Source organism: Francisella orientalis FNO12, assembly GCF_001042525.2.
GTDB lineage: Bacteria > Pseudomonadota > Gammaproteobacteria > Francisellales > Francisellaceae > Francisella > Francisella orientalis.
Genome location: NZ_CP011921.2, coordinates 461,374 through 519,044, shown reverse-complemented (window position 1 = coordinate 519,044; position 57,671 = coordinate 461,374). Strand labels below are relative to the sequence as shown.

Sequence of the window (57,671 nt, the reverse complement as noted above, 5' to 3'; positions counted from 1 at the left end):
ATTCAATATGTATAATAAACAAACTTATATTCGCTCAACTTATAATATGTCCAAACCTGATTTTAAATCTAAGGTTATATACTACAGCGGTGCAAAGAAGCTCAATAAAATGCTAGTAGCTGAGAATATCAAATATAACACGAGTTTTGCTGGGGTATACTCATTAGAGAGTAATGCTGAAGATTTCCAAAAAGTTATAAACTAGGCCTATAAAAAAATACAAGATGGTGGAATAATAATGTGTCACCCAGCCAAAGCTATCGATAAGAGTGATACTATTGGTAAATCACGTCTCAGAGAATATGAATACTTCAAATCCGACCAAGCACTCGATGATCAAAAAAATAACAATATTATCTTATAGTTAGAGCTATTTTTTTACTTTTTTACTTTTTTATAGATATATTTAGGATTAATGGTATCTGCCAAAAGTTTATTTTCAAAGTCAATCTTCACTAGAATACCAAGAGTAAAACACATAATAAGCAAACTACTACCTCCATAGCTTATAAGTGGTAAAGTAAGACCTTTTGTTGGCAACAAACCAGTATTTACGCCAATATTAACAAAAACCTGAAAGCCAATCCAAAAACTTATCCCATAAGATAGAAATGCTTGATAATATCTTTTTTGTTCCAAAGCTGCTTTTGCAATATTCATAGCTCTAAATACTATAAACAAATATACAATCAGCAATACCATCAAACCAACAACACCTATCTCTTCGGCAATTACAGAAGTGATAAAATCAGTATGAGCCTCAGGCAAAAAGAACTGCTTCTGAACACCATTACCTAAACCATCACCAAACCAGCTTCCTCGACCAAAACCTATAAGCGCTTGTACAAGCTGATAGCCAGAACCATTGGCATTTTCCCATGGATGAAGGAATCCCGTAATCCTGTGCATACGATATGGTGAAATAATCACAAGCATAGTCGCCATAATGACCATAGCACCAATAAGTAGGCCATACCACCGCACCTTATTACCAGATACAAATAACATCCCCATTACACATATAGAGATCACAACTGTTGAACCAAAATCAGGTTGCATCAGCAATAAAACTGCAACACTCCCTAATAATGTAATAGGCGTAAGAATACCCTCTTTAAAATTAGCCATTTTGGGTAGATTTTCAGCAATATATCCAGAAAAAAAGATAATTGCTAAAAGTTTAACTAATTCTGCAACCTGAATATTGATGATAATTAAAGGTATCCAACGTCTAGCTCCATTTACACTTTTTCCGACACCTGGAACTAACACTGCTACAAGCACTATGAGCATTACAAAGAAAAAAACATTATAGTTTTTCTCATAATTTTTAGTCGGCACTAACAACGCCAATAAAAAAAGAAACACAGCAATAACTGCAAAAAAGCCCTGTCTAATAGAATAAAAATATGGATTATTATAATCATCTAATGCAACAATCATCGATGCAGATGTAACCATGACCCAGCCAAAAGTAAGTAGCCCTAGCATTACAAAAACTATTGAGATATCTATTTCCAACTTCGCTCTTACACGTTCTTTTTTTGTATTTTGACCACTTAATAAAAGCTTTAATCTATATAGCACTCTACTTTCCCAATTTTTATTTTAAATCAGCAACAAGTTTCACAAATACCTCACCTCGCTCAGCATAACCACTAAACTCATCAAAGCTTGCACATGCTGGTGATAATAATACAATCTCACTATCTTGAGCCTTTTGACTAGCTAATCTAAATGCGTCTTTCATATCATTACAAATCTGATACTGGCACAGATCTTTGATATAATTCTCTATATATTCTTTATCTTGACCATATAAATAAACGTACTTAACATACTTAGCCAATGATTTACTCATTAAACTAAAATCGCCACCTTTAGCAACTCCACCGAGTAATAATATAATATTCTTTGAACTAGTTATACTATTTAGTGCAGCTATAGTAGCTCCAACATTCGTACCTTTTGAATCATTTATATAAGTAACACCAGCTACGTTTTTTACAATTTCACAACGATGTTTCAAGCCTTTAAATTTTTTAATTGAAGCTACAGCTTTAGAGATATCAATACCGAATCTATCAAAGATATTCAAAACAACAATAATGTTTTCCAGATTGTGTTCGCCAAAAAGATTTGTTTCAGTAATATCTAATAGTTTAGTTGTATCTTTATAGATTGAACCTCTTACTATCTGATATTCCCCAGCATATTTAATGCTGGTATTATGGACATCATAAATAAAAAAATCTTTACTAAATTTTGCTAAATTTAGCTTCGATTGCTTATATTCTTCATAATTTTTATATCTATCTAAATGATCGGGTGATACATTAACTACACATCCTAAATCAAACTCAACACTATTAAATAAGTCTATTTGAAAGCTTGATACTTCAACAACACAATAATCAAATTTCTCGCCAATTTTATTTAACGGTGGTGTACCAATATTACCTACAAGAATACTCTTATAACCCAGATCTCTTAAAGCAAAATCAAGCATCGTTACTATGGTGCTTTTTCCATTTGATCCTGTAACAGCTATCATTTTTGCCTTAGTGTTTCTAATTGATTGATAAAACAAATCAATATCACTAATTATTTTTTGCTTAAATTTAGATAAAACTCGATACGGCGACTTATTAAGAGGAATACCAGGACTTACCGTTATTAAATCATATTGCTCTAAGTCACAATTTATAAAATCATCGTCATTCTGCGAAATATCTACTGAAAGATCAATAAAATTAGCTAAAAAATCACAAACAGACTTACCCGTAGAACCATAACCAACCATAAGCAGTTTAGAAATTTTTCTATTATCAAAATAAAAACTAAACATTATCTAACCTTAATAGCTACTAAACCGATTAAGAGAAGTATTAAAGAGACTATCCAAAAACGTATCACAATTTTTGTCTCAGGCCACCCCATTAATTCAAAATGATGGTGAATAGGAGCCATTTTAAAAATTCTCTTACCATTTCTAAGCTTATATGATCCTACTTGTAATATCACAGATAAAGCTTCTACAACAAATAATAAGCCCATAATAAAAAAGATTAGCTCTTGGCGAATCATCACCGCGATCACACCTAGCACAGCACCTAACGTCAAAGAGCCTACATCTCCCATGAAAACTTCTGCAGGATGAGAGTTAAACCATAAAAATGCCAAACCTGATCCACATAGAGCCGCACAAAAAATTGCCACCTCAGCAAGACCCTGATTATTTATATATGGAAATAATAGATAATTAGCTAACATACTATTTGTTTCAATATAAGCATAAATACCTAATCCTGCGGCAACAAGAACTACAGGAACTATAGCCAAACCATCTAATCCATCAGTTAAATTAACAGCATTACTACTTCCATTAATAATGAAAAATGTCAAAACTACAAATAGAAAAATTCCCATAGAAATATATAGATTCTTAGAAAATGGTATCGAAAGGCTCATCTGACCGTTTTTAGACAAAAGGTAAAACAGAACTATAGCTAATATAATTGAAAAAATAGATTGTAAAGCAAATTTGTATTTAGCTCTTAGACCTTTAGGATTCTTAAGAATCAACTTCAAATAATCATCAAAAAAGCCAATAGCTCCAAAGAAGATAACTACCAAAATCAAAATCCATAAATATATACTAGATAAATTTCCCCAAAGCAAAGCAGAAATAATGACAGAAGAAAGAATCAACACTCCTCCCATAGTTGGAGTATTTCTCTTAGAAAAATGGCTTTGAGGTCCATCATCTCTTACAACTTGACCAATCTGCATTTTCTGCAACCATCTAATCAATGGTCTACCAAGAAAAAGAGTTATTAATAATGAAGTTATAGAAATCATTATAATTCTTACAGATACATAACTACTAAAAACCTCTAGACCTTTATAGTAGTGACTTAACCAATTTAAAAGATAGATTAACATATAATAAAAAATTTCAGTGTATTTGTGCTATTATAATGGATATATTATATTTTTTATAGAGAGAAAATTAGTATCTATATACTTGGTTCAAATTTCTTATATTTAACAGCAAAATCATCTTCTTCAAACTGTTCGTAATTTTTAATAAAACTTTTAATTAAAGACTTATACTGTTTTTTGTATGCAGATTCATCTTCCCATAAATTTTTCAGATGTATAACCTCATCATTATCATAAATAGAAGTCAAAGCTTTAAAATTAAAATTTTTTTGACGTTCAAATTTGAAATTAACATTTTCTGGTTCTGTCAACAAGTAGTTAACAATCATCTTTGTTTCTTCAACAGGTACTTGTCTACCAGTTTTATAATCACCATCAATCCAACCAACATTAACCATATATATTTTAGCATCACTGTGCTTCAAACGTTGACGCAGAATACTAGCATAACGAGTTGGTTTAAGTAATAAAAATGGTTGAGCATAACAACATGAAAACTCTGGCTTAGGCTCAGTAACACCTGCTTCAATTCCTGTAGATGTACATGTATAACCTGATAAGAAATAATAAATTGCTTGACCTTTACTCAGTTTAGCTACTCGAGGTAAAACCCCTTTAGCATCTTTTACAAGAAAGATTATTTTACTTGGATCATTCGTATTTACAACATTGTCAAAATTTTCTCTCGGAAAGGTTACATATGTATTACTTTGTGATTTTGATTTTTCTCCAAAAATAATATTTTTATTTTCATCAAAGTTAGGATTCTCAATTAACAAATTGCCTTGAAGTGCTTTTTTTATACGTCTATCATTTCTCTTAAAACTTGCTGATTTAATAGTTAAGCCAGACTCTAAGCTATATACACCCCGAGTCTCTGTCCAAGCCACAGCTTCATTAGCAACTAAGCTTTTATTATTATCTAATGCCAAAGTTGTCTTACCACTACCTGATAATCCAAAAAACATAGAACTATTAGTTTCATCATCAACACTAACAGCACAATAAAAAACACCAATGTTATTCAATGATAAATAGTAGCTCATGACAGATAATAATACTTTATTAATTTCTGCCAAATATAGTGTTCCTACTAATAAGCTTTCACGCTGCTTTAGATTTGTAGCTATTATTTTTGATGAGTTTAAACCTATTTCAACATAATCATCAATCTCAGTTTCTGGAGAGTGCGTAATCACCCACTGCGGTTCAAACTCTTCTGACTGTTTTTGATTAGGCGTGATTGATATCAATTTAAAAAAGTATGCTGCTGATGCCTGAGTTGTTATTAACCGAACTGCAATTGAGTTTTTTTCATCATGATTATAAAAACCATCGATTACGAAAATATCTTTCGTAGATGCATGTTGATGAAATTTTTGCTTAATTACTTTCCAATGTTTTCTTTTTAATCTTTTATTATCTGATCCATCTTCATGCCACCAGATATTTTTCTTTGCATATTTGGTTTCAACGATATATTTATCATCAGGAAGTCTTCCTTTGATATCACCACTATCAACAACTAAAGTTTTTGCTTCGCAATCAACAAAGCCAGTATTGTTCTTAGCATGTTGAGCTAGTTCTTCTAGAGATAAATTTCGATGTACTTCTTTGATTGTATATAAATATTTGTTATCGTCTATGGTTGAAGGATCCATAATGAAAATTCCTATGTTGTGAGACATTTAGATTTTAACTGCAAATTATATCCAGTATATACTTTTTTTTCAAAAAAATATGTTATTGTTTTTGTAATAAAGTAAACTATTATCTAAATATATTAAGTAAATGATCTCTTCAACAAAATGAGTAATGAAACTAAAGCAAATAAAACTAATTTTATTAAAAATATAATTAAAAAAGATATTGGAACAAAAAGAGTTTCTAGTGTTCTAACACGTTTTCCTCCAGAACCAAATGGTTATCTACATATTGGACATGCAAAATCAATATGGCTAAATTTTGGTATAGCTGAAGAGTTTGGTGGTAAATGCAACTTACGTTTTGATGATACAAACCCTGACAAGGAAGATATCGAATATATCAATGCGATAAGAGAAGATGTCGAATGGTTGGGTTTCAGATGGGAAAATGAGCCTCACTTTGCTTCAGAATACTTTGATAAGATGTATGAATTAGCAATACTGCTCATAAAAAAAGGTAAAGCATATATTTGTAATTTATCAGCAGAAGAAGTACGTGAATATCGTGGCACACTAAAAGAACCCGGTAAAGATAGTCCATATAGAGAACGTAGTATAGACGAAAATCTTAAGCTTTTTGAAGCAATGAAAAATGGTGAGTTTACTGAAGGAAGTAAAACATTACGTGCTAAGATAGATATGGCTTCTGGCAATATCAACCTCAGAGATCCGGCTTTATATAGGATAAAGTTTTCACACCATCCAAAAACTGGAAATAAGTGGTGTATATATCCGATGTATGCATTTGCACACCCATTAGAGGATGCTATAGAAACTATTACTCACTCACTATGTACATTAGAGTTTCAAGATCAAAGACCTTTCTATGACTGGGTTATCGAAGAAACTGAATCTCAACAAAAGCCTCAACAAATTGAATTTTCAAGGCTAAATTTGAATTATACTATAACTAGTAAGAGGAAATTGAAATACCTGGTCGATAATAACCTAGTAAGTGGCTGGGATGATCCACGTATGCCAACAATCAAAGGTTTCAGACGTAGGGGGTATACTCCTGAGTCTATTCGCAACTTCTGTGACATGATAGGAGTATCCAAACAAAATTCAATTATTGATATCTCTGTTTTAGAAGAGACTATTAGAAATGATCTAAACAAAAATGCCCTAAGAAAAAATGCTGTTTTAGATCCTATCAAAGTTACTATAGCTGATATGCCAGTACATGAATTAAATGCACCAAACCATCCCCAAGACCCTGAGTTTGGTCGTCGAGATATAACGATATCTTCTGATATTTACATTGAAAGAGATGACTTCGTCTTTGAATTAGAAAAAGATATGAAAAAACTCAGTCCTAATGGGAGAGTACGGCTTTTAAATGCTTATGTAATTGAGTGTAAAGAAGTTATAACTAATGATGATGGTGAAATTATAGAACTAGTATGTTCTTATTTACCTGAAACATTAGGTGGTAAGAAACCTAATGATGGTATAAAACCTAATGGCATCATACACTGGGTTGATGCTAATAACTGTATTGATGCTAAAGTGAGAATATATGACAGACTATTTAATCACGAGAATCCTGCAAACTTTGATAATGTTGAAGATGTACTAAATCCAGACTCTTTACAGATCATCAAAAATGCTAAAGTAGAGAAATCTCTAGAAAACATAAGCCCTGAGCAACACTTTCAATTCAATAGAATTGGTTACTTCATATCCGATTTAAAAGACTGCTCTAATAAAAATTTAGTATTCAACAGAACTGTTACTCTTAGAAATACTTGGGAAGCTAAATAGCAGATATTTTTTGTATATTAAACATTCCTATTCACAAACTTTCTCAGCAACAAAATTACCATACTTGTTAATATTGCTATAACAATAAATGTATCTAAACCATCGCTCATATTAGCTTTAGATAAACCTAAATCACTATCTGAAATATAGAAGAAGCTAGCTAGAAAACCTCCTAATTTACCCCCTACACCCAATGTAAGCAACCATATTCCCATATACAAAGCAACGAAACCTTTAGGCGCTATTTTTGTAATTATTGATAAGCCAATAGCCGATAAAGATAGCTCAGAAACCCCCAACACTATGTAAGCAAAAATGATACCTTACGCCGAGACCTTAGTATGCTCAGGAGATATAAGTATTGAAACTAGTATTACTAAAAATGTGATCGTTAATAAAACAAAAGCAATATTAAATTTATCAATATCTTCCACCTTCATTCACTTCTTATCTAAATAAATCTAAAATTTGCCTAGAATTCCTGCAAAAAATAATACACTTAATGATTCTACACTTAAAAACCGACTCGGATTTAATAACGAATTATCCTCTGAATACTGAGTAAACAGCAATACACTTATAAATATTTGAAAGTACAGACCCCAATATATTATTGACAACAAGAAAAATATTCCTGCAACAAACACTTTTTTAAAACTAGATTTCTTCATTGACATGCCAAGTATCACTTTAGATGCTATCACAGCAACAAATATAGATAAATTAGCAATTACTGGTTGTTCAAAGATATAGAATAAAACTATTATCATATACTATTAATAAAAAAGTTACTTTCAGAGCTACTGATAAAGTGAGTTTAAACTCTATAATATGTTTATCTAAAAACTTAAAGCCTACTAGTAAAAGACAAAGCATGAATGCACTAACTGCCATACTACTATAAAATGGAGCTCCATAGCTATAATTATCTTTTAACCAACTAGCTATAAATAGCGTCCCGAAGCTTCCCAAATTAATACCCATATAGAAAATATTAAAGCCAAAATCTCTTTTTGAATCATTCAAACTAGACTTGTCATAAAATCTCCCAATAAAGGCAGACATATTTGACTTTATGAGACCTGTACTTACAGAAATAAAACTCAAACCCAAATATAACATGCTTTGACTAGTTGAATATGCCAATATAAAGAATCCACTAAGCATGAAAAGTGAACCTAGTAGATCAGCTCGGTAATATCCCAAATATCTCTCAGCAATAAAGCCTCCTAAAATAGCTGAAATATATACTATCGAAAGAGTTGTGCCAACCAAAGATGCTGATAAGTCTTGTGAAATTTGAAATTTATCTATCAAATAAAATATTAATAGTGATTGGATTATATAATATCCATAACGTTCAGCAAACTCTGCTAATGATGTAATTGCTAAAATTTTTTCTCTTCTCTAAGATCTCTAGAGTTGATATCTTGGCTACTCATATTTAATAATATAAATAATCTTTAAACTTGCATAGGTGTTATAATAATATAAATATATAATTAAATTTTGATTATTCTAATTCTAAAAGCTCTTCCCAAAGTACATATTTTTTCTCGAGATCTTCATTTAGAGAGTTGAGCTTTTGTTGAATTTCATTTTGCTGTGTTTGTAATTTTTGGTAAAAATCCAGCTCTCCCATTTGCTGTTGAATCAAAGTAATATTTGCTTCTAGTTTTTCTATTTGACTTGGTAAATTACGTAGCTGTTTTTTCTGCTCATAAGTTAATTTGTTTTTTACTTGTGGAGCTTTATTTGTTTCTTTGGCTGGTTGCACAGGCTGTTTTCGTTGTGCTATCCAACTATCATAGCCACCAATATACTCTTGTAAGTTGCCATTCTCAAAAACTATAGTACTTGTCACAATATTATTTATAAACTCTCTATCATGACTGACAATAATTATAGTACCTTGATAATTTATCAGCATTTCTTCAAGAATTTCTAGAGTTTCGATGTCCAAATCATTAGTCGGTTCATCAAGTATAATTACATTACTTGGTTTAGATAAAATCTTGGCTAACAATAATCTATTTTTTTCTCCCCCAGACAAATGAGTAATAGGAGAATGCAACCTCTCTGGAGTAAACAAAAATTTTTGTAAATAGGTAATTACGTGAGTTTCCTTACCATCTATATTGATAAAATCTGAACCCTCTTTGACACTATCTATAATGCTAAGTGACTCATCTAATTGATCTCTTAACTGATCAAAATAAGCAATTTTAATATTATCTGCTAACGTTACATTACCTTGTGTAGGTTTATCTAACCCAAGTAGCGAGTTTAGTAGCGTTGTTTTACCACAACCATTTTGACCAATAATTGCAATCTTATCACCCTTTTGAATTTCAGTAGAGAAATCTTTAAATAAAAATTTACCATCATACTCAAAACCAATATTATTAGCTTGAATAACTTTTCTAGATGATTTGCCTACTTCAGCAACCTTGATATCAGATTTGCCAACATTTTCTCTACGTTGCTGTCTGTCACGACGCATTTGCTCTAGTGCTCTAACACGCCCTTCATTTCTAGTGCATCTAGCTTTGATACCTTGACGAATCCAAACTTCTTCTTGAGCTAACTTTTTATCAAACTCACTATTTGCTTTGTCTTGAGCATCTAGGATTTGCTCTTTCTTTTCAAGAAACTTTGTATAGTTACCATCAAATGAATATAAATGTCCCCTATCAAGTTCTATAATACTTTTAGCAACATTGTTTAGAAACTTCCTATCATGAGTGATAAAAAGTATTGCTCCAGCAAAGCCTTCCAAAAATTCTTCAAGCCAACCAATAGAGTCAATATCCAAATGGTTTGTTGGCTCATCCAAAAGAAGTAAGTCAGGTTTTTTTATCAAAGCTCTTGCTAGAATAACTCTTCTTTTCATCCCTCCAGATAGATCTTTAAAAGAAGCTTGAGAGTCAAGATTAAGTTTAGAAGCCAAAACTTCAACATCGTTTAAATATGACCAACCATGATTTTCATCAATGTAGCTATGTAATTTTGCAAGCTCATTAGATTCAGGATCTGACATTAAAGTCTGCTGATATGCTATCAGATGCTCACCAAGTTCCCCTAAACCTTGTAATATAACTTCTGCGATACTTTCTTTGATATCACTAGGAACTTCTTGGATCATACTAGCGACAATAGTATTATTATGTACTATTACCTCACCGCCATCTGGAATAACATTACCTTCAATAATTTTCAATAATGATGATTTACCCGCACCATTACGTCCAATTAGACAAATTCTTTGTCCTTTTGTAACTTCTAAATTAACCTTATCAAGGACTATTTGAGTGCCAAAGTTTAAACTTACATTTTTAAGAGAGATTAGTTGCATTTAAGAAAAATAATCAAATTTAATTAATGCCAATTATTGTACCCTTTCACGCAAGATTTTGATAGAAAAGACAAAGATAATAGCTGCAATAAAATACATAAAGCCAGCAAATGTAATAGGCGAACTTGGCGATATTGATGATAAGTGTCCCATCATAATATCATTTAAAAACCATGCTAAACCAAAACCAGCACCAGCTGCTCCTATTGCTCTACCTTGCTCTTTATCAGACACCGACCCTGAGATCATTGAAAGAAGAGCTGTATAACATATAAGCTGGGATGCAGATAAAACTATTGTTAAAACCCACTGTGCCGCTTCATTAAATATAATTGATACTAAAATAAATCCAATACCACAAATAACTGCAGCTCTCACAAAAGCTACTTGATTTGATACTTTTGCAAAAATCTTCGGTTGTATAAAAATGCTTGCCAATGCTGTGGCCAAGCCCATAACAGAGTAAAAAGCGCCTGTCATAGAGATATTATAACTATATGTTAAATTTAAAAATAACGCCACCCCTTGAGCATAAAATCCCCACGCACACTGTACAAGAAGATAAACTACTCCAATTAACCTGACACGCTTATCTGACAATAAAAAAGATATAGTCCTATAAATCGTACCTAACTGGATAACTAAACCTGGATTTTTGGGTAAATCTTTTTTCATAATGATAACTATCAATGCAATATTTACTAACGCTGAAATAGCTGCAAATACAAATGGTATAGTATGGCTCACTTCCATCACAGATACAAAACTAGTGACTATTGGTCCAACTACAAAACCTAAAGACGCGGCCATAGTTATATAACCTAGATTTCGTGACTTATCTTCTTCGGTAGATATATCAATAACAGCAGCTTGAGCAATCTCAAAAGCTCCACCAGCTAAACCGCAAATAAACCTACTTGCTACAAATAATAAATAATCATGGGAATATATTGCATATGCTGATAAAAGATAAGCAACACAAGTAGTTGATAAAGCCACAACCAATATTATTTTACGCCCATACTTATCAGATAACTCCCCTATTATTGGGCAGCCTATCAATAACCCTAATGGCCAACAAGCCAAAGCTATGGAATAATACCAATTTTGAAAATTACCTCCAGGATAACCAAAAGTAACACAAGATTGACCAAAGAATAATGATGGCATTATTGGAAAAACAAGCCCTGCACCCATAATATCTATAATAATTGTTGTGATAAGTATAGGAATCAAAATATTTTTAGAGTGTAAGTTCATAACTTATATAACCTCGTAACAAATGAAAATAAAAGCTTTTTAATAAGAAAATACAAGCGTATATACTACCGTAACAGGCTTGATTTATCAATGTTTGGAAATCTGCAAAATATAGTTATGCTCTAACGAAAGTCTTTTTAGTGCATTGAGAAACATCTTTATATAAAAAATAAAACTCTCATCTTTATCATTCAAAACTCTAACATCTTTTAATAAAGGTAAAATGTGTCTTTCAAAACGTAACAATTCTTTATAACTTATACGTTTACGTTTTTTGATATCTTCTGATACATCTGTTAGTGATTTCATGATATATTTCTTAAACTCTATAAAAGCAGGTTCCTTATCAAGATCTGCTATCGTCTGAGGACCAAAAGAAAATTCTATATACTCATACATTACAATCATATATCTATATAGTCTACGAATATATAAGCTCATTTTTTCAAACTCTTGCGCTTTTTTTGCAGACTTTTCATATTTTAGTTCTTTAATAAGAGTAAGGTGTTTTGCAAACTCATGAAATATACTAGTTCTAAGTTTTTTATGTGAATGATTACGCTCAATAAACAGAATATCAAAAAAATCATGAATCTCTAAAATTGTTTTAACATAACTTTCTTTAAGGCGTGTTTCTGCTCTAATCGGAAATATAAATCTATTTACAAATAATGAGATTACTATACCCAGAGATATTTCAATAGCTCTATAAATAGCAACCTGCACACCCGGCTGTTTATTTAGAATAATAATTATGATAGTTATTCCTGCTAAAGTACCAGCATAACTGTATTTATAAGCTCCTGCGAAATAAACAGCTAAAAAAATAAATGGTAGAATTAACACTACTTGTAAAATATGATTCTGCACTGCAGCTATAATAACTAAAGCCACCATGGCTCCAGCAATTGTCCCCAAAAATCTCATTAGTGCCTTATCTAGAGCTCCTCCTAAGTTAGGCTGAGTAGACATTACAACAACTACTGTAATTGTCATCCAAAGATACATTTGTTCTATATCAAAAAAACTACCTAACAGAAGACCTAATGTATAAGCTATCACAACAGCTAACGTAGCTTTAAGAGCATTTATTGCTGCATATTTATTACTGTTTAAAAAAAGCAAATTGCATTTAGTTTTACCAATACACTAATCTCAATCTATCATATTCTAACATGAATTTATGGCAAGCACGCTTTAATAGCTTACTATTAAACAAATATTCAAATTAAATTCATAAAGTATTTATATCATTTTTCCAAATAATAGATATAAGTATTTTATGTTTAAAAGTATTATCCTTTTAATATATTTGTAGTGAAAAGTTACACAGTAATCTTAACTAAAATTAAATCAACTCTTTTAAGGGATTTTATGATGATTAAAAAAGATAGTAAGCTTTTTATTCTTACTCTTGGGCTTTTGGCAATACTGCCACCATTTACAGTGAATACTTATGCTTCAGCTATTCCAAATATTGCCGAGCATTTTGGAATTCATGCAAATGATGTAATTTTACCTTTACAACCTATTTTATTGGCTTCTCTATATGTATGATTTTTGGGGGATCTTTTTCAGACAAATTTGGCAGAAAGCTTAGTCTAATTTTAGGTATGTTTTTATATGCTGCAAGTACTTTGCTATGTGCTCATAGCCAAAATTTTTCACAACTTGCAATTTTTAGGCTAATCTAAGGTTTAACAGATTCCTCAGGAACAGTAATTGCTTTAGCAATTGCTAGAGACTGCTATAGTGGCAAAAAACTAACAAATATCATCTCTACTCTAGCGATAATAATGTTGATTTCACCAATTATTTCTCCTAGATTGGGACCGGACTAATTGTATCAACACAAAGTTGGAAAAGCTTTTTTTACTTTTTATTTGGGTTCGGTATAGTACTTTTAATTCTTTGTAGCAAACTTCCAGAAACACATGCAAAAGAGCAAAGAGAAAAATCTATCAAAAAATTATTTATAGCCTACTTCTACCACTTACAAAATTTACCTTTTACTATATATACAATTTGTTCGGGTCTATTGTTTGCTGCATTTTTTAGTTATATTGGCGCTTCTTCTATAATCTACCTAAATGTTTATGACACTGGCTACACTCTTTATATGTTATACTTCGCTTTAACGATTATTGGAGTTATTTTAGCAAACCTTACATTGAAGCAGTTTAGCGAATTAGTTGAACTTAAGATATTTACACGTATTGGTCTTGGCATATCCCTTTTCAGCGTTTTTATTATGGTTATATACAGAGTCACACACAATTCAAGCATAGCTATATTTTTATGTCGTTAATGCTTGTCACTTGTTATGGCTTAAGTCTAAGCTCAACTTCATTATTGAGTCAGTCTTTGCAGCTAATATCTAATCATTTTGGCGCAGCTACAGCTGTAAATAACTTTTTCAAATTTTCACTTGCTGGCTTTGCCAATTTTGTAATGAGCTTTTCAGTTGGCTCTATGCTTGTATCAAACTTACCTTTACAGCAATTAATCTATTATCTTAATTACAATAGTACTTCTATATACTACCAAATTCTATGAAAAAACTAAGTATAAACCATAAAAGAATTTAAGCAAAAGATTTAAAATGACAAAACAAGAACTAAGAAACTACTATCAGCTAGCTTTTATTAATGGAGTCAATGATGCAATTTCAGTGATTTTATTATACAAAGTATTTGTTGTATTAATGACGGGTAACATTATATATAGTATTGCTGATATTATTACAAACTCACAATTTTCTGATTTTTGTGCGAATAAATCTTCTATCTAACTTTGTTATTTCTGGAGTTATTGTGCATGGCTTTATAGCAAAAAGGACTATTAAGTTTCGTATTATTATATCTTTATTATTTGTCCTTATATATTGTTTTAGTAGTACTTTTGTATTACATATAAATGCTTTACATGATAATAGTTTTGGTTTTCTTATCCTTGCTAATATTGCTACTATTATGAGTGTAATAATGAATAATATATTTTATAGATTCCATTCTACAAAAATAAATTTGGTTGCTTATACTATGAATCTTTTAAATCTTTCGCATGTGATTGCAGAGAAGAAATATCATGATATAACAATATTAAGCACTACAATCTTAAGTTTCATTATTGGCTTGATTGTTGGGGCATGCTTAACTTCTATGATTTATTTTTTTGTAATTTTAATGTAATACCGGTTTTAATTAATTTGTATATAACAAACCACAAAATAAATATTCAGAAATAAGGCTTTAATCAGCAAGCAACTAAATAGTATTTGCCCTTTGCCTTACTGTTTCATACAATGCTATACCTGTAGCAACAGAAACATTTAAGCTAGAAACTTCACCTAACATTGGTAATTTAGCAAGAAAATCACAACTAGCTTTTGTGCGCTGACGCATACCACTACCTTCTGCACCAGCAACTATTGCTACAGAATCTGCTAAATTCATCGAATATAAGCTGTCATTAGCCTCACCTGCTAAACCAATAATCCATACTCCTAATTGTTTTAGTTTTTCGATTGCTCTAGCAAGGTTAGTAACGATTACAATCTTTGTATGCTCTGCAGCACCGCAAGCAACTTTTTTGACCGTTGCATTGACTGGTGCGCTATTATCTTTAGGGATAATTATAAAATCAATACCTGCCGAATGTGCACTACGTATACACCCACCAAAATTATGAGGATCTTGGACATTATCTAATATTAAAATAAAAGCATTTTTATCCTGAGGAATTAAATTTTCAATATCATTCTCGGAGTATGTTTTAAAATCATTTATCTCTATCGCAAAGATATTTTGATGATTTGCATCTTTTCTGATTCGCCATGGAAGTTGCTTAAAACTATCAATAAAAGTAACTTTTAATCCTTTTGACTCAGCTTTAGCAATAATACTTTCAATCTTATGATTAGCATTTTGCTTTTTAAGTACTAGTATTTCTTTTGCTTGATTGGCTTCCACCAAACTATCAACAGTGTGAATACCATAAATTAAACTACTCATTTAGTCTCCAAAAGCTTAACTAGCTTTTCTCTTAACCCATCAAATGAGCCATTACTCATCATTACAAGCTGGATATTTCTATCTTGGTACTTAGTTAATAACTCATCTACACAATCAACAAAATTATCAACACTAACTATAAAATCAACATTATTACTATTTTTGAGAACTTCTTTAGCATTCCATTTTAGTAAACTATGATTATACAACAATACTCTATCAGCTTCGATAATTGACATCGGCAAATTATCTTTATTGTCTCCTTGACGCATTGTATTTGAACGTGGATCTATAAGAGCTATTACATAAGCCTCTTTAGCTTTATTACGCACAGCTTCTAAAGTTAACTTAATAGAAGTTGGATGATGAGCAAAATCATCATACAAAGTAACATTATCCTGATGAGATAATACTTCTAAACGCCTCTTAACTCCTTTAAAACTTTCCAAAGCATCTTTGACTACTTCATCAGATATATTTAGTTGTTTTGCTACCGCATAGGCACTCATCGCATTAAGTGCATTATGCTCACCTATTAAGTCCCATGATATTTCAATATTATTCCCACTAATATCACATAGTTCAAACCTTGAATAATCTGCTGTATGTTTAGCTATTTTGGTTCCATTATCAGAATTTACTCTAACTAGTTCTGACCAACATCCCATTGATATTATCTTTTGAACATTTTCATCTTTGTCATTATAGATAATCTTCGCTGTCGATGGCATTTTTCTAAGTAGTTGATGGAATTGCCAAAATATTGCTTCAATATCTTTGAAAATGTCAGCATGATCAAACTCAATATTATTAATCACAAAAATACTTGGATTATAATGGATCAATTTTGAACGCTTATCAAAAAAAGCCGTATCATATTCATCAGCTTCAATGACAAAATACTCTGAATCTGTGTAACGTGATGAAACACAAAAATCACTACTAACACCACCAACTAAAAAGCTAGGATTTAAACCAGCCTGCTCAAGTATCTTTATAGTCATTGTTGTGGTTGTAGTTTTACCATGTGTACCAGCTATTGCAATTACTTTTTTATACTTAAGAATATTCTGATATAGCCATTGTGGTCCTGAGAAATAATTTAGCTTTTCTGCGAGGATTTTTTCTATTATTGGCATACCTCTTTTCATGATATTACCGATAATAATTTCATCAGGACTTGTATTTAGTTGATCACAATCAAATCCTTGTAATATCTCTATGCCTTGAGACTCAAGATAAGTACTCATTGGTGGATAGACATTAAGATCCGAACCTGTTACTTTATATCCCTTTTGTTTAGCTAACACAGCTAAAGAGCCCATAAAAGTACCACAGATACCTAAAATATGAATATGTTTTGACATTAAAAATTTTTTGAAACTTAATTAATAAAGTAGTTAAATTATATCAGCTTATTAAGTTTAAATATATTAATAGATCTTCTTCCGCACAACAAGAGGTTAAAGTTCCTCCATCATCGTGTATATTTACAAAATCATAAAGAAATGTTATCAGATTTAAAGCTTCTAATCATAGCTGTCTCGCATCTTGAATTGAGCCAAGTATATCTCTCCTAAATATAATTCTTACTGTAAAAGTTCACAAGGTTAATTCACACAAAGATATTGGATAAGAGACTTTTATAAACACTCTAATACAAAAGATATCTGAAATAAAATAAATCTTGTCTTTATACTATCGGGTTCATTTGCTCGGAAGAAAAAACTTATTGATCCTACAGATACTTAATTCCTGAGTCATTAGATCTGTTTCTGTTGATATGGTCACTATAATAGTGTAATAATGTTTTGATCAGAAAGAATTTTGCTTCAATAGATTAGCAGATTTATTAGTTTTAAGACCATATTTTAGTCCAAGGACAACCGTAATCACAGTTGTTCTCACGTGGATCTTGATCTTTATTCCAGTATTTAGCTTTATAATCTATGCTGTCTACTCTTACTACATCATTCTCAACATATATCTTACTAGGGTCCCTGTCACCCTCTGGAATAGGAGGTGTTGGTTGAGGGTTCAAACTCTGCCACGCTGAATCTGAATTAGGGCCTAGTGGAGAATATGCAGTAGCGTTACACCAGCTTGGATATATGCGCTTATATGTACTATCTCCCGCGCTTACAACTGTGCCAGCAACATAATCTCCAATTCCATTAGGATAAGTATATTGTGGCTCTGGTGTAGGACCTGGTTGTGGTTCTGGCTCTGAAGAATCATAAGTTGCAGCAAAATCTATACTATCATTCTTCGCTAAATTAGCTATAGCTTTTTCGATGATTCTATATAGTAATATTATCTGCTGATTAGCTGTTTTAGGCGCATTTGAGAAACTTAGTTCAGTATCTGTAACTTTTAATTGCTTAATAGCTTGATCAAAAGCAGTATTTGCATCTGTAACACTTATATACTGAAGTTCTTCATTATAGTCTCTATATGATTAATTTATGCATCTCCATACCAAAAACTTCTTTTAATCTTGTGATTTTGAATACTACACTATTGTTCACTTCTATGCCGGTATTCTGAAGTTTTGTATTGTTGTTATTGAATATTTGGTTAATATAGGAAGATACTTGTCTAGGGTAACGATAATACGTAGCATCACCATCACTGGGAACTGTATTACCAAGAATTGTTTGATATTCAATAGTATCTAACAACCAATTATTCATATTTTTATACTCTTTAGAATCAGCAGATTCATTAGCACAAATGTTTAAGTATGTTTTAAGTACTAGACTATAGTCACCTGCATTGTAAACTACATTCATTACAAACGGAAATGATAACCCATTAGCAGTACTCTTCTGAGAGTTTTCTAAGCACTTTGTCCATGAATCATGATATACATACCAGTCATTTGATGAATTAACATTCATTCTATTAATATCATTGAAATGATAGAACGCAATAATCATTGGACCTGCATAAATATTCACTAAAGCTTCAGGTCCGGTCAGTGTTGTTTGATACTCTAGATTAGGTAACTTTTACCATCAATGTATATGAATTCATTGTCTTGATTGAATATTGAATAACCAAGAACTTTAGCGACTGAATCATAATTTACTAAGCCAAGAGCACCTTTTTGACAACTCCTGGTAATCTTTTTGAATAATCATTGATTTGATAAGGACCTCCTTGACCTACTGATAGAAGAATATCAGAATAAGTTTTATTTTGAATTGATTGATTAGGATTATTTGGTTCAAAGTTAGTGTTGATTTGAGTTGTCATATCCGATTCTTGCATTAGTTGTCCAATTAATGAACCATATAGATAATCCTTATTGAATTTCATATCAGGATATTTTTGCTTGATCAAATATCCATACATAACTCCAGCAATTGTGTTGGACATAATTACATTATTTGCATATTCAGTATTAGTAGTGAATAAGTCATAAGTTGCTGATTTGCTGATAGGGAATGTATTGTGATATGCAACTTGTCCTTCTTTTAGTGCTGTATTAGCCACTGATACTATTGGTAGTGCTATTGATGCTAGTATTGAGCTTACAATAATTTTTTCATAGATATTCCTCATTAAAAAATGACTTTATTTAATAAAATAAATTTTATGAAATTATTATATATCAAGTTAAAAAGATTTATCTGTTAGATATTAATAGTCCTTGTCAAAAATTGATGAATATTATTTAGATAACTCTGTTATAGTATCAAAATCAAACTCTTCATCTTTGAAAAACCCTTGTAATCTTCTGAAGTTCGAAGATATTGTTGTTATTAAATATCCTGATATCCTTGACAAGTTAACTGTTTATGATGATATTAGACCTATTAATAGATTACATAAATAATCTACTCTCGACTTGCCCAAGTAAATATTTTAGATAAACTTCCTATTAGTTGATTACAATGCTTTTTTATGTCTCATAAATAATAAACAAATAAGGCTTTTGTCAGCCTTTTCAAATTTATCATCATTTATAGATATAGAGTAGATCTTCTATCTTAAACTATATTTACTTGGTATTACCAAAGTTATTATCTATAATTTATAGCAAGTTTGGATATATTAGGAATAATATATGTTTATAGAGTTTGCTCTTAAGAATCAGGTACTTAAATTTGGTGAATTCACTCTTAAATCAGGACGCATCAGTCCATATTTCTTTAATGCGGGGTTATTTAACACAGGTGCTCAACTTGCAACACTTGCTGATTATTATGCTCAACTGATTACCAAAAGCAATGTCAAGTACGATATCCTTTTTGGACCTGCATATAAAGGAATCCCTCTAGTTGCAGCTATTTCTACTGTACTAGCGCTGAAGTACAATATAGATATGCCTTACGCTTTTGACCGTAAAGAAGCAAAAAATCATGGCGAAGGTGGTGTGTTTGTTGGTGCTGATATGACTAATAAAAAAGTATTACTCATAGATGATGTAATGACTGCAGGTACAGCATTTTATGAATCATACAATAAACTAAAAACTATTAATGCTGAAATAGTTGGTGTTGTACTATCGATAGATCGACAAGAGAAAGCTAAAGATAGCGATATTTCAGCAACTAAGAAAATATCTCAAGATTTCAATATTCATGTTCTAGCAGTAACTAACTTTGAGAGTATTTTTGAGTATGTCAAAGAACATCTTGATGAAACAATAATCGAAAAATTTAAACAGTATCGTCTAAAATATGGTTCATAACAAAGATATTTATCTAATTTCGGATCTTCATCTAAATGCTAACCATGCTGAGATGGCCGATCTTTTTAAAAGGTTTTTAGATAGTATTACATCTACACAAAACCAGCTTTTTATTCTTGGTGACTTTTTTGATTATTGGATCGGTGATAACCATAGAGATGACTTTTATCATAAAATCACAAATTGGCTAAAAGAAGCTTCAGATCAAGGTTTAGAAATATTTTTCATGTATGGAAATCGTGATTTTTTGATTGGTAGAAAATTTGCTAAACAAAGTGGCGTGACTCTTATTAAAGATCCGTATTATATAGATATATCTAATCAAAAAATACTTCTCTCGCATGGAGATCTATTTTGTACAGATGATAAGAGTTACCAAACTTATAGAAAATGGATTGCATATAACCCTATTCTGAGATTTATTTTTAGAAGATTACCTTTATTCATAAGAGAATATACTGCAAAGAATGTCCGCCAAGCAAGCTATGTAAAAAATCGTAAGAATCCTAATGTTGATGTAACTAATAAAGGTATCGAAAAATATCGTAACAACTATGATATCGTCATTCATGGTCATACGCACAAAATGGCTATACATATAGGTGATAACTATACTAGATATGTACTTGGCGACTGGTTCAAAGATGGTAACCATATAAAAATCTCAAAAAATGGTGAGATTATGCAGGTCACCTCAATTTAGATAATCCTTTTTTAAAGCAAAATTTCTAACTAATTAATTAAAGTAAATATCGCTTAAACATATAATAATTTTATCTTTATTTTTAATATAATGTAATTATGTACTTCGGTGTTGACTATTACCCAGAACAATGGGACTACTCTCTTATTGACAATGATTTAAATCGTATAGCAAATTCTAAGTTAAATTGTATTAGAATTGCTGAATTTGCTTGGCATCTCATAGAGCCTAGAGAAAATGAGTTTGATTTTAGTTTTTTTGAAATGATACTAAATAAAGCTCATAAACTAGGATTAAAAATCATGTTAGGCACACCTACAGCAACTGTTCCTACATGGCTATATAAAAAAGATCCTAAAATTTTCTCTATTGATGGAAATGGTTTACAAAGATATTTTGGTGGTAGAAGACAAGCTTGCCTAAATTCGTCAACTTATAATAAGTATGCTGAGCGCATTACTCAAAAAATGGTTGAAGCATATCATAACCACCCAGCTTTACTGCTTTGGCACATTGATAATGAACTTGGTCATGAAACTAGTGATATGTGTTATTGTGATCAATGTGAGTTAGAATTTAGAAACTATCTAAAAGAAGAGTTTAATAATAATATCAATTCATTTAATAATGCTATAGGTTCTGTTTTTTTGGTCTCAAACTTACAACAATTTTGATGAGATAAATATTCCTCGTCCAACAATTCCCGCTCCAAACCCTGATATGATGTTATACTTCAATCACTTTAGAGCTCAAACAACAACAAACTTTTTAGCAAGACAAGCTAGGGTCATTAAAAATATAGTACCAAACCAACAAACTTTACATAATTTTACAGGAGACTACTTTTCTAAAGCACAAGATCATACGGATCTAGCAGAACAAATAGATATTGTTGCTTTAAACAACTATCCAGTATGGGGCGGTCAACAAATCCCGGTAGATGCATATAAAACAGCTATGAAGTTAGATCAAACTAGAGGTTTTCAAAGAAAAAATTACTGGATCACAGAACAACTGATAGGTGCTCAAGCTCATAATATAATGGGATTTGTACCTAGGCCTGGACATGCTAAGTTATGGTCCTTCCAAGCTATGGCTAGAGGCTGTGAAAACCTAATATATTTCAGATGGCGCACTGCTACAAAAGGTGCTGAACTATTTTGTTATGGTGTATTAGATCATGATAACAAATATAATCATCGCTATAATGAGATGTTAGATATTATTAAATTAGCAAAACAAAATCAAAAAGCAATACAAGCTCCAACACAATCAAAAGTAGCTTTGATATATTCAATGGATAATATCTATAGCTGGCGTATTCAGCAACAATCTACCTCTTTTAATATCCAACATGAACACGCTAGGTTATACAAACCTTTTTTTGATGCAAATATTAGTGTTGATGTATTAGATTGTAAAATCAAATATCAAGGTAAAGATTTAACTGCTACTGTATGGCGTGATATGCTTACCGTTAAAGAGTCTTGCGAATCATTATGTAACTATATTGATGAATTTAAAAATTATAGTGCTGCTGTAAAAAATAAAGTGGGCAAAGGAGAAATTTATTATATAGGAACTGGTATTGATGATGAATATTTTTAGAATAATTTAGTCTTAGATTTAGCTAAAAAACATAATTTAGATACCTATAGTTCTCCGAGTGATATTGAAGTTGTTATCAAAGGTGAAAAGGATTATAAAATTGCTATTATCTTAAATCACAATGGAAATGAAAGAGAATATTTAGGACTTAAACTTAAAGCATATGATACTCAAATATTAAAATACTCAGAGTTTTATAAATTATACTCTAAATACTACCAATAGGAATCTATCATGAAATACAATATCCGTCGTTGGAATCCTTTTTTAATTTCAATACCCGATATTGGAATTGGAATGTACTGGTCATTAACTGGAACCATTGGATCATGGATAGTATACCAACATACAGACTCATCTTTACTAGCTGGATTTTTGTTATCCATGGATGTATTCACTGGTTTATTTATGCAGACGCTATCAGGTATTGTTTCTGACAAAACTTCCCCAAGCACCTTTCTTGGAAAAAGAACAACTTGGCTATTAATAGGACTTATAAGCACATGTATCTTTCAAATGTTATGGCCTTTTGCTCCTAATTATATTTGTTTATTTGTAATAGCATTCTGTACATACGCAAGTATAAACTTCTTTCAAGGACCTTACTACACAATGGTTGTAGAAGTTGTTGATCGTGATCAAATTCCTTTTGCTACATTACTAGCTAGGACTACAGCACAAATAGGAACAATAATTATTAGGCTCGTTGGAGCAATGATCTGGAACATGGGTGGTGCTTTTCTTAGCTGTATTGTTGTATGCTTACTCTTAATAGTTCCTACTATAGCTATAATACCTTTTATAGTTAAAGAAAGACCTGAAAATCAGATGGCGTCTGCTTTTAAACTAAGCTTTGATATATTCAGCAATAGAAATATTAATCTGCTATTTTTGGCTACTTTCTGTATGCTAACCGGATTTGGTGCTTTTATGCCTCTAATGGGCGGATATATCAACCACTACTTAGGTTTTAGTAAAGACTTTTCAGCAGCATTAGTAATGTTTTTTGGGACAGGCTCTGTTATTGTTGGAATACTAGCAACAACTATTATTAATCTAATAAGGGGTTGAAAATATATTCAAAAACAGACTATTAGTATTTGCTATTGCATTAATATGTGGATCTTTTTTAACTACAGAAAGCTATCTTTGGTATATTATCACATTCGCAGTTGCTACAGGATTTATTCTATCTCAAGTATCTTGCTATACATTGATAGCTAAACTAGCTCCTAAAGATAGGCTTGGTGAATATATGAGATGGTTAAATATGTTTTTCTCATTTCCTCAACTAATTATTCTTATATGTGGTGGATTACTTATAGATAGTAATTTATCACCATATTTATATTGGATAGCTGGAGTTATTTTGATAATAGGATTTATTGTAGTTACTCAGATTAAATCAAAGAATTCTTAAAGAATTTAGCGAACTTACTTTTTATCTTAAGCTTCAAAAGCTTTTGCATAAACCTCACAAAGTTCATCCATAGACTTATTTATCTCTACCTTATGTTGCTCTTTGTCTAGTAGCTTCTGTAACGCTGGCGTAGCTGGAACCTGTATATCTAATATTGGCTCTATTACGCTCTCAAATTTAGCAGGATGTGCAGTCGCTACTATTATATAATCCTTATTAGCATCAAGCTGGTTTTTTGCTACAAAACCTGTTGCAGTGTGTGGACAAACGACTTCATTATACTGACGATAGACCTGCTTAATTTCTTCTATGATTTCAAAATCAGAAACGCATACCGCTTTAACATTAGCTTTGAAATTCTCATAACCACCCAATAAGTACAAAAGTCTTTCAAAATTACTCGGATTACCAACATCCATTGCATTTGCCAATGTCTCAACACTTGCTCTTGGGTTAAATTCTCCAGTATTTAAGTAATCTATAACTATATCATTTGCATTTAGACTCATAGATATCTCATCTATTGGGAAGCCCATTTGTTTAGCCCAAAAAGCAGCTGTGATATTACCAATATTACCAGATGGAACTATGTAGTTTGCTTTCTCTCCAGTCTGTAAATAATGCTGCCATGATGTATAAGCATAGTAAGTAGATTGTGGTAGTAATCTACCAATATTAATACTATTAGATGTATTTAGTTTCGTTCTTTCTGTCCACCAAGGTGTCTTAAAAGCTTCTTTAACTAAACTTTGACAGTCATCAAAAACTCCTTCAACTTCAACAGCTTGGATATTATCGCCCCAACAAGTTATTTGCTTTTCTTGTCTTTTAGAAATTTTACCTTCAGGGAACATCACTATAACACGAATATTAACCTTACCATGAAAAGCTGCTGCTACTGCAGAACCTGTATCGCCAGAAGTTGCTACTAAAATTGTAAATGGCTTCTCACTATCTATAGAACTCAAACAATTTGCTAAAAATCTCGCACCAAAATCCTTAAAAGATAAAGTTGGTCCATGAAAAAGCTCTAAAACAGATGTAGTTTTATCCAAGCGCTTAACTGGCACATCAAATGTAAAAGCATTATTACAAATCTTGTCTAAAGAAGCTTCAAGCTGATCTCCTTTAAAGAACTCTCTCAAAGTATTTACAGCAAATTCAGCATAGCTGATATCTTTGGCAAAACTCTGCCAATCAACTGTTGGAAATCTCTCTGACACAAATAGTCCTCCATCTAGAGCTAATCCAAATTGCATTGCCTCACTCAATGAAACTTTGATATTTTTATCTCTTGTACTAATAAAATTCATGTCTTACCTTTATTATTTTTTCTCTAATATGTATGCACCTTTGCCACTCATAGCACTTATCCAGCTATTTGACTTAAGGTTAAATTCTTTAAATTTATCCTGCATTGCTTTAGCAACAACATTCGCATCATCTTGTTTTTTCACAAGTGCAAACATTGTTGGTCCTGATCCTGATATACCACAAGCTATCGCACCTGCATCATAAGCAGCTTTCTGTACATCATAAAATCCTATGATTAATTTAAATCTTCTTGGTTCAATCAATATATCTTTTAGACTTTCACTCAACAATTCAATATCTTGTGTGTATAAAGCACTTATTGTAGCTGCTAAGCATGCACTATGTTCAACTATTGTAGATAAATCATAAGGCTCTTTCAAAAGCTCGCGCGCCTTTTTTGTCTCAATTGACAAGTTAGGACAAACTATAACTACATTACAGTCTACAATTGGTAAATCTATTTTTTTACATGGTTTTGAACTTTGTAATAATACCAGTCCACCAAACATACATGGCACCGCATTGTCACCATGAAATGATCCTGATATCAAACTCTCGCCATAGATAGCATAGTCAATTAAATCATTATAGCTATAAGGAGTTTCAAAAAAAGCATTCATCGCGACTAGCGCTGCAACAGAAGAAGCTGCTGAACCACCCATACCAGAGCCTAGTGTTATACCTTTTTGTATATAAACATCAAAACCTAGTCTAATATTCTTGTCTGCTAGAAACTTTTTGATTACAGCTGTAGCAACATTTCTATCTGTATCAAAAAGTAACTTATCTGCACCTGCGGCACCACTAATTTGCTTGATAACCAGCTCAGTATCATCTCTTTTGATAAGTTCTACAGTATCTCCTACCCCATTGATAGCAAAACCTAGCAAATCATAACCAACTGCAAAATTTGCACTAGTTGCTGGAGCAAATGCTTTAGCTGATTTAATATTAGCTAATTTCATGACTACTTTTCTCTTATCACAGTTATAACATCAGCATATACACCCGCTGCTGTTACCTCAACACCAGCACCAGCACCTTGGATAACCATAGGTTGAGTATATCTATCTGTATTTATCATCACGATATTATCAGTACCTTTCACATTTGCAAAAGGACTAGATTCATCATAAGCTTGGATACCTACATTTGCAACACCATTAACGATAGATCCAACATAATGCACCCCAGCAAGATCTTTCTTTTTGTCTGCAATCTGTTGCATTATTTGCTCATTGAATGCTAGAAGTTTTGCGAAGAACTCTTCTACACTACATTCACGCAACTCTTCAGGTACTAAATTTTCGATAACCAAGTCATTCAAGCCTATATTTAGACCTATTTCTCTAGCTAAGATCACCGTCTTTCTTGCCACATCCATACCTGATAAATCTTGTCTTGGATCTGGCTCTGTATATCCAGCATCATAAGCCATTTTAACTGCATCTGAGAAAATTACACCATTATTTAACTGAGTGAACAAATAGCTTAAAGTTCCTGAGAAAATTCCTTTTATAGTACTAACATGATCACCACTTTGAACCATGTTTTGTAATGTAACTATGAGAGGAAGACCAGCACAAACGTTTGTTTCATATAGGAAACTAGTACCATTTTGCTTAGCGACTTTTCTAAGCTCTTGATAAAACTCATAGTTTCCTGAATTTGCATATTTATTAGGAGTAATTACGCTTATTCCATTCTTTAAGAAATTGCTATAATTTTTCGAAACATTTTCACTTGCTGTAGCATCAATAACAATTTTTTTGGTAGATGAAGCATGTGACATAAATTCAGCCAACCTCTCTAGACTAACTTGCTCTGTATTCTCATTAAGTAGATTATCTATATTTTCAAATAATAAATTCTCATAAGAAACACACATTTGCTTTGAATTAGTAGCTCCGACTAATACTAAATTAATGCCTTTTGCATACCATTTTTCATAAGTTTTTTTGACTTGTTTAATAAATGCCTTACCAATATTTCCAGCTCCAATAAGAGCAATTGCTATATCATCACTATCAGAATTATAGTGACGATGCATAGCTTGTACGCCACGTATCTCATCTTCCGCTTTTACAGCAAATGTAACACTTCTTTCTGATGATCCTTGAGCAATAGCATGTATATTGATATTTGCTAATTTAAGTGAATTTACTAATTTTGCTAGCGATCCAGTCTTAGACTTCATACCCTCACCAACAGCTGTAATCAAAGCATGATGTTTATGAACAACTATTTCTTCGATAAGATTACTCTTTATCTCATTTGCAAACTCTTGTCTAAGAACTTCAGTTGCTTTGTCAGCGTTGACACTATCTATAGCAAAACAGATCGAGTACTCAGAACTAGCCTGAGATATCATCATTACTGACACTTCTGCCTTCTCTAACGCTCCGAATACTTTAAATGATATTCCTGATACACCAATCATACCAGCACCTTGCACACGTACAATCGCAACATTTGAGACGCTTGTTAGACCTTTGATAATTCCTTGGTTTTCATCTTTATCTGCACTAATCTTAGTACCAACTTCATTTGGGGAATAACTACTCTTAATATAGATTGGTGTTCTTTCTAGAGCCATAGGAGCGATAGTTAAAGGATGTACTACAGATGCACCAAAATATGCAAGATCAAGAGCTTCTTTATATGTTAATTGAGTAAGAGGTTTTGCTTCTAGAACTACTTGTGGATTAGCACTATATACACCAGCCACATCTGTCCAAATATATAATTTATCTGCTTGTAACAACTTGGCAAAAATAGCCGCTGAGTAATCACTACAATTCAAACCTAATATAGTTCTTTTGCCTAGTCTATTTTGAGCAATAAAGCCAGTTATTATGTATACATCTGCTAGATTATCATTTTTGATAGACTCAAGTAGCTCTAAACTTTTTTGCCAGTCAACTGTAACAGAATAGCTACAATCATTTACAATCAAACATAGTGATGCGTCTATGAAGTAAGATTTCTTACCTTTTGATTGCAAATATAGTGTAAGAATTTTAGCTGACCAGATTTCTCCAAACCCTAGTATGAAAAATCTTAAGCTATCTGCGCAAAACCCTGTAATAGCAATAGTACTTAAAATATGTTCGATATTTTTTAAATCTTCTAAGATTGACTGTTGCAATAAATCATCTGAAGGAACTAATTCCTCAAGTATCGAACTATGATGCTCAAAAATAAAATTAAGTGTTTCACTATAATCTTGAGATTCAATCGCTTGATCTATAGCTTTTTGTAAATTACTAGTAGTTTTTGCTGATGCAGAAACTACCACCGCTTCATCGACACAACTAATTATATTCGAAACATTTTTAATTTTCTCAGCTGATGCTAAACTACTACCACCAAATTTATGTACTATCATATTTTACACTCTTACTCTTAACAAATATCAAATTGATTACTTTTGTATTATACTTGAGCCATAAATTTTATTACTAATAATTATGATGGTTTTATGCTTAAAGTTGGTTTTATTGGTTGGCGTGGAATGGTTGGCTCAGTTTTGATGTCTCGCATGGTTGAATCGAATGATTTTGATGATATCATGCCAATATTTTTTTCAACATCTCAAGCAGGACAACAGCCTTCAGGATTTATGAAAAAATATGGAGTATTACAAGATGCCTACAGTATCGACGAATTAGCTAAAATGGATATACTTCTAAGCTGTCAAGGTGGTGAATATACCAAAGAAATTCACTCTAAGTTGAGAGCATCTGGTTGGCAAGGTTTTTGGATAGATGCTGCATCTACACTACGTCTAGAGAATAAAAGTACCCTAGTACTAGATCCGTTAAATCATGGGCAAATAATCAACGCTATTGATAGTGGTAAAAAAGACTTTATTGGTAGTAACTGTACTGTTAGTTTAATGTCTCTAGCAATCGCTGGACTACTCAAGGAAGATCTCGTTGAATGGGTTAACTCTAGTACTTACCAAGCGATATCAGGCTCTGGTGCTGCAGCAATGCAAGAACTTCTCCAACAAGCTGACCTTTTGAGTAAAGCTGATGATATAAATGCAGATATTTTAACAAGAGAAAAAACTCTAAGAGAACTATCTAAAGACTCTTCAAAAATCCCTCAACAAAAAACTGTACAAACTTTGGCTTATAATCTACTGCCTTGGATAGATATTGGTATGCCAAGTGGACAAACAAAAGAAGAGTATAAAGCTGCTACAGAACTAAACAAAATTTTAGATACTAAAAAAGCAATCCCTGTTGATGGCGTATGTGTTAGAGTTCCTAGCCTAAGATCACACTCACAAGCTTTGACAGTCAAACTAAGACAGAAATTAACAATTGAAGAAATTAAGCAGAAAATATCTCAAGGTAATGAGTGGGTTAAAGTAATAGATAATAACAAAGAAAATACTCTTAAGTATCTAACACCTCAAGCAACTTCTGGAACTCTTGATATCGCTATAGGTCGTATCAAATCATCTCTATTAGCTGATGATATATTTCATTGTTTCACAGTAGGAGATCAGCTACTATGGGGAGCTGCAGAACCACTAAGAAGAGTTTTAAATATTATTAAAAATAAAATCTAAGATAAAATATTAGAAAGTTTAGAAGATAATTATCGATCCTTTGGGACTATTCCCAAACATAACCTTTTGGCAAATCACAAGATACGCCTTTTTGGCTTAGCATCATAGTTTTCATATTTGTAATAGGACAACTACAAGTCGCATACTCTTTTGAACCTTTTTCATATTTACATGGTTGAATCATACAACCTGCTACATCAATATTTTGACATTTAACTCCTTCACCTGGTTTTGCGATATCATAGTCCTTATTCATATCAAAACCATAAGTTGAAATTAAATCAGCACCAGGGATAAAAGAGACATTATCATCTTGAGTATTTTGATCAGCTATATACTTACACACTAGAGCTTCTACTCCTTTACAATCACCACTACCATCCGGTAGACAAGTAGAAAGGTTTTTACACTTTGAGCCATCTTTACCACTAACTGCTACTGTCTTATAATAAACGCCTAAGTTCATAATTCCATCAATATTGACATAGTTAGGACCTGTGAAAACCTTGCATCTACAATTAGCTGTTTTTCCATCTTCGCTTACTTTACATGGCATAGCTTGATTGTTTGGATTTATACCTGTTACTTTTGGAGAACCTGAGTAGTGACAATTTGTATAAGTAGCTTTTGCACAATACAGTTGTTGAGTTGCACTAGTTGCTCCACCACCAGACCAAGCTAAGCCATATTCAGTAGGCTTACATAAGGTCGGATAAAAAGGCATATTACTACAGTTATCGCCACAAAATGGTCTTACAGAATCACAAAGTACATTTGACTCAATTAATGGATACTTTATAATATCTTTACCAAAAGATACGCTTACAAGTAATACAAAAACTAATATGGCAAAAGTCTTTTCATAATGTCCCTTATAAGTTTTCCTTAACAAATTTGACAACTTCTTCCATCTTAAAGCTTCTAGCTCCTTTGACAGTAAGTTTAGTATTTTGAGATTTGTACCCATCAAGTACTTTTAATAGATCATCATTTAGCTGTTGCTTATCATAATAGTATTTAGCATTTAAACCTTTATACTCTTCTAAGACAAACTTTATTAAATTTTTTTCGCCAAATAAAAATATATTATCGAAATTTGCTTTATTGAGCCACTGCCCCATTTTGCGATGATAGTTTTCTGCCTCATCACCTAATTCTCTCATTGAGGTAATTGCTATAACTTTTTTACCATCAAATTCAGCTAAATCTGCCATAGCAGCTTGGACAGCACCAGTACTAGCATTATATGTATCATCTACAAGAGTTAACTTATCATTTAGTTTTTCAGTTGAGAATCTACCTTTATAGTTTTTGATGTTTTGAGTATTTTGTAAAAAGTCATTTGGCTCTAGTCCTGCAGCAACCACACTAGCTATCGCAAGCATACTATTAGACAAATTATGCTTACCAATATTTAGCAACTGATAGTTATATTCTTTGTCAAAGATTCTAATCTTAACATCGTATAACTCTGGCGTAACCTGATAATCTAAGATGATGATATCTGCATCTTGATTACTCATTGAACAAGTGATTTTCTTACAATTTAATTTCTCCGCATACACAGGTATCCTTTCATCATCAAGATTCACAATACAATAGCCATTTTTAGTTAAAGCTTTAAGAAGCTCTCCTTTCTCTATCATTACACCATCTAGTGTTTTAAGATTCTCTAAATGACTAGCGCTAACATTTGTAATCATCGCAACATTAGGCTGGATAATTTCAGCAGCAGCTTTTATTTCATCCTCAACACTTGTACCAGTTTCAATCACAGCAAAATCGACATCCTGTGGAGTTTCTAAAACTGTCATAGGCACACCAAGATAGTTGTTGAAATTACCCTGCGTAAAATGTACTTTTTTACCACCAAGTAGAGTTACAATCATTTCTTTAACCGTTGTTTTACCACAGCTACCTGTTAGCGAAATAATAGGCATTTTTAGAGACTTACGATGCTCTTTTGCTAATGCTCGTAGTCCCTTGATAGTATTACCACAAACTACTTGAGGGATATCTATATCTTGTTTCTTTGAAACCAACAATGCTTTTGCTCCATTAGCAATGGCACTCGGGATAAACTCATGCCCGTCACGATTAGCTACAATCGCAACAAATAAAGCATCTTGATTTACCTCATTAGAATTAATGCTAACTGTTTGAATTGATACTTCTTCACCGATGTATTCTAAGCCAGCTTGTGTTGCTAATTGTTTTAGTGATTTGATCATTTTTTCTCCATAAGACTCATATCAAATTCCTCTTCCGGTCACTGAGCGAAGTCGAAGTGTGAAGAGGAAATAGCTTTAAATAAACTATCATAGTGACAGATCATTAATCTGTCTGTTTTATTATGACAATACAATATACTGACAGTACAAATACTTGCTTAAACAAGCCACCCTTTCTCTACAGCCAAATCAATCTGTCCTTTTACATATTGCCATAGCTCTGGAGCAACGTCTTTTAATCCTGCGTTTCTACTGATAACTTTTTCTTTAGGTACTTTGCCATAAGCTACCCAACTACCACCATTATTCTGCATATTTTGCAAAACTGAAACCACTCTTTCTATAGCTTTTGAGTATTTAGCTTCCGCTGTTTGATTATTTTCAAACTCAACCCATAAAGCTTTATACTCATTAGCATCATCTTCTAGCAACAATGCAAATATTTTTCTAATGCTTCTAGCTCTTTATCATTTTGCTCTGCAAGTACTGCATGATTATCAAAAGCATAAGTATCACCTGCATATATTTCAACAATATCATGGATCAATAGCATTTTTAGCACTTTTAGCATAGTCAAGTTCTTCACCTGCATATTCTTGTAATATAACGCCCATAAGAGCTACGCGCCAACTATGTTCTGCTGTATTCTCTCTACGATTATTATCACATTTTATCAATGCTCTACGATATATACCTTTTAGTTTGTCTATCTCTTGGATAAAACTTATTTTCTTTTCTAAATTTGTCATTTTATCTTTTCTTAAAAATTATACTTAGCGATAACCTCTCGCTCATCAAAATACTCTTTAATACCATTTTTATCAAGATAGCACTCATGTCCTTTGCCAGCTAATAGAATAACATCGTTAACTTTCGAGTTTTCAATAGTATATTTGATAGCATTTTCTCTGCTATCAATAAAAATATGCTTTTCAGGATGATTAAAACCTTTTTTGATATCATCAAAAATACTTTCAATATTTTCAAAACGATTATTATCTTCAGTAATGACTATTTTACTAGCATACTTTTCAGCTATTTTAGCCATTATAGGTCTTTTGGTAGTATCCCTATTGCCACCACAACCAAAAATACACCATAGATTATTTGGGCTATAGTTAGCTAGAGTTTGTAAAACCTTTTCCAAAGCATCTGGAGTATGCGCATAGTCAATTATGATTTTAGCACCATTCGTCAATGCGATTACTTCCATACGCCCTTTTACAGGTTTTAATTTAGAAATATTTTCTAGAAGTTGATCTCTAGTAGAGCCATCATCTAATGCCGCTAAGCTCAAACCTAAATTCATTAGATTAAATTCGCCAACTAAACATGTTTGATAAGTACCAATATACTTTTGAGAAATATATAAATCAAAGCTTGTTTGCATATTCTCAATACTGTTAGACTCTATATAAATATCTGCATTTTTTGATTTTAGGCTGACTCTTACTATTTCACAGTTACAAACTTTACACAATTTCAGACCATATTCATCATCTATACTTATTACAGCTTTTTTAAGGCTTTTAAACTGAAACAATTTTGCTTTAGCCTCAAAATAATTATCCATAGTCTTATGATAATCAAGATGATCATGACTAAGATTACTAAATACGGCAATATCAAAATCTAAACCTTTGGTGCGCTTTTGATCCAATGAATGAGAAGATACTTCCATAACAAGATTTTGATAATTCTTATAATATGAAATAGTTTGATATAAAGATAATATATCTAATGTCGTATGGGTACTCTCTTGTAGATCTGGATAAATCCCATTGCCATTTGTACCTAGTAATAATGATTTTTGACCAATTAATTTTTGCAATTGTGCAATATAACTAGAAATTGATGTTTTACCATTTGTGCCTGTTATGCCAATTATATTTTGAGGTTTTTTATAATCATAAAACCATTTAGCAAGATTCGATAGCTTCTCTTTTAAATTTTGAATATAGAAAATACATTTATGATCTTCAAATTCATGACTATCTGTTAATACTAAACTGACACCTTTAGCTAAAACACTATCAATATATTTATTACCATCGGTTGATAGTCCTTTGAGAGCTATAAATGCCGATTTTTCATCAGATTTACGACTATCTAAAGATAGCAATTCAATTTCAAAATTATTTGGAGATAAAGTTTGAATATCTAGAAATTTTAATATTTGATTTATACTTTTCATTTTAATTTTCACCACATTAAAGCACTTTGTGGCAAGCTTATGTCAAAGTCATTGATCCAGTGACTACAACTGTCTGAGCTTGCGAGTTTTTTAGACACCAATGACTTACAATTAAAGCGCGAACATGTGCTAAGTAGTTTTGCATACTTTTTCTGCTATTGCAAAAAGTATGTCGCTAAAACTTATATCGTAAGTTAGCGAAAGCATTTAATCAATTGTCTTTTTTAAAAGCTGGAAAACCCAATTTTTCTCTAGCGCTATAATATTCTTTAGCTACTTCTAGAGCTAATTTTCTAACCCTTAGAATATAACCTTGTCTTTCTGTAACAGATATTGCATGACGCGCATCTAGTAGATTAAAAGTATGTGAAGCTTTCAATACAAACTCATAAGCTGGTATTGGCAGATTTTTTCCTACCAGTCTATAACCTTCTTTCTCTAATAAATCAAACTGTTTGAAAAGCTCATCAACATTAGCCTCTTCAAAGTTATAAGTCGACATCTCAATTTCATTTTGCAAGAATACATCACGATAATATAAAGGACCATTTTGCGTATTAGCCCATAAGATATCATACATACTATCAACATTTTGGATATACATAGCTAATCGCTCAAGACCATAAGTGATCTCACCCATCACAGGCTTACACTCAAGTCCACCAACCTGCTGAAAATATGTGAACTGTGTAATCTCCATACCATTTGACCATACTTCCCAACCAAGTCCCCAAGCACCTAGAGTTGGCGACTCCCAGTTATCTTCAACAAAGCGAATATCATTCTCTAATGGATCTATGCCTAGCTCTCTAAGTGAACCAAGATATAATTCTTGGATATCATCAGGCGATGGCTTCATCACAACTTGATATTGATAATAATGTTGTGTACGGTTAGGGTTCTCACCATAACGACTATCTGTAGGTCTTCTTGATGGCTGAACATACGCAGCTGTCCATGGCTCTGGACCTATCGCTCTTAGAGTTGTCGCAGGATGGAATGTCCCAGCACCTACTTCCATATCTAATGGCTGAATAATAGCACAACCTTTAGATGCCCAATAATGATGTAGTTTTAAAATAATTTCTTGAAATGTAAGCATTTTAAATATTTTTGGCTTAAAAATTTATGATAAATTTTAACATATTTAATGTTAGAGTTGCGAAAAATGGTTATAAGATATTGATATTTATAAGCTCTTTTTTATTTTTTCAGATAATGGTCATGTTTAAGGTCTTGTGTGTTTTAACGCCTTGCTCTATAGGAATATATGAACGCCAGCAAGTAAGTTTCCCATAGTAATATCTTGTTATAAGCCTTATATTTCAGTATATAAAGCAATAGGGTCGATTATTATTTCGTTATTTAGCCTACCAGTAAACATAGCCTCAACATTGCTTATATGATAAATAAAGTTCATTGGTGCTTCTTTTATACTTTGAAAGTCTTTTTTTTTCTTCCAACTCTTCAAGCTTCTCTCTTTGATGCTGAGTAATTATTCCAAACAACGTAAACTCAACTTCACTTTGCCTAGAATATTTTCTAATCATCAACTCTTCTGGCTCCCTAAGGTGAGACCGGTTTAAGTTTGCAGAAAATATTAACTTAGAAAACTCCATTTGAACCTCAAATTGATCTTGAAAACCATAGTTTAAAACCAATGAAAGGTTCTCTAAAAGACTTTTATCTAGATGTAATCCAACTTCTTTGGCACGTACATCAATACTCTTAAGTTGTTGAGACATGATTTTTTGGTTATTACCTTTAGCACGCTGCTCTTTAATTGCTGAGATCTCTTCAAAGTTAGTTACATAATTCAACGCCTTACCAATTTCGTTAAAGTTTTTGAGAGTATTGGTTTATTGTTTTCATGTCATTGAAAGTGGCTTTGGATACAACCTTTATAAATGACTTCTCAGTACCGACTTGTGCTTTTTCACCTTTATTACTAACAATCTATACCATTTTGTCATCTATAAGCTTCTTTTCAAAAATAGTATATGAATAATCATTAAGAAATTTCTTTTCAGTATTCCTCTCACTATTTTTTAAGATATCACCTATAACTCTTCCGCTTCCAAAAGGTCCTTTTTGCTCCTCAGAATCACTTTGCTCAGAAGATGATTCATTTAAAACATACTCTGTAATACCTTCAAATAACTGTGAAGAAAGAGAGTACATTTTTTCTTCGTCAAGGTATATAAAATTTTTAATCATTGCGCTTCCTATCTTTGTATTCCTTAAAGTAAATATTTCTAGTGTTTATCAATGACCATATAGAAGCAGCAACACTAGCTAATGTCAATATTACAGTAGCTGAAATAATGAAAGTAGTCATAGAGCATCTCCTTCACAGGCTAATATTTTTGAAATTCTATCGTAGACAGAATAACTAATAATAAATGAAATTACCGACAAGATCATTGCGCAGATAGTTATTGCATTAACATCGACAATATTTTTACCAACTAATGTCAATGCAAACTGCACACTATAAAAAGCTATAAAAGCTATTGAAATTCCATTTTAAACTGTTTTCCACTCCTTTTGTATTCCTGAAAAATGCTCTATCTCATTAATATTTGAAATATGGAGAACCAAACCGAAAGCCACAAAATCTGAGGGTGAAAATAAACTAACACTACCTTTTTTTGTTACAAGCCAAACGATTAATCTTGATAATATCGGAATTAAACCCACCAACACAGTGTAAATTAGCCATTTAATTTTTTTGTTACCCATTATCTACGATACCTTATGAAGGCTTATAACAACTATTATAGTTACATACCTCTACGCATTCAAATTGTCTTACAATAGCTCACAATTATAGATAGACATTTTAACTACAATGATAATCCAATCTATATAAAACACCTAAGTGGAAAAGCTATTTCACTAACCTCTGTATAAATCGATGCAACCCATCAAAATCAGTCAATTTCCATTGCCAATTAGGTTCGCCTACTGTACCTGGAGTATTTAGTCTAGCATTACTATCTAATTCAAGAATATCTTGTACTGGCAATATTACATATTCAGCATCACAATTTAGTAAATACTTAATAATCTTTCCAAAAATATTTCTATCATTAGCTTTAAAATAACGTTTTAAAAGCTTTCTTTGGTATCTGTTTAACTCATCAAAATACCAACCTTTGAGAGTATTATTATCATGAGTTCCTGAATATGCAATGATATTACTATCTTCAACAAACTTAGCCGTTTTAAGATCAAAGTGAAATGGAAAAACCTTCATACCTTTTAACTTGTAGTGATCACGCAACTCAAGTACTTCAGGGCGTAAATCACCTAAATCTTCAGCAATAATATTAGCATCCGGAATACGCTTATACACAGTATCAAAAAAATCATAACCAGGAGCTTCTACCCATTCACCATTTATAGCAGTTTTTTCACCTGCAGGTATCTTCCAATATGTATCAAAAGCTCTAAAATGATCAATCCTAACAATATCAAATAGTTTGAAGTTACCATTTAATCGATCTATCCAAAAATCAAAGTTTGTTTCTTTGAGCTTATCCCAATAATATAAAGGGTTGCCCCATAGCTGACCAGTTTCTGAGAAAAAGTCAGGTGGAACTCCTGCGACAAAACTAAGATTTTGATTCTCATCTAATAAAAATATATCTTGATGCTCCCAAACATCAGCAGAGTCAAAACCAAGATAAATAGGCAAATCACCCATGATTTCGATACCATGCTGATTCGCATACTCTCTTAGCTCAAACCACTGCTTATAAAAAATAAACTGTAAAAATATTTGATAATCTATCTCGTTTTGAAATTGATCAAGCTCTATAGCCTTGTCTTTGATCCAGTTTTTATATTCTTGCGGCCAAAAATTCCAAGCTTGATTATTATTAGCCTTTCTAAAAGCTTTTAAAATAGCATAATTTTTAACCCAAGTGTTTTGAGCTATAAAATTATTATATTCTTGTTCAAACTTATCTTTTGAGCTTTGAAAACTACTAAATGCTTCTTCAAGATAATTATCTTTGAAATTACGAACAAGTTCATATTCAACTTTGTCAAAATTTGCATTTAGATTTTTAAGAGATGATTCTTCAAGCAAACCATAATCTACTAGTTTTTCTAAGCTAATATAGATTTCATCGCCCGCAAAAGAAGAGCTTGACTGATATGGTGAATTACCAAAGCCTAGTGGCGTAAGTGGTAATACCTGCCAAATCTTAGTATTTGCTTGTTTTAGGATATCAACAAATTCATAAGCTCTTTTACCCAAGTCACCGATACCAAATTGACTTGGTAAACTTGAGATAGCTAATAATAATCCAGATTTTTTCATATACTCTCTCTACATCATAAACAAAATGTACATTGCGGTAACCAAATAGTACTAAAATATTCTAAGAGTGACAAACTCAACTGCTGTCATCCTATGGCTTGACCATAGGATCCATTAGATATAAGCTAAGTTAGTTATTAGATTCTACGATCATACTTCGACTCCGCTCAGCAACCGACCGTAGAATGACATATTATTTATAACACTAATCATCCCTGTATCACAATTGCAATACAAGTCTAAATCTTCCAGATATCTCTATTATAGTCAGCAATAGTTCTATCTGAACTAAAGAACCCAGCTTTTGTAATATTTACTAAAGCCATAGACATCCATTCTTTACGGTTTTCATAATCTTTGATCATTTGATCTTTGACTTGTGCATACTCTACAAGATCTATCAAAGTCATAAACCAGTCTTTGTTAAGTAACTCGTTATACAACTCTTTTAAGTTAGATTTCTTACCAAGCTTAACAAGTTTTTTAGAAACTATAAAATCTACAATCGGCTTGATCGCAGGCTGCCTATAGTAATCTTTAGAAATATAACCACTAGTCTTGTATAGATTGATAATAGTGTCACTATCCTTACCAAAAGTGTAGATATTATCCTGTCCAACCAGCTCAGCAATCTCAACGTTAGCACCATCCATAGTACCTAATGTAATAGCACCATTTAGCATAAACTTCATGTTACCTGTACCACTAGCCTCTTTTGATGCTAGAGAAATTTGCTCAGAGATATCAGCAGCTGGGATTAACTTCTCAGCAACACTTACATTATAGTTCTCAACAAATAATACTCTCATGTACTTATTCACATCAGAATCATTATTGATAAGCTCTTGTAAGCATAGTATTAGATGAATAATATCCTTAGCTATAATATAAGCTGGAGCAGCCTTACCACCAAATATAAAGTTAATAGCTCTTGTAGGCTTAAGCTTACCTGATTTAATCTGTAAATATCTATGGATTATATACAAAGCATTCATTTGTTGGCGCTTATATTCATGGATACGCTTGATTTGCACATCAAATATTCCATCTTTGATAAGCTCTACACCATAGTGCTCTTTAGCAAATTTAATAAATTGTGCTTTTTTAACCTTTTTGATATCTTCAAGAGCTTTTAGAGCATCATCATTATCAAATTTTAGAAGTTTTTCTAAATCTGTAGCTTTAATTTTGAAACTATCACCGATAACACTTTCTAAGTATTTAGTTAACTCAGGGTTAGATTGTAATAACCATCTTCTGAATGTTATACCATTAGTCTTATTATTAAATTTATTTGGATAAATATCATTAAAGTGCTTCAATTCATCATTTTTAAGAATCTCTGTATGAAGTGCTGCTACACCATTCACACTAAAACTATAATGAATACTCATATGAGCCATATGTACAATACTTTGATCATCAATGATAGATAGTTTCTCATCGATATGCTCTAGCTTAACTTTAGCATCTAAATATCTAATAATATCGATTAACTCTTGAGTTAGTACTTTTTTAAGATATCTTAGAGGCCATTTTTCTAGAGCTTCAGCCAGGATAGTATGGTTAGTATACGCTACTGTTTTCTTAACTATTTCGATAGCTGCATCTATAGATATGCCTCTAGCTATAAGCTGACGTACAAGCTCAGGAATCGCCAAAGTTGGATGAGTATCATTAATTTGGATAGTTGCATGCTCATGAAGCTTCTCAATTGCGTAGCCTTTGTCATCCATATCAGCAAAGACTAAATGCACCGCATTACTTACCATGAAATATTGTTGGAAAATTCTTAATAAATGCCCTGCTTCATCGCTATCATCTGGATATAAGAAAAGCGTAACATTCTTTTCAATAACTGTTTTATCAAAAGATATACCTTTTTTAACGATACTAGAGTCAACACTCTCAGCATCAAATAAACATAACTTATTAACAAAATTATTTTGATAACCAACCATCTCAATATCATACATCTGAGATTGTATACTAAAACCATTGAAATCAATCTTATAAGCAGCTTTTCTCTTATTAAGCCAACCTTTGTCTTCTATCCATGGATTTAGTGTTTCTTCTTGTAGGTTCTTTTTGAATTTTTGCTTAAATAAACCATAATGATAGTTCAAACTAACACCTTTTGCTGGAATAGCTAATGATGCTATTGAATCTAAAAAGCACGCTGCTAATCTACCTAAACCACCATTACCTAGAGAAGGCTCTGGCTCGCACTCTTCGATCAAAGCAATATCTTTACCATTAGCCTCAAATAGCTCTTTAACATCATTATAAATTCCAAAATTTATAAGATTATTTGCTAGCATTCTACCGATCAAAAATTCACTAGATATATAATATATTTTCTTTTTGAAATCAGGCGTTGGTAGTTTTTCTGTTTGCTCTTTGACATAAGATAATAGAGCATAATATAGATCTTGATTACTTGCTTTAGCTATATCACATTCTAAAGCATCTTGTAAAAAAAGCTTGATTTGATTTTTGTTATCCATTTTTTTAGAAACCTTTGATAATAATTCATTGATAAAAAATAATTACATTAAAAATTATAGTATCATTTAAGTATTTTTTTTGGTAAAAAAATATTGATTTTTTTATTTTTTTGAAAGCTTATTAGACTAATTGAGAATAAATTTGATGTATTTTATCAGCAGCTGCATTCCAATCTACTTTTTGTTGCATCGCAGTTTTTCTAACCTTCTTCCAGTCTGCTTTACGATTATATAATGCGAATGCTCGGCGAATTGCTAAGGTTAGAGATTCCACACTAAACTCATCAAAAACAAATCCTGTAGCCGTACCATCAGCTAAATTCTCCAATGAAGAATCTGTCACAGTATCTACTAGACCACCGACTTTATGTACTAAAGGTAAAGTTCCATAAGTCAGACCATATAATTGTGTTAATCCACAAGGCTCAAAACGTGATGGTACCATTATCACATCAGAACCAGCAATTATACGATGTGCTTGCTCTTCATCATAACCAATTTGTACAGCTATTAATTTAGGAAATTTCTTAGCAGCAGCTAAAAATGCTTCTTCTAAAGCTTTATCACCACTTCCCAATAAAACAACTTGACCACCTCTACTAGTGATTTCACCTATTGCTTCAATTAAAAGGTTTAGGCCTTTTTGCTCAGTTAAGCGTGTTACAATTCCAAAAACTACCGCATCCTCTTTTTTCGCAAGCCCAATCATTGCTTGTAGAGCTGTTTTACATTTTGCTTTACCAACATTCGCTGTAGTAACTGAATAGTTAGCTTCTATAAGAGTATCTTTTTTAGGATTCCATACTTGAGGATCTACACCATTAAGCACTCCATACAAATCATTATGACGATCTGCCAGTAGTCCTTCTAATCCACATCCCTGCTCATAAGACTGAATCTCTTTAGCATATGTAGGACTTACTGTGGTAATCTTATCAGCAAAATACAAACCAGACTTCATAAAAGATACTTGACCATAGAACTCTAAACCATTCATACTCAAGAATATACCTGGTAAATCTAACTCCGCAAAAACACTCATTGGGAAAAGACCTTGATAAGCAAGGTTATGCACAGTGAATACCGTTTTTACAGCTTTTTTTCCAGACGCTAGTTCACTTGCTTTGATATAAGCAGGTACCAATCCTGCATGCCAATCATGACTATGAACAACTTCTGGTTTCCACTTAACATCCAAGCCTTCAGAAATTCTTGCTGCTACCCAGCCTAATAAAGCAAATCTAAGATAATTATCTGCATAAGCTTGATTGCTACTATCTGCATACGGATTACCTGGACGAGCAAATAGACTAGGCGCATCTATTACATATATGTCGATTTTAGTATTAGGAATCTTAGCTAAAAATATATTTATCTCTTCTGCACCAAAACGAGAAGGGATATTAATCAAAAGCTGTTTGTCCTTAATAGCATTCATAAATGCCGGAAATCCTGGAACCAAAACCCTCCTATCAACCCCAAAACTAGCTAATGCAGGAGGCAAAGCAGCTGTAACATCTGCAAGACCTCCAGTTTTTAGAATTGGATATAATTCACTACATACATGTAAAACGCGCATAAGCTTCTCTTATTTTTCTTTTAGTTCATCTATCATTTTTTTAGTTACTAGTACCACATTTTTATCGGTTCTGTAGAAGTTCTTAGCATCTTCTATAGGATCTTCACCAATAACCATACCAGCTGGAATATCACAGCCTTTATCAATCACAACTTTTTTCAGACGGCAATTTTCACCTACTACCACCTCAGGCATTATCACGCACTGATCAATCTCACAACCTGCTGAGACTCTAACTTTTGAGAACATCAGAGATTTAGAAATCTGTGACCCTAATACTATACATCCTCCAGATGTCAAAGTATTTGTAATAACACCATGATTACCCTTTCTATCTGGCACAAACTTAGCCGGAGGAAGCTGCTCTTGAGCTGTCCACACAGGCCAATCTTTATCATAGATATTCAACTCAGGCATATTAGCTGCTAGATCAAGGTTAGCTTCCCAGAATGCATCTATAGTACCGACATCTCTCCAATATGGTTCGACACCCTCACCTCTAGGCACACATGACATGCTAAATGGATGTGCTAAAGCTTGATTTTCACCAACCACTCTTGGGATTATATCTTTACCAAAGTCATGGCTTGATTCTTTGTCTGCAATATCTTCTTCAAGTAAATCATATAAATAGTCAGAATTGAATATATATATACCCATACTTGCATAACATCTATCAGTAGTGCCAGGAATTGTTGGTGCATTTTTTTTAGGTTTTTCGATAAAACTTGTAATTTCACGATCTTCATTAATACCCATAATACCAAATGCATACGCTTCTTCTTCAGCAATCTCAACACATCCTACAGTACACTTATAACCACTTTGAGCATGGTCTCTTAGCATTACTGAGTAATCCATTTTGTATATATGATCGCCAGCTAGAACTATGACATACTCCGGACCATAAGAACGTAGAATATCTATATTTTGGTATACAGCATCGGCAGTACCACGATACCAACTCTCTTCATCGACCCTTTGCTGAGCTGGTAATAAGTCTATAAACTCATTTAACTCACCGCGTAAGAAGCCCCAACCACGTTGGATATGACGAAGTAACGAGTGCGATTTATACTGTGTAACCACACCGATTCTTCTGATACCAGAGTTTAAACAATTTGATAGAGCAAAGTCTACGATTCTAAACTTACCACCAAAATAAACAGCTGGTTTAGCTCTGGTGTCTGTTAGATTATATAAACGAGAGCCACGTCCACCAGCTAATACTAGTGCTATCGCTTTTTTATATAATTGATGTGATGATGAATTATGATTATCCATGATAATTAACTCCTTAGTGCTAATGCATTTTTAAATTAAGTTACTACAGTTGGTTCAGTCATTCCTGTCAGAGATTTGATATTGGTTAAATCTCCAGCAATATCTATCAGACTAGCTAAAGCTTGTTGCGTAGGTATATTAAATTTAGAAGAATCCGACTCATATTTCTCTAAATATATACGTAAAGTAGCTCCCTGTGTTCCTGTGCCTGACAACCTAAACACAATTCGAGAACCATCTTCAAAAATAATTCTTATTCCTTGATGGTTAGAAACTGAACCATCTATTGGATCTGTATAACTAAAATCATCTACTTTAGCCACTTTTTCACCATTTAATTGAGTTCCTGCAAGACTAGATAGTTTATCTCTTAAAGAACTCATGATAGAGTTAGCAATCACAGCATCTATAGCTTCATAGTCATGTCTTGAATAGAAGTTACGACCAAATTTTTGCCAATGCTCCTCAACCAATTGATCAACCTGCTTGTCTGTTGCAGCAACTAAATTCAACCAGAACAATACTGCCCAAACCCCATCTTTCTCACGGATATGATCTGAACCTGTTCCATAACTCTCTTCTCCACATAGTGTGATTTTCTGAGCATCTAATAAATTACCAAAGAATTTCCATCCTGTTGGAGTCTCGAAACAAGGTAGACCTAATGACTCTGCCACCCTATCAACTGCTGTTGATGTAGGCATTGATCTGGCAACACCTTTAATTCCTTTTGAATATGCTGGTATAAGATGCGCATTTGCGGCCATAATTGCTAAACTGTCTGAAGGTGATACATCTATTTGTTTACCCACGATCATATTTCTATCAGCATCACCATCTGAAGCTGCGCCGAAATCATACTTACCATTACGCATATGCTTGACTAAATCTTCGGTATTGACAGGATTTGGATCTGGATGAAAACCACCAAAATCCTCAAGTGGTTCAGCATTGACAACTGTACCAGCTGGAGCTTGTAAAAGAGTCTCAAAAATATACTTTGCATAAGGACCAGATACCGCACTCATAGAGTCAAAACGTACCTTAAAGTCATTAGCAAATAGTTCACGAATCTTATCAAAATCAAATATTTGTTGCATTAACTCAGCATAATCAATCACTGATTTAATAACCTCGACGGTTGTATTTTCAATTTTGTATGTGCCTATCTTATTTAAATTAACACTATCTTTAAGCGCATCACTTATCAAGTATTGGTCAATCCTTTTAGTTTCTAAGAAAATTCTATCTGTAATTTTCTCAGGTGCTGGACCACCATTAGAAACATTATATTTGATACCAAAGTCTCCTTTTGGACCACCTGGATTATGACTAGCCGATAGTACAATACCACCAAAAGCTTGATACTTTCTGATAACACAGCTAACAGCTGGAGTAGAAAAGATACCTTTTTGGCCAACTATAATTTTACCAAACCCATTAGCTGCAGCCATTCTAACAATAATCTGTACAGCTACATCATTATAGTACCTACCATCACCACCAACAACTAGAGTCTTGCCTTGTATATCATCCAAAGAGTTAAATATAGATTGTACAAAACTCTCTAAATATCCTGGTTGCTGAAAAGCGGTAACTTTGTTACGCAAACCAGATGTCCCTGGTTTTTGATTTTCGAAAGGTTTAGTAGATACAGTCTGAATAGCCATTTCTTACCTTAGTTATTAAGTTAATTTAATGAATAAAATAAGCGACAATCCCTTACCAAATTTGGCATTAGGTAATAGCCTATACAATTCATCTTATCACTATATCTATGAATTTAAAATAACCAATAACTGTATTATTACTAAAATTATTTTTTATATTAATTATTCAGTTTACTAAGCTCTCATAAACTATTAAGATTGTAATTATAGAAATTTTTGGTGCTTGCAAGTACCCAGATTAGAAACCGCGTGGATTCTGTACTTTTTGATTAGGAGATTTTATGAAAAACGTAAATTCAAAACAAAATAATCACTCTACTATTGGCGAGCAAGATATTCATTTCTTCCACGAAGGTAAGCACATATATGCTTATGAGTTCATGGGTGCTCACAAGGCATCTGAAAATGGAATTGATGGTATTAGATTTACAACATGGGCTCCAAATGCAAAAAGTATTTGTGTGATTGGTGATTTTAACCACTGGCAAGTTGAAGATAAAAATTATATGAAACGTATCACCGATGCTGGACTATGGAGCATATTTATCTCAGATGTAAAAGATGGTGATAAATATAAATTTGTAGTCACAAATAAAGATACAAATCATTATGTATATAAAAGTGATCCTTATGCTTTTTTCTCAGAATTAAGACCAAATACTGCCTCTGTAATAAGTACACAAACAACATACAAATGGCATGATGAGAAATGGTTAAAAAAGCGTGCTACTGCTGACTACTATAATAGCCCAATGAACATCTACGAACTTCACTTAGCATCATGGAAAACTAAAGATAATAAGTTTATAACTTATGAGGAAATTGCTGAAGTATTACCCAAATATGTCAAGGATATGGGATACACGCATGTTGAGTTTATACCGCTACATGAGCATCCACTAGATGCTTCATGGGGTTATCAACCAACAGGTTTTTACTCAATTAATAGTCGTCATGGTGATTTAGTGGGTTTGAAACATCTAATTGATAAACTTCACACTCATGATATTGGTGTAATCTTAGATTGGGTACCAGGACATTTCTGCAAAGATCAGCATGGTTTGATCAACTTTGATGGTAGTGCATGTTACGAATACCAAGAGCCTACAAAAGCTATAAATAAAGGCTGGGGGACACATAATTTTGATCTAGGTAGAAATGAGGTCAAATGTTTCTTAATATCAAATGCCATGTACTGGATCAATAAATTTCATATCGATGGTCTTCGTGTCGATGCAGTATCGAATATCTTATATCTAAACTATGATAGAGAAGATGGTCAGTGGGTACCTAACATTCATGGTGAACATGAAAATTTAGAAGGTATTGCTTTCTTAAGAGAACTCAATGGTGTCTTAAAACATACTTGCAAAGGAGTAATCACAATTGCTGAAGAATCATCATCTTGGCCAAATATCTCCACACCTGTTGAACAAGGTGGTTTAGGATTTGATTTTAAATGGAATATGGGTTGGATGAACGATACACTACGCTACATTTCATTAGATCCTGTTTATCGCAAATATCATCACAACTTAATCACTTTCTCCATAGTGTATCATTACTCAGAAAAGTTTATTTTGTCTATCTCTCATGATGAAGTTGTACATGGTAAGAAATCATTGATAAATAAAATGTGGGGCGATCTGTGGAATAAGTATGCAGGACTTCGCTTATACTTATCATTTATGATTGGACATCCAGGTAAAAAACTCATATTTATGGGTAGTGAATTTGGTCAATTTATCGAATGGCGAGAGTATGAGCAGCTACAATGGCAAGTTATTGATGAATATCATACTCACAGGGAGACATTACGTTTCTTTAAGAAACTAAATGAATTCTATAAAGCTGAAACTGCGTTATGGGAATGTGATTATGATCACGAAGGCTTCCAATGGATTGATGCAAACAACTCTAAACAAAGTGTTTTGTCTTTTGTTAGATCAAACAGGGGTGGTAAAGAAAAGCTAATATTTGTCTGTAACTTCACTCCAGTAACATATTACGACTACCATATAGGTGTTCCTGATGCAGGATCTTATATTGAAGCATTTAACTCTGATGATCTTGAATTTGGTGGTTCTGGTCAACTTATTGCCGATGAAATATTTTCAACTCCTGAATCATCGCATGGTTTTGACAAAAGGATTACAATAAAAGTCCCTCCAATGGCCACTCTTGTTCTCAAACTCAAAAAATAAAGCTATAATGGCTTAACCAAATTATTCACAAACATATTAATTTAACTTAAAGTTGTAGATATGCAGTCATCAAATAATATATGGATAGAAAAAAATAATATTTTCGAAAAATTCAATGCCGAATATACACTCGATCAAGATCCAGATACAAATAGTATTAGATTTAGAATCAATGCTCAAGGCTTCTCATATGGATATGTTATAGGACATTTCAATCATTGGAAAAAAGAAGATAGATATAAACTTGTCTGGGAAGCAGATCCTGACGATGGTAGCCTATGGCTAACAAAAAATGTACTTAAAATCTCTAGTCTTATCAATGGTTCAAATCAATACTCTTTTGTATTAGTTGATTTAGAAGGTAATGAAAGAAGACTATCAGCAAGCAATCGTGCTTTTGAACCATTAACTTTCAATTGGTGTGTAAACCCTCAGATTCTTTCAATAAAGGCATCTGAAGACTATATAGTACCAGGTTATAAAATAGACCTAGTTGCAATAACAGAATCATTGACAAAAAAGAGAGGTATTGTAGATGTTACATGGCGAGTAGAACCTAAGTCAAAACTTATTGAAATCAAAAACGATCAACTAATTATAGATCCCGCAATAACTGATATTAGTGAGGTTAAAGTTTTCTGCAGTAGCAAAAACAATCCTAATCATAGAGCGGAAAGAGTTTTTAGAATAGCTAGAGAACCTAGAGAAGGTCAACTCGTTCATTTTGTCAAAAAGGATGATCAATACTTAGGACAAGATTTTAGTTGGGAATTATGGACATATGATGAAAAAGGCAAAACACGTCCTAAATCATTATCCAAAAAAAGCAATTTTGGCTTATATGCTGATTGTGTGAATAAGAATATTATTGCCCGTAAAAGAACATGGAATATGTATTGGCAAAATGATTGGGCTGAGCAAACAGGATCATTCAGAACAAATGAAGAGCATGATAATTTTTATATAGTTTATGGTGATTATGACATCTATACATCACTAAATGATGTTATTAACCGAACTAACGCTAGAATAAATTACGCCGTATTAGATGAACCTAATAAAATTGAGGCATACTTATCTGATACACCTCTTGTCGGTACTATATTTGAACTATGGATCAACTCAAAAAAAGTAACCCATGCGGTAAGTATTATCAAATATAAATCTAAAAAAGTTATATTTACTAATTTGCCTACAGATTTAAATCCTAGTGATTTAATAGAAATACGTGCAAATAATACCTTTATGCCAACGAAGGTGTGTATCGGAAACTTCTTGGATAAATATTACTATCCAAATGATGATATGGGAGTGACATTCTCTAATGATATTGTATCTTTTAGAATATGGGCTCCGACAGCAAAGCACGTTGAGCTTTTGATATATCATGAAGATGATAATGATAAGCATGAGATGCCTGATGATGCATTTAATCTAGTAGCTGAGCCAGAATATGGCACGCATAGTGTTAGCATTGCTAGGGAATTCTGTGAGAACAAGTTCTATTTATATAGATTTTATTTTGATGATATAGACTATCGTGGTAATAAATATACAAAAATAACTTATGCTATCGATCCTTATGCAGTTGGACTTGGTGCTAATGGTAGAAAAGGCTTTATACTAGACCTTAACTCCGAAGATCTTGCTCCCGAAAGCTGGAGAAATAGCTACTTCCATACACCTAAGAATCCTCAAGATACTATTATATACGAACTACATGTTAGAGATTTTACAATCAGCCCTGACAGTAATATCCCAGATAATATTCGTGGCAAATTCTTAGGCACAATATATGAAGGGTCTGAGATATCCAGCTCAAATGGTGAACTATCTGTTTCAACAGGTATAGATAGTCTTCATGAACTTGGTGTTACCCATGTGCATCTATTACCAATATTTGATTTCTCATCAGTTGATGAGTCAAATGCTAATATCAAAGATAATAGAAACTGGGGATATGATCCACAAAATTACAATGCTCCGGATGGAAGTTACTCTATCAACCCCTTTGATCCAACTCAAAGAATCAAAGGTGCTAGAGAGATGATTACAGGATTCCATAATAAGGGTATTGGTGTAATTATGGACATGGTTTATAACCATATGACTGATACATCGAACTTTGACAGTATCGTTCCAAAATACTATTTCAGAACAGATAGCTCAGGTCATTTTACTAATGGTTCTGGATGTGGTAATGAACTTGATACCGAAAAGCCAATGGTGCGTAAGTTTATTAAAGACTCAGTTCTACACTGGGTCAAAAACTATAAAATCAATGGCCTAAGATTTGACTTAATGGAGTTGATTGATCTTGATACTATCAAAGAAATTACCGAAGAAGTAAAACAAATAGATCCAGGCATTATAGTCTATGGTGAGCCATGGAAAGCTAGTGATTCCCCTCTTAGAAATGGTACATATAGAGGCACACAAAGAAATCAAGATTTCTCTGTATTTAACGATGCCTTTAGAGATACTATTCGAGGAAATAATAGTCCAGGTAATGGCTATGTTAATGGTGATGCTCATAATCCCGCTAATATTAGTAAAGTTATGGAAGGGTTAAAAGGGTCTATACATGACCTAACTGCTAATCCTAAAGAAACTATCAACTATGTTGATGCTCATGATAACTATACACTTTGGGATCAAATAGAGAAGAGTTTAAATAGAAATATACAAGCTGGTAACTATAGACAAAATATCCAAGAGAATATTTTTGACAGCCGTAGAGTTCGCCAAAATAGTTTAGCTCTTGGCATAGTACTGACATCACAAGGTGTACCATTCTTACATGGTGGTTGTGAATTTCTTAGAACAAAACAAGGTGATCATAACAGTTATAAAAGTAATGATGATATCAATGCTTTTCACTGGCAAGACAAGCTACAATACAAACCTTTTTTTGATTATGTAAAAGGACTTATAAAAATAAGAAAAGAGCACCCTGCCTTTAGAATGACTTCTCCTGAAGATATTAGTAAACATCTAATTGTTTCAGCAGCATATCATGATCTTCATTCTGGAGTTATCGTATCTCATCTTAAGGATAATGCTAACGGAGATATGTGGAAAAATATAGTTGTTGTGTATAATGCGACAGCTATAGATAACTATGATATCAATGATATTGTTCCTACTACAGAAACTAATGAATGGCATATTATTGCAAATCATGAAAGAGCTGGCACGGAGACTATCGAAAAAACAACAAAAGGTAAGCTCCCTCCACTTAGAGCATACTCAATGTTAATTATTCATAGCTAAGGAAACAAGATGTCAGATACTTTTAAAACTCCTCTTAATACTGAGACTAAGTTTTTGTTTTCTACTTCTAGTAGTAACTCTTCTATCCCACGACATAATACTGCCATACAAAAACCAGGCTTAAACCTTTGTTATTTTACATTTTTGGGTGATATAACTAGCCAAGACATATACAGATGCTATTAGAGCATCCTTTGTCAATGGTGGTACAGTAACAGCCCACAATGGTCTAAAATCAAAAGTAATACCATTTTTAGATTACATAGGGCCTCTAGCTAAAGAGACTTTAACTGTAAATACCATCATCAATAAAGATGGCAAACTTCATGGTTATAATACAGACTGTCACGGTTTACAAACAGCTCTTAGAAAAGGTATCAAAGCATCAAACAAAATTATCAACACCGCAGTAATCTATGGTAATAGTGGTGTTTCTGGTGTTGCTTTTAAAGTCCTACAAGACTTAGGCATTAAAGTAACTATAGTCGGTAGAAGTGCTGATAAAGTAGCTCAAAAAAGAAAAGAACTAGGTATAGAAAACATTCCTCACTTTGAAGGACCTTATGATCTAGTAGTAGATGCTACACCAATATCATCATCACCAGAGCTAGAGCAAAATACCAATTTATAGACTTGGTTAAAAATGCAAAAATTGTATTTTGTCATGCTATGCCTGAAAAAGATAATAAGAAAAACTATCTACTTGAGTATTGTAATAAAAAAGATATTTTCTATATCTCTGGTGAAGATATGTATATTAATCAGCTGATTAAACAATATATGATCTACTTTGAAAATCTCAATCAAAAGAAAATCTCTGAAGATGATATAATAAAAGCTTGGGATTTATAATTCAGCTACTTATTATATTTGATAATATCCAACCAATTAGAATAAAAAGTCTTTCTATCATTTTGCCATGAATAATTAATATTATTTTGGCTGTCATGTAGTTATATGGCTTATCTATATTATTGGTAGTTGCTTTATCTCTTAAATATTCTGCTTCTAAAGTATCTTGAGTATATTCTAGGTGATTAAACATATAGATAATATCATACTTTTTATCCGCTAAATAATCTAAGCCATCTATTGCTGATGCTATGATAACATCTGTATATTCCAATACTTTCTGATCTGTAATTTTGGTTTGTCGAGATATACAAGCTTTAAGCTCACAATCTATACCTTTTAGCAGTGGATGGTCATGTTTAATAGGCTTATGTTCATATACACCAAATAACTTATTTTCTAGACATTGTTTGTCTATACCATATAGCTAATTTAGACCAGCCTGAGCAGCTCAGCAAACTAACATCACAGATAATTTATACTCAAGGCTTTTTGAAATTATCTCACAAACTTCTAGATAGAAATCAACGTTCTCAAACTCTAATAACTAAACTGAAGCCCCTGTGATAATAATTCCATCTAAATCAGCAAAATCATAATCCTGCCAATTAGCATAATTTTCTTGCAAGTAACTCTCGCTAACTCTGGTACTAGGACGTACTAATGAATGAAAAAACACTAACTCAACAATTGTAGAATTATTATGAGAAAGTACATCTGCCCAGTGCTTTTAAGTTTCTTTGGCAGTCGGCATCAAGTTTACAATAGCTACTTTTAATCTTTTGATACTAGAGCTATTCTTGATACTAATCTCAGTTTGATAACTAAGCTGTAAGTCTCCAAAAAACTCAAATGACTTTTTTGCATTGATCGTCATACTGCACCTCCGAATAATCCAAAGCCTGCTTTAAATCCTCGATCAAATCATTAGCATCTTCTAAGCCGATTGATAATCTTACCAAACCATCGGATACTCCTGATTGTATACGCTCTTGTTCTGTTAACTGCGAATGTGTCGTTGAAGCCGGGTGTATAATCAAACTTCTAGCATCACCAATATTAGCGCAGTGCGTGAATAACTTTGTTTGCTCGACCAAGTTCTTGCCAGCCTCAAATCCCTCATTTAGCTCTATGGTTAGCAGTCCTGCAACACCTTTTGGAAAATATCTATTAGCCCAAAGATTATATGGAGAGTTAACAAGACCAGCATAATTAACTTTTCTAATCTTTGGCTGAGCATTTAAAAATTTTGCTACTTTTTCAGCATTTTTGATATGCTTGTCTAATCTTGCTCCTAATGTTTCTAGACCTTGTATAGTCAAAAAAGCAGTATGTGGACTAAGAGTAGCGCCTATATCTCGCAAACCAACTCCAAGCCCCCCCCTAACGGTAAAAGCCAACTTGCCAAAAGTTTCATGAAATGAAATATTATTATAAGATCTATCAGGTTTTGCTAATAAAGAAAATTTATCACTAGCTGACCAATCAAAAGTTCCTCCATCAACAACTGCACCACCGACTATAGAACCATTGCCACTTAAATATTTTGTCAAAGAATAAGAAACAATATCTGCACCATGTTCTAATGGATTTAATAAATAAGGTGTTGCAACAGTATTGTCAACTATCAATGGAATACCAGCTTCATGAGCAATTTTTGCAAGTGCTTTGATATCGGCAATAACTCCAGAAGGATTAGACTGAGACGCCATAAGTAATGCTTTGGTATTCTCTTGGATAGCATTTTCGACCTCATCTAATTTGTTTATATCAACTAAAATTGATTGCCAACGAAATTGTCTTGGAAATGTATGTGTCAATTGTGTTACTAAACCACCATACAAATATTTAGAAGCAACTATATGATCGCCACTTTGAAGTAGATTCAAGAAAATCAAAAGTTGTGCTGCATGCACTGATGAGCAGGCAAATCCTCCAGCAGCTCCATGAAGATTAGCTAGTCTAGAAGCATACTCATCTACTGTTGGATTAGTTAATCGTGAATATATACTACCAAACTCTTTTAATGCAAAAAGATTTGCTGCATGCTCTGTACTTTCAAATACAAAACTAGAAGTTTGATGTATATGTGTTTGTACAGACCCACTCTTTTCTGGTATAGAGCGATGTACGGCTAATGTTTCTAAAGAATATTTACTCATAGTTTTCTCCTACTTATAAAACTCTTTAGCTTGGGAGAAATCTGAGAGGGAAAGATGGAATAATCCAAAACACCTTTTAGCACATTACTTAGAATTATCTTTGTCAAACAATTATTTAACAAAATTTTGAAAAATTACTATCATTTATCTCTTGTGACAGGTCTAGCACCTAACTCTGACAATATGTAGTTATATAATGCTCTATGTACTTGATATGTTGGGTGAACATGATCCCAAAACGCATAATCTTAGGGATTATCGCACATGCTACCAGCATATCCTGCATCTATAACACTTTGCATTGATAGCTGCTCTAATAGATCATTCATTTTAACTTTAGAATCTGTTTTAGCGTTAGCCTCTAGGCTATTGTATGTACTATCAATATTAGACTTCTCAGATAAAAAATACCCTCCCAACCAACAAGAATCTTTGATATGATCCAAGCTTATAGTTACATTATATTTTTTATTAAAGCTCTTAGTATTATTTACCATTTTACCAAATACTGTAGCAATATCTATAAATTTCATTTTATGCTTATCTGCATACTCTCTTAAAATTTTGTTATGCTGTTTGTATATTTTTTTTGAGAACTTTCTCATTACTTAGTGATTTAGACTCTCCTATGATACTCAGATCAGGTAATCCAACAACCATTGTCTGTTTTGCTGCTACTTTTTCAATAGCATTGATGATACCATCTGTCACTTGCTTAACTACTCCATCAATATCCGTCATCTCTGGATTAGTAGTTAGGTAATCATTACCTCCGACAAAGAATATTGCCAAATTATCTTTTATATCATCATTAGCTTCTAGATTTAGATATAAGCCTACTTGATCATCTAAGACATACGGAGTGCTATTATCAGCCCACTCTGGAAACACTATAACCGAGCTACCACCTACTGCATAGTTACTCACGGGAATGTTATTCAAATAAAGCCTATTTGCAAATTGTTCTGACCATACCTCACCATTAGAAAACATCCCTCTATAATATGGTTCGATTTTGGTAAGAGTTGTAATGAATATTTATACAAATTACCTTTATCACTTAAGCTATCGCCAAATATCATTATTCTTTTGACACCAAATAATAAACTATCAAATATATCTAGCTCTTGATAACATACAGAAACTGTAAAAGTTGGTGTTATTAAGCTACCGTTTATCAATATTTTAAGGTTCACTGAATAGTTAGTCTAATAGTACTCATAACCATCATTGTGAAATTGATGATTTATTTCTATATTACCTTTTGGATCTTTAAATAAAGCTCGATTGACACCTTTTTGACCAAAATAAAAAAAACCTTTTGATAACTCATATTCGACAGAACCTGATGAATCTTTAGATTTAAAGCCAATATCATAATACGATGTTGTTGAATCCATAAAATTATCATTTGATAACTCTTTAGTCGTATAATATTGGTGTGGTTTTAGTATCTTTGTAAAAGTTAATTTGTTATTTTTATCTTTGAATAGTAAATACAGCATCTGTACTACAATTATTCTCAAACATTAGTTTAGTATGAGCATATCCAAAAGAATACTAGATATTTTTAAGAAAATGTTTCACATCTAATAGTTACAAAGAATTAGCATATAACAGAAATTATACACTAGTGAACATAAAAACTTTAGCTCTAAAAATATAACCACAGAAATATCAAAATTGTCATATCAGCAAATGTATGAGTAATGATAGGAGCAAGTAGCCCTTTGACTTTATATCTCATCACACCCAAAGCACAAGCATAGACAAAAGTCATCGCAAAACCAGTTAATCCATTAGGGAACCCTCCTGCATAATGAAATCCCGCAAATAAAAATGCTTGTAAAAATATTGCTCCGGAAACACTAAAAACTCTGCTTAATTCAGTTTGGATAATTCCTCTAAAAACAATCTCTTCAACAGTTGCATTTAGCAATGCCCCAATAGGTATTAGCATTAAAATTACAATAGTACTAAGCTTCTCAAGCTCTTGAGAAGTTGCAGCTCCAACGCCAGTTAATTCATTAGTTGATACTCCCCAAACTATCAAGCTTATTGAAGCTACTACAGATACAAGCGCTACTGCTAACCAGATTCTAATATCTTTTATTTCCCCAAAATCAAATAGCTCAAAAACCTGCTTTTTGTATATTAATACAGATATTAATAGTGTGATTAATAATGCTGCAAGCATTGGATTCTAATAAACGGGTACTATCAGATATATTGGTAACATTGATAAGATCAAAAACAGGTTCGAGTTAAAAGCCCTCTTATCGAAAATGATACTCAATATAAGTGATATAGCTGTACATAGTACTGCAAGTTTACTAAACAACTCATTTTGAAAATAGAAAGATAAAGTTATAAAAATTATATTTATTACAAATATAGTTTTGACTAGGTTAAGATTTTTAGACATGTATATATTTTTTTGATAAATCTACAAGGATTATAAAGAAGAATTACTTAGGCTGCCAAACGATATCAAGCTCTTTTGTAGCTTTGACATCATCAAGACGACGCGCTGGTAAATTATACGGAGCGCCTTTTAGATACTGAGGATCTTTCTTAGCAATATCTCTGATTTCTACCATTGCTTGGATAAACTTCTCCATACTATCAACATTTTCAGTTTCAGTAGGTTCTATCAACAAACATTCTGGTACTAATAGCGGGAAATACATAGTAGGAGCATGTACTCCTCTATCTATCAAACACTTAGCAAAATCAGTAGCTGTCACACCATAATTCTGAAATTCAGGTTTCAAAGTTACGATGAATTCATGAGAAGCTCTTCTATCAGGATAAGCGATCGTAAAGCCTTCTTCTTTTAAACGAGCCATCATATAGTTGGCATTTAGAGTAGCTATTTCAGATGCTTCTGTCAGACCATTACCACCAAGCATCGCACCATAGATATAAGCTCTAATTAATACACCAATATTACCGTTGAATGCAGACATTCTACCAATAGTATTTGGTACATCTTTTTCTTCTAACCATACAAGTT

Annotated in this window: 50 protein-coding genes and 6 pseudogenes (2 of these 56 only partly in view); 15 read left to right on the top strand and 41 right to left on the bottom strand. The window is 32.5% G+C overall.

The window, feature by feature from the left end; genetic code table 11:
• A pseudogene (locus tag FNO12_RS11475) lies at positions 1–205 on the top strand (ChbG/HpnK family deacetylase) (it extends 440 nt beyond the left edge of the window).
• A 173-nt stretch (positions 206–378) separates the two neighbouring features.
• Here the strand turns inward: FNO12_RS11475 and ftsW are convergent.
• From ftsW to FNO12_RS02715, 4 genes are all read right to left on the bottom strand, one after another.
• Complete coding sequence (ftsW, locus tag FNO12_RS02730; protein WP_014715090.1) at positions 379–1,587, bottom strand: putative lipid II flippase FtsW; 1,209 nt, start codon at positions 1,585–1,587, stop codon at positions 379–381.
• A gap of 16 nt (positions 1,588–1,603) precedes the next feature.
• A complete protein-coding gene (murD, locus tag FNO12_RS02725) occupies positions 1,604–2,848 on the bottom strand; it encodes a UDP-N-acetylmuramoyl-L-alanine--D-glutamate ligase (RefSeq protein WP_030003386.1) in 1,245 nt (414 codons plus the stop codon).
• Positions 2,848–3,945, bottom strand: coding sequence for a phospho-N-acetylmuramoyl-pentapeptide-transferase (mraY, locus tag FNO12_RS02720; RefSeq protein WP_030003385.1), 1,098 nt, complete (start codon positions 3,943–3,945; stop codon positions 2,848–2,850). The genes murD and mraY overlap by 1 nt, the downstream gene beginning before the upstream one ends.
• Positions 3,946–4,019: 74 nt before the next feature.
• A complete protein-coding gene (locus tag FNO12_RS02715) occupies positions 4,020–5,606 on the bottom strand; it encodes a phosphoenolpyruvate carboxykinase (ATP) (protein ID WP_014715088.1) in 1,587 nt (528 codons plus the stop codon).
• Between the two features lie 147 nt (positions 5,607–5,753).
• On the opposite strand from FNO12_RS02715, the gene FNO12_RS02710 reads away from it, so the two are divergent.
• On the top strand, positions 5,754–7,415 hold the full coding sequence (locus FNO12_RS02710) for a glutamine--tRNA ligase/YqeY domain fusion protein (RefSeq protein WP_014715087.1): 1,662 nt from the start codon (positions 5,754–5,756) through the stop codon (positions 7,413–7,415).
• A gap of 17 nt (positions 7,416–7,432) precedes the next feature.
• Here the strand turns inward: FNO12_RS02710 and FNO12_RS11470 are convergent.
• From FNO12_RS11470 to FNO12_RS02690, 4 genes and pseudogenes are all read right to left on the bottom strand, one after another.
• Positions 7,433–8,857: pseudogene (locus tag FNO12_RS11470) on the bottom strand (peptide MFS transporter).
• A gap of 71 nt (positions 8,858–8,928) precedes the next feature.
• A complete protein-coding gene (locus FNO12_RS02700) occupies positions 8,929–10,770 on the bottom strand; it encodes an ATP-binding cassette domain-containing protein (protein ID WP_014715083.1) in 1,842 nt (613 codons plus the stop codon).
• 33 nt (positions 10,771–10,803) lie between these two features.
• Positions 10,804–12,030, bottom strand: coding sequence for an MFS transporter (locus tag FNO12_RS02695; RefSeq protein WP_014715082.1), 1,227 nt, complete (start codon positions 12,028–12,030; stop codon positions 10,804–10,806).
• Between the two features lie 87 nt (positions 12,031–12,117).
• The gene (locus tag FNO12_RS02690) at positions 12,118–13,155 is read right to left on the bottom strand and encodes an FUSC family protein (RefSeq protein ID WP_030003384.1); all 1,038 of its coding nucleotides are present in this window, start codon (positions 13,153–13,155) and stop codon (positions 12,118–12,120) included.
• A 252-nt stretch (positions 13,156–13,407) separates the two neighbouring features.
• Here FNO12_RS02690 and FNO12_RS02685 point away from each other — a divergent pair.
• Positions 13,408–14,608 (top strand): annotated as a pseudogene (locus FNO12_RS02685) (multidrug effflux MFS transporter).
• A 24-nt stretch (positions 14,609–14,632) separates the two neighbouring features.
• A pseudogene (locus tag FNO12_RS02680) lies at positions 14,633–15,277 on the top strand (DUF1275 family protein).
• 19 nt (positions 15,278–15,296) lie between these two features.
• Here FNO12_RS02680 and rlmB read toward each other — a convergent pair.
• The 5 genes from rlmB to FNO12_RS09620 all read right to left on the bottom strand — a co-directional run bounded on the left by rlmB (position 15,297) and on the right by FNO12_RS09620 (position 19,610).
• Entirely contained in the window at positions 15,297–16,043 is a 747-nt protein-coding gene (rlmB, locus tag FNO12_RS02675; protein WP_014715077.1) for a 23S rRNA (guanosine(2251)-2'-O)-methyltransferase RlmB, read from the bottom strand.
• Positions 16,040–17,410: a UDP-N-acetylmuramate:L-alanyl-gamma-D-glutamyl-meso-diaminopimelate ligase gene (gene mpl / locus FNO12_RS02670; RefSeq protein ID WP_014715076.1), complete on the bottom strand. Its 1,371-nt coding sequence runs from the start codon at positions 17,408–17,410 to the stop codon at positions 16,040–16,042. The genes rlmB and mpl overlap by 4 nt, the downstream gene beginning before the upstream one ends.
• Before the next feature lie 491 nt (positions 17,411–17,901).
• Positions 17,902–18,084: a chitin-binding protein gene (locus FNO12_RS10220; protein ID WP_014715075.1), complete on the bottom strand. Its 183-nt coding sequence runs from the start codon at positions 18,082–18,084 to the stop codon at positions 17,902–17,904.
• A 409-nt stretch (positions 18,085–18,493) separates the two neighbouring features.
• Entirely contained in the window at positions 18,494–19,003 is a 510-nt protein-coding gene (locus FNO12_RS10215; RefSeq protein WP_014715074.1) for a hypothetical protein, read from the bottom strand.
• A gap of 130 nt (positions 19,004–19,133) precedes the next feature.
• Positions 19,134–19,610, bottom strand: coding sequence for a hypothetical protein (locus tag FNO12_RS09620; protein ID WP_014715073.1), 477 nt, complete (start codon positions 19,608–19,610; stop codon positions 19,134–19,136).
• 88 nt (positions 19,611–19,698) lie between these two features.
• Between FNO12_RS09620 and FNO12_RS02650 the strand changes: the two genes are divergently transcribed.
• From FNO12_RS02650 to FNO12_RS10200, 7 genes are all read left to right on the top strand, one after another.
• Positions 19,699–19,884: a hypothetical protein gene (locus tag FNO12_RS02650; protein WP_030003383.1), complete on the top strand. Its 186-nt coding sequence runs from the start codon at positions 19,699–19,701 to the stop codon at positions 19,882–19,884.
• Between the two features lie 231 nt (positions 19,885–20,115).
• Complete coding sequence (gene pyrE, locus FNO12_RS02645) at positions 20,116–20,742, top strand: orotate phosphoribosyltransferase (protein WP_014715071.1); 627 nt, start codon at positions 20,116–20,118, stop codon at positions 20,740–20,742.
• Entirely contained in the window at positions 20,732–21,445 is a 714-nt protein-coding gene (locus FNO12_RS02640) for a UDP-2,3-diacylglucosamine diphosphatase (protein ID WP_014715070.1), read from the top strand. Before pyrE ends, FNO12_RS02640 begins: the two co-directional genes overlap by 11 nt.
• A 98-nt stretch (positions 21,446–21,543) precedes the next feature.
• The gene (locus FNO12_RS10210; RefSeq protein ID WP_231138810.1) at positions 21,544–22,119 is read left to right on the top strand and encodes a beta-galactosidase; all 576 of its coding nucleotides are present in this window, start codon (positions 21,544–21,546) and stop codon (positions 22,117–22,119) included.
• A gap of 46 nt (positions 22,120–22,165) precedes the next feature.
• Entirely contained in the window at positions 22,166–23,053 is an 888-nt protein-coding gene (locus FNO12_RS10205) for a beta-galactosidase (RefSeq protein ID WP_367888646.1), read from the top strand.
• A gap of 234 nt (positions 23,054–23,287) precedes the next feature.
• On the top strand, positions 23,288–24,124 hold the full coding sequence (locus FNO12_RS02630) for an MFS transporter (RefSeq protein WP_231138809.1): 837 nt from the start codon (positions 23,288–23,290) through the stop codon (positions 24,122–24,124).
• A gap of 4 nt (positions 24,125–24,128) precedes the next feature.
• Positions 24,129–24,473: an MFS transporter gene (locus FNO12_RS10200; RefSeq protein WP_306668702.1), complete on the top strand. Its 345-nt coding sequence runs from the start codon at positions 24,129–24,131 to the stop codon at positions 24,471–24,473.
• 26 nt (positions 24,474–24,499) lie between these two features.
• On the opposite strand, the gene thrC is transcribed toward FNO12_RS10200, so the two are convergent.
• Genes thrC through thrA form a run of 3 tightly spaced genes read right to left on the bottom strand, consistent with a single transcriptional unit; the run spans position 24,500 to position 29,175 of the window.
• Complete coding sequence (gene thrC / locus FNO12_RS02625) at positions 24,500–25,786, bottom strand: threonine synthase (RefSeq protein WP_014715069.1); 1,287 nt, start codon at positions 25,784–25,786, stop codon at positions 24,500–24,502.
• Positions 25,787–25,798: 12 nt separating this feature from the next.
• Positions 25,799–26,752: a homoserine kinase gene (locus tag FNO12_RS02620; RefSeq protein WP_014715068.1), complete on the bottom strand. Its 954-nt coding sequence runs from the start codon at positions 26,750–26,752 to the stop codon at positions 25,799–25,801.
• A gap of 2 nt (positions 26,753–26,754) precedes the next feature.
• Entirely contained in the window at positions 26,755–29,175 is a 2,421-nt protein-coding gene (gene thrA / locus FNO12_RS02615; RefSeq protein ID WP_014715067.1) for a bifunctional aspartate kinase/homoserine dehydrogenase I, read from the bottom strand.
• 93 nt (positions 29,176–29,268) lie between these two features.
• On the opposite strand from thrA, the gene asd reads away from it, so the two are divergent.
• Positions 29,269–30,369: an aspartate-semialdehyde dehydrogenase gene (asd, locus tag FNO12_RS02610; protein WP_014715066.1), complete on the top strand. Its 1,101-nt coding sequence runs from the start codon at positions 29,269–29,271 to the stop codon at positions 30,367–30,369.
• 46 nt (positions 30,370–30,415) lie between these two features.
• Here asd and FNO12_RS02605 read toward each other — a convergent pair whose 3' ends face one another.
• The 16 genes and pseudogenes from FNO12_RS02605 to FNO12_RS02550 all read right to left on the bottom strand — a co-directional run bounded on the left by FNO12_RS02605 (position 30,416) and on the right by FNO12_RS02550 (position 46,164).
• Positions 30,416–31,261 carry a hypothetical protein gene (locus FNO12_RS02605; protein WP_030003382.1) on the bottom strand — a complete coding sequence of 282 codons (846 nt, stop codon included), beginning with the start codon at positions 31,259–31,261 and terminating at the stop codon, positions 30,416–30,418.
• Positions 31,242–32,600 carry a UDP-N-acetylmuramoyl-tripeptide--D-alanyl-D-alanine ligase gene (locus FNO12_RS02600; protein ID WP_014715064.1) on the bottom strand — a complete coding sequence of 453 codons (1,359 nt, stop codon included), beginning with the start codon at positions 32,598–32,600 and terminating at the stop codon, positions 31,242–31,244. Before FNO12_RS02600 ends, FNO12_RS02605 begins: the two co-directional genes overlap by 20 nt.
• A gap of 158 nt (positions 32,601–32,758) precedes the next feature.
• A pseudogene (locus FNO12_RS02595) lies at positions 32,759–33,153 on the bottom strand (HD domain-containing protein).
• Positions 33,137–33,349, bottom strand: coding sequence for an HD domain-containing protein (locus FNO12_RS10195; protein ID WP_234387618.1), 213 nt, complete (start codon positions 33,347–33,349; stop codon positions 33,137–33,139). The pseudogene FNO12_RS02595 and the gene FNO12_RS10195 overlap by 17 nt, the downstream one beginning before the upstream one ends.
• An 11-nt stretch (positions 33,350–33,360) precedes the next feature.
• On the bottom strand, positions 33,361–34,794 hold the full coding sequence (locus FNO12_RS02590) for a UDP-N-acetylmuramoyl-L-alanyl-D-glutamate--2,6-diaminopimelate ligase (RefSeq protein ID WP_014715063.1): 1,434 nt from the start codon (positions 34,792–34,794) through the stop codon (positions 33,361–33,363).
• A gap of 211 nt (positions 34,795–35,005) precedes the next feature.
• Complete coding sequence (gene glyQ / locus FNO12_RS02585) at positions 35,006–35,896, bottom strand: glycine--tRNA ligase subunit alpha (protein ID WP_014715062.1); 891 nt, start codon at positions 35,894–35,896, stop codon at positions 35,006–35,008.
• A gap of 286 nt (positions 35,897–36,182) precedes the next feature.
• On the bottom strand, positions 36,183–36,614 hold the full coding sequence (locus FNO12_RS09765) for a DUF6414 family protein (RefSeq protein WP_014715061.1): 432 nt from the start codon (positions 36,612–36,614) through the stop codon (positions 36,183–36,185).
• A gap of 136 nt (positions 36,615–36,750) precedes the next feature.
• A complete protein-coding gene (locus FNO12_RS09760; protein ID WP_030003381.1) occupies positions 36,751–37,011 on the bottom strand; it encodes a DUF6414 family protein in 261 nt (86 codons plus the stop codon).
• Positions 37,004–37,132, bottom strand: a complete 129-nt coding sequence (locus tag FNO12_RS10190; RefSeq protein WP_030003380.1) for a hypothetical protein — start codon at positions 37,130–37,132, stop codon at positions 37,004–37,006. Before FNO12_RS10190 ends, FNO12_RS09760 begins: the two co-directional genes overlap by 8 nt.
• Positions 37,129–37,284: a hypothetical protein gene (locus tag FNO12_RS09755; protein WP_196762101.1), complete on the bottom strand. Its 156-nt coding sequence runs from the start codon at positions 37,282–37,284 to the stop codon at positions 37,129–37,131. The genes FNO12_RS10190 and FNO12_RS09755 overlap by 4 nt, the downstream gene beginning before the upstream one ends.
• 36 nt (positions 37,285–37,320) lie before the next feature.
• Positions 37,321–37,536 carry a hypothetical protein gene (locus tag FNO12_RS09750; RefSeq protein ID WP_014715060.1) on the bottom strand — a complete coding sequence of 72 codons (216 nt, stop codon included), beginning with the start codon at positions 37,534–37,536 and terminating at the stop codon, positions 37,321–37,323.
• Between the two features lie 148 nt (positions 37,537–37,684).
• Entirely contained in the window at positions 37,685–39,124 is a 1,440-nt protein-coding gene (gene malQ, locus FNO12_RS02570) for a 4-alpha-glucanotransferase (protein ID WP_014715059.1), read from the bottom strand.
• A gap of 239 nt (positions 39,125–39,363) precedes the next feature.
• Positions 39,364–41,631 carry a glycogen/starch/alpha-glucan family phosphorylase gene (glgP, locus tag FNO12_RS02565; protein ID WP_014715058.1) on the bottom strand — a complete coding sequence of 756 codons (2,268 nt, stop codon included), beginning with the start codon at positions 41,629–41,631 and terminating at the stop codon, positions 39,364–39,366.
• 121 nt (positions 41,632–41,752) lie between these two features.
• Positions 41,753–43,210 (bottom strand): glycogen synthase GlgA, encoded by a 1,458-nt coding sequence (gene glgA, locus FNO12_RS02560; protein ID WP_014715057.1) that lies wholly within the window; start codon positions 43,208–43,210, stop codon positions 41,753–41,755.
• Between the two features lie 9 nt (positions 43,211–43,219).
• Positions 43,220–44,494, bottom strand: coding sequence for a glucose-1-phosphate adenylyltransferase (gene glgC / locus FNO12_RS02555; protein WP_014715056.1), 1,275 nt, complete (start codon positions 44,492–44,494; stop codon positions 43,220–43,222).
• A gap of 35 nt (positions 44,495–44,529) precedes the next feature.
• Positions 44,530–46,164: an alpha-D-glucose phosphate-specific phosphoglucomutase gene (locus FNO12_RS02550; RefSeq protein ID WP_014715055.1), complete on the bottom strand. Its 1,635-nt coding sequence runs from the start codon at positions 46,162–46,164 to the stop codon at positions 44,530–44,532.
• Positions 46,165–46,445: 281 nt separating this feature from the next.
• On the opposite strand from FNO12_RS02550, the gene glgB reads away from it, so the two are divergent.
• From glgB to FNO12_RS02535, 3 genes and pseudogenes are all read left to right on the top strand, one after another.
• Positions 46,446–48,368: a 1,4-alpha-glucan branching protein GlgB gene (gene glgB / locus FNO12_RS02545; protein ID WP_014715054.1), complete on the top strand. Its 1,923-nt coding sequence runs from the start codon at positions 46,446–46,448 to the stop codon at positions 48,366–48,368.
• Positions 48,369–48,428: 60 nt separating this feature from the next.
• The gene (gene pulA, locus FNO12_RS02540; protein ID WP_014715053.1) at positions 48,429–51,641 is read left to right on the top strand and encodes a type I pullulanase; all 3,213 of its coding nucleotides are present in this window, start codon (positions 48,429–48,431) and stop codon (positions 51,639–51,641) included.
• 54 nt (positions 51,642–51,695) lie between these two features.
• Positions 51,696–52,493 (top strand): annotated as a pseudogene (locus FNO12_RS02535) (shikimate dehydrogenase family protein).
• Position 52,494: 1 nt separating this feature from the next.
• Here the strand turns inward: FNO12_RS02535 and FNO12_RS11715 are convergent.
• The 9 genes from FNO12_RS11715 to gcvPB form a co-directional block, all read right to left on the bottom strand.
• On the bottom strand, positions 52,495–52,911 hold the full coding sequence (locus FNO12_RS11715; protein WP_306821483.1) for a homoserine O-acetyltransferase/O-succinyltransferase family protein: 417 nt from the start codon (positions 52,909–52,911) through the stop codon (positions 52,495–52,497).
• Positions 52,912–53,040: 129 nt separating this feature from the next.
• Positions 53,041–53,172, bottom strand: a complete 132-nt coding sequence (locus FNO12_RS11710; protein WP_335589250.1) for a hypothetical protein — start codon at positions 53,170–53,172, stop codon at positions 53,041–53,043.
• 51 nt (positions 53,173–53,223) lie between these two features.
• Positions 53,224–53,370 (bottom strand): hypothetical protein, encoded by a 147-nt coding sequence (locus tag FNO12_RS10185; protein WP_030003377.1) that lies wholly within the window; start codon positions 53,368–53,370, stop codon positions 53,224–53,226.
• The gene (locus tag FNO12_RS02525; RefSeq protein ID WP_030003376.1) at positions 53,342–54,655 is read right to left on the bottom strand and encodes an O-acetylhomoserine aminocarboxypropyltransferase/cysteine synthase family protein; all 1,314 of its coding nucleotides are present in this window, start codon (positions 54,653–54,655) and stop codon (positions 53,342–53,344) included. Before FNO12_RS02525 ends, FNO12_RS10185 begins: the two co-directional genes overlap by 29 nt.
• A 248-nt stretch (positions 54,656–54,903) precedes the next feature.
• Complete coding sequence (locus tag FNO12_RS10180; RefSeq protein WP_234385429.1) at positions 54,904–55,188, bottom strand: hypothetical protein; 285 nt, start codon at positions 55,186–55,188, stop codon at positions 54,904–54,906.
• Between the two features lie 34 nt (positions 55,189–55,222).
• Entirely contained in the window at positions 55,223–55,648 is a 426-nt protein-coding gene (locus FNO12_RS10175) for an SGNH/GDSL hydrolase family protein (protein ID WP_030003374.1), read from the bottom strand.
• 215 nt (positions 55,649–55,863) lie between these two features.
• A complete protein-coding gene (locus tag FNO12_RS10170) occupies positions 55,864–56,160 on the bottom strand; it encodes a hypothetical protein (protein ID WP_030003373.1) in 297 nt (98 codons plus the stop codon).
• 149 nt (positions 56,161–56,309) lie between these two features.
• The gene (locus FNO12_RS02515) at positions 56,310–56,852 is read right to left on the bottom strand and encodes a CPBP family intramembrane glutamic endopeptidase (protein ID WP_014715050.1); all 543 of its coding nucleotides are present in this window, start codon (positions 56,850–56,852) and stop codon (positions 56,310–56,312) included.
• A gap of 271 nt (positions 56,853–57,123) precedes the next feature.
• Positions 57,124–57,671, bottom strand: partial view of an aminomethyl-transferring glycine dehydrogenase subunit GcvPB gene (gene gcvPB / locus FNO12_RS02510; protein ID WP_014715049.1) — the 3' end only. Its footprint extends 898 nt past the window's final position; only the last 548 of its 1,446 coding nucleotides appear in the window; its start codon lies beyond the right edge, outside the window; its stop codon occupies positions 57,124–57,126.

Excerpts from the sequence above, each read along its gene's own strand:
- FNO12_RS10170 (WP_030003373.1), bottom strand. The coding sequence starts at position 56,160 with ATGCTGTATTTACTATTCAAAGATAAAAATAACAAATTAACTTTTACA.
- glgA (WP_014715057.1), bottom strand. The coding sequence starts at position 43,210 with ATGCGCGTTTTACATGTATGTAGTGAATTATATCCAATTCTAAAAACT.
- FNO12_RS10175 (WP_030003374.1), bottom strand. The coding sequence starts at position 55,648 with ATGTTTTCTAATGGTGAGGTATGGTCAGAACAATTTGCAAATAGGCTT.
- murD (WP_030003386.1), bottom strand. The coding sequence starts at position 2,848 with ATGTTTAGTTTTTATTTTGATAATAGAAAAATTTCTAAACTGCTTATG.
- FNO12_RS02515 (WP_014715050.1), bottom strand. The coding sequence starts at position 56,852 with ATGCTTGCAGCATTATTAATCACACTATTAATATCTGTATTAATATAC.
- FNO12_RS02710 (WP_014715087.1), top strand. The coding sequence starts at position 5,754 with ATGAGTAATGAAACTAAAGCAAATAAAACTAATTTTATTAAAAATATA.
- glgC (WP_014715056.1), bottom strand. The coding sequence starts at position 44,494 with ATGGATAATCATAATTCATCATCACATCAATTATATAAAAAAGCGATA.
- FNO12_RS10190 (WP_030003380.1), bottom strand. The coding sequence starts at position 37,132 with ATGACTACTTTCATTATTTCAGCTACTGTAATATTGACATTAGCTAGT.
- FNO12_RS02630 (WP_231138809.1), top strand. The coding sequence starts at position 23,288 with ATGAAATACAATATCCGTCGTTGGAATCCTTTTTTAATTTCAATACCC.
- FNO12_RS10195 (WP_234387618.1), bottom strand. The coding sequence starts at position 33,349 with ATGACAAATTTAGAAAAGAAAATAAGTTTTATCCAAGAGATAGACAAA.
- FNO12_RS09620 (WP_014715073.1), bottom strand. The coding sequence starts at position 19,610 with ATGAGGAATATCTATGAAAAAATTATTGTAAGCTCAATACTAGCATCA.
- FNO12_RS02640 (WP_014715070.1), top strand. The coding sequence starts at position 20,732 with ATGGTTCATAACAAAGATATTTATCTAATTTCGGATCTTCATCTAAAT.
- FNO12_RS02525 (WP_030003376.1), bottom strand. The coding sequence starts at position 54,655 with ATGAGTAAATATTCTTTAGAAACATTAGCCGTACATCGCTCTATACCA.
- FNO12_RS09760 (WP_030003381.1), bottom strand. The coding sequence starts at position 37,011 with ATGATTAAAAATTTTATATACCTTGACGAAGAAAAAATGTACTCTCTT.
- FNO12_RS10210 (WP_231138810.1), top strand. The coding sequence starts at position 21,544 with ATGTACTTCGGTGTTGACTATTACCCAGAACAATGGGACTACTCTCTT.
- pyrE (WP_014715071.1), top strand. The coding sequence starts at position 20,116 with ATGTTTATAGAGTTTGCTCTTAAGAATCAGGTACTTAAATTTGGTGAA.
- FNO12_RS10180 (WP_234385429.1), bottom strand. The coding sequence starts at position 55,188 with ATGAAATTTATAGATATTGCTACAGTATTTGGTAAAATGGTAAATAAT.
- FNO12_RS02695 (WP_014715082.1), bottom strand. The coding sequence starts at position 12,030 with ATGAACTTACACTCTAAAAATATTTTGATTCCTATACTTATCACAACA.
- glyQ (WP_014715062.1), bottom strand. The coding sequence starts at position 35,896 with ATGCTTACATTTCAAGAAATTATTTTAAAACTACATCATTATTGGGCA.
- FNO12_RS10185 (WP_030003377.1), bottom strand. The coding sequence starts at position 53,370 with ATGACGATCAATGCAAAAAAGTCATTTGAGTTTTTTGGAGACTTACAG.
- pulA (WP_014715053.1), top strand. The coding sequence starts at position 48,429 with ATGCAGTCATCAAATAATATATGGATAGAAAAAAATAATATTTTCGAA.
- asd (WP_014715066.1), top strand. The coding sequence starts at position 29,269 with ATGCTTAAAGTTGGTTTTATTGGTTGGCGTGGAATGGTTGGCTCAGTT.
- FNO12_RS10205 (WP_367888646.1), top strand. The coding sequence starts at position 22,166 with ATGATGTTATACTTCAATCACTTTAGAGCTCAAACAACAACAAACTTT.
- FNO12_RS02550 (WP_014715055.1), bottom strand. The coding sequence starts at position 46,164 with ATGGCTATTCAGACTGTATCTACTAAACCTTTCGAAAATCAAAAACCA.
- thrC (WP_014715069.1), bottom strand. The coding sequence starts at position 25,786 with ATGAATTTTATTAGTACAAGAGATAAAAATATCAAAGTTTCATTGAGT.
- FNO12_RS02600 (WP_014715064.1), bottom strand. The coding sequence starts at position 32,600 with ATGATCAAATCACTAAAACAATTAGCAACACAAGCTGGCTTAGAATAC.
- mpl (WP_014715076.1), bottom strand. The coding sequence starts at position 17,410 with ATGTCAAAACATATTCATATTTTAGGTATCTGTGGTACTTTTATGGGC.
- thrA (WP_014715067.1), bottom strand. The coding sequence starts at position 29,175 with ATGATAGTACATAAATTTGGTGGTAGTAGTTTAGCATCAGCTGAGAAA.
- rlmB (WP_014715077.1), bottom strand. The coding sequence starts at position 16,043 with ATGAGTAGTTTAATTTATGGTATTCACACTGTTGATAGTTTGGTGGAA.
- FNO12_RS02620 (WP_014715068.1), bottom strand. The coding sequence starts at position 26,752 with ATGAAATTAGCTAATATTAAATCAGCTAAAGCATTTGCTCCAGCAACT.
- malQ (WP_014715059.1), bottom strand. The coding sequence starts at position 39,124 with ATGAAAAAATCTGGATTATTATTAGCTATCTCAAGTTTACCAAGTCAA.
- FNO12_RS02590 (WP_014715063.1), bottom strand. The coding sequence starts at position 34,794 with ATGAAAAGTATAAATCAAATATTAAAATTTCTAGATATTCAAACTTTA.
- mraY (WP_030003385.1), bottom strand. The coding sequence starts at position 3,945 with ATGTTAATCTATCTTTTAAATTGGTTAAGTCACTACTATAAAGGTCTA.
- FNO12_RS02715 (WP_014715088.1), bottom strand. The coding sequence starts at position 5,606 with ATGGATCCTTCAACCATAGACGATAACAAATATTTATATACAATCAAA.
- glgP (WP_014715058.1), bottom strand. The coding sequence starts at position 41,631 with ATGGATAACAAAAATCAAATCAAGCTTTTTTTACAAGATGCTTTAGAA.
- FNO12_RS02700 (WP_014715083.1), bottom strand. The coding sequence starts at position 10,770 with ATGCAACTAATCTCTCTTAAAAATGTAAGTTTAAACTTTGGCACTCAA.
- FNO12_RS09750 (WP_014715060.1), bottom strand. The coding sequence starts at position 37,536 with ATGGGTAACAAAAAAATTAAATGGCTAATTTACACTGTGTTGGTGGGT.
- glgB (WP_014715054.1), top strand. The coding sequence starts at position 46,446 with ATGAAAAACGTAAATTCAAAACAAAATAATCACTCTACTATTGGCGAG.